General features: G+C 61.4%; 55 protein-coding genes (2 of these 55 cut by a window edge). 12 read left to right on the top strand and 43 right to left on the bottom strand.

Annotated features, from left to right (window positions below; all coding sequences use genetic code 11):
* Together oadA and QMX89_RS04460 are read right to left on the bottom strand one after the other, a co-directional pair.
* Positions 1 to 604, bottom strand: the 5' portion of a protein-coding gene (gene oadA, locus QMX89_RS04465) for a sodium-extruding oxaloacetate decarboxylase subunit alpha (RefSeq protein ID WP_056844818.1). It extends 1220 nt beyond the left edge of the window; the window shows 604 of its 1824 coding nt (coding positions 1-604); it begins with the start codon at positions 602 to 604; its stop codon lies off the left edge, out of view.
* 11 nt (positions 605 to 615) lie between these two features.
* A complete protein-coding gene (locus tag QMX89_RS04460) occupies positions 616 to 2031 on the bottom strand; it encodes an acetyl-CoA carboxylase biotin carboxylase subunit (protein ID WP_043192108.1) in 1416 nt (471 codons plus the stop codon).
* Positions 2032 to 2219: 188 nt separating this feature from the next.
* On the opposite strand from QMX89_RS04460, the gene QMX89_RS04455 reads away from it, so the two are divergent.
* On the top strand, positions 2220 to 3182 hold the full coding sequence (locus tag QMX89_RS04455) for a LysR family transcriptional regulator (protein WP_282347173.1): 963 nt from the start codon (positions 2220 to 2222) through the stop codon (positions 3180 to 3182).
* Here QMX89_RS04455 and QMX89_RS04450 read toward each other — a convergent pair.
* Positions 3124 to 3339, bottom strand: a complete 216-nt coding sequence (locus tag QMX89_RS04450; protein ID WP_282347172.1) for a hypothetical protein — start codon at positions 3337 to 3339, stop codon at positions 3124 to 3126. The two genes, QMX89_RS04455 and QMX89_RS04450, sit on opposite strands and share 59 nt — an antisense overlap.
* Positions 3340 to 3440: 101 nt before the next feature.
* Positions 3441 to 4316 carry a transcriptional regulator HexR gene (hexR, locus tag QMX89_RS04445; RefSeq protein ID WP_049860406.1) on the bottom strand — a complete coding sequence of 292 codons (876 nt, stop codon included), beginning with the start codon at positions 4314 to 4316 and terminating at the stop codon, positions 3441 to 3443.
* A gap of 237 nt (positions 4317 to 4553) precedes the next feature.
* Between hexR and uvrD the strand changes: the two genes are divergently transcribed.
* From uvrD to QMX89_RS04430, 3 genes are all read left to right on the top strand, one after another.
* Positions 4554 to 6737, top strand: coding sequence for a DNA helicase II (gene uvrD / locus QMX89_RS04440; protein ID WP_049860407.1), 2184 nt, complete (start codon positions 4554 to 4556; stop codon positions 6735 to 6737).
* Positions 6738 to 6928: 191 nt separating this feature from the next.
* Entirely contained in the window at positions 6929 to 7780 is an 852-nt protein-coding gene (locus tag QMX89_RS04435) for a TIM44-like domain-containing protein (protein WP_282347171.1), read from the top strand.
* A 117-nt stretch (positions 7781 to 7897) separates the two neighbouring features.
* The gene (locus QMX89_RS04430; protein WP_049860409.1) at positions 7898 to 8305 is read left to right on the top strand and encodes an SMI1/KNR4 family protein; all 408 of its coding nucleotides are present in this window, start codon (positions 7898 to 7900) and stop codon (positions 8303 to 8305) included.
* A gap of 101 nt (positions 8306 to 8406) precedes the next feature.
* Here QMX89_RS04430 and QMX89_RS04425 read toward each other — a convergent pair whose 3' ends face one another.
* The gene (locus tag QMX89_RS04425) at positions 8407 to 10161 is read right to left on the bottom strand and encodes a cation:proton antiporter (protein WP_056844823.1); all 1755 of its coding nucleotides are present in this window, start codon (positions 10159 to 10161) and stop codon (positions 8407 to 8409) included.
* Positions 10162 to 10411: 250 nt separating this feature from the next.
* On the opposite strand from QMX89_RS04425, the gene QMX89_RS04420 reads away from it, so the two are divergent.
* A complete protein-coding gene (locus QMX89_RS04420; protein ID WP_049860411.1) occupies positions 10412 to 10897 on the top strand; it encodes an acyl-CoA thioesterase in 486 nt (161 codons plus the stop codon).
* On the opposite strand, the gene pdxY is transcribed toward QMX89_RS04420, so the two are convergent.
* Positions 10894 to 11760, bottom strand: coding sequence for a pyridoxal kinase PdxY (gene pdxY, locus QMX89_RS04415; protein WP_282347170.1), 867 nt, complete (start codon positions 11758 to 11760; stop codon positions 10894 to 10896). The two genes, QMX89_RS04420 and pdxY, sit on opposite strands and share 4 nt — an antisense overlap.
* Positions 11761 to 11877: 117 nt before the next feature.
* On the opposite strand from pdxY, the gene QMX89_RS04410 reads away from it, so the two are divergent.
* Complete coding sequence (locus tag QMX89_RS04410) at positions 11878 to 12267, top strand: DUF3301 domain-containing protein (protein ID WP_049860413.1); 390 nt, start codon at positions 11878 to 11880, stop codon at positions 12265 to 12267.
* A 5-nt stretch (positions 12268 to 12272) separates the two neighbouring features.
* Here the strand turns inward: QMX89_RS04410 and QMX89_RS04405 are convergent, their stop codons facing one another.
* Positions 12273 to 13238, bottom strand: a complete 966-nt coding sequence (locus QMX89_RS04405; protein ID WP_282347169.1) for a CobW-like GTP-binding protein — start codon at positions 13236 to 13238, stop codon at positions 12273 to 12275.
* A 26-nt stretch (positions 13239 to 13264) separates the two neighbouring features.
* Here QMX89_RS04405 and QMX89_RS04400 point away from each other — a divergent pair, with 26 nt between their 5' ends.
* Positions 13265 to 13615, top strand: a complete 351-nt coding sequence (locus QMX89_RS04400) for a hypothetical protein (protein ID WP_049860415.1) — start codon at positions 13265 to 13267, stop codon at positions 13613 to 13615.
* Between the two features lie 9 nt (positions 13616 to 13624).
* Here the strand turns inward: QMX89_RS04400 and zigA are convergent, their stop codons facing one another.
* The gene (gene zigA / locus QMX89_RS04395) at positions 13625 to 14836 is read right to left on the bottom strand and encodes a zinc metallochaperone GTPase ZigA (RefSeq protein ID WP_282347168.1); all 1212 of its coding nucleotides are present in this window, start codon (positions 14834 to 14836) and stop codon (positions 13625 to 13627) included.
* A 147-nt stretch (positions 14837 to 14983) separates the two neighbouring features.
* The gene (locus QMX89_RS04390; RefSeq protein ID WP_049860417.1) at positions 14984 to 15511 is read right to left on the bottom strand and encodes a DUF3617 domain-containing protein; all 528 of its coding nucleotides are present in this window, start codon (positions 15509 to 15511) and stop codon (positions 14984 to 14986) included.
* Positions 15512 to 15659: 148 nt separating this feature from the next.
* Here QMX89_RS04390 and cls point away from each other — a divergent pair, with 148 nt between their 5' ends.
* Positions 15660 to 17099, top strand: coding sequence for a cardiolipin synthase (cls, locus tag QMX89_RS04385; RefSeq protein WP_056844827.1), 1440 nt, complete (start codon positions 15660 to 15662; stop codon positions 17097 to 17099).
* A 5-nt stretch (positions 17100 to 17104) separates the two neighbouring features.
* On the opposite strand, the gene cfaB is transcribed toward cls, so the two are convergent.
* Positions 17105 to 18292 carry a C17 cyclopropane fatty acid synthase CfaB gene (gene cfaB / locus QMX89_RS04380; protein WP_049860419.1) on the bottom strand — a complete coding sequence of 396 codons (1188 nt, stop codon included), beginning with the start codon at positions 18290 to 18292 and terminating at the stop codon, positions 17105 to 17107.
* Between the two features lie 229 nt (positions 18293 to 18521).
* Between cfaB and QMX89_RS04375 the strand changes: the two genes are divergently transcribed.
* Positions 18522 to 19820 carry an acyltransferase gene (locus tag QMX89_RS04375; protein ID WP_282347167.1) on the top strand — a complete coding sequence of 433 codons (1299 nt, stop codon included), beginning with the start codon at positions 18522 to 18524 and terminating at the stop codon, positions 19818 to 19820.
* Between the two features lie 59 nt (positions 19821 to 19879).
* On the opposite strand, the gene QMX89_RS04370 is transcribed toward QMX89_RS04375, so the two are convergent.
* From QMX89_RS04370 to QMX89_RS04335, 8 genes are all read right to left on the bottom strand, one after another.
* On the bottom strand, positions 19880 to 22000 hold the full coding sequence (locus tag QMX89_RS04370; protein WP_282347166.1) for a TonB-dependent siderophore receptor: 2121 nt from the start codon (positions 21998 to 22000) through the stop codon (positions 19880 to 19882).
* A 160-nt stretch (positions 22001 to 22160) separates the two neighbouring features.
* On the bottom strand, positions 22161 to 22760 hold the full coding sequence (locus QMX89_RS04365; RefSeq protein ID WP_282347165.1) for a HutD family protein: 600 nt from the start codon (positions 22758 to 22760) through the stop codon (positions 22161 to 22163).
* A 24-nt stretch (positions 22761 to 22784) separates the two neighbouring features.
* Complete coding sequence (hutG, locus tag QMX89_RS04360; protein WP_282347164.1) at positions 22785 to 23588, bottom strand: N-formylglutamate deformylase; 804 nt, start codon at positions 23586 to 23588, stop codon at positions 22785 to 22787.
* Positions 23585 to 24997: a formimidoylglutamate deiminase gene (locus QMX89_RS04355; protein ID WP_282347163.1), complete on the bottom strand. Its 1413-nt coding sequence runs from the start codon at positions 24995 to 24997 to the stop codon at positions 23585 to 23587. Before QMX89_RS04355 ends, hutG begins: the two co-directional genes overlap by 4 nt.
* 46 nt (positions 24998 to 25043) lie before the next feature.
* On the bottom strand, positions 25044 to 25817 hold the full coding sequence (locus tag QMX89_RS04350; RefSeq protein ID WP_282347162.1) for an amino acid ABC transporter ATP-binding protein: 774 nt from the start codon (positions 25815 to 25817) through the stop codon (positions 25044 to 25046).
* Entirely contained in the window at positions 25817 to 26482 is a 666-nt protein-coding gene (locus QMX89_RS04345; RefSeq protein WP_049860425.1) for an amino acid ABC transporter permease, read from the bottom strand. The genes QMX89_RS04350 and QMX89_RS04345 overlap by 1 nt, the downstream gene beginning before the upstream one ends.
* Positions 26483 to 26561: 79 nt before the next feature.
* Positions 26562 to 27317 carry a transporter substrate-binding domain-containing protein gene (locus QMX89_RS04340; protein ID WP_282347161.1) on the bottom strand — a complete coding sequence of 252 codons (756 nt, stop codon included), beginning with the start codon at positions 27315 to 27317 and terminating at the stop codon, positions 26562 to 26564.
* A 59-nt stretch (positions 27318 to 27376) separates the two neighbouring features.
* The gene (locus QMX89_RS04335) at positions 27377 to 28114 is read right to left on the bottom strand and encodes an IclR family transcriptional regulator (protein WP_282347160.1); all 738 of its coding nucleotides are present in this window, start codon (positions 28112 to 28114) and stop codon (positions 27377 to 27379) included.
* Positions 28115 to 28309: 195 nt separating this feature from the next.
* Here QMX89_RS04335 and QMX89_RS04330 point away from each other — a divergent pair, with 195 nt between their 5' ends.
* Both QMX89_RS04330 and QMX89_RS04325 read left to right on the top strand, forming a co-directional pair.
* Positions 28310 to 29353: a cytochrome D1 domain-containing protein gene (locus QMX89_RS04330; RefSeq protein WP_282347159.1), complete on the top strand. Its 1044-nt coding sequence runs from the start codon at positions 28310 to 28312 to the stop codon at positions 29351 to 29353.
* Positions 29354 to 29435: 82 nt separating this feature from the next.
* Positions 29436 to 29966: a DUF1003 domain-containing protein gene (locus QMX89_RS04325; RefSeq protein WP_049860436.1), complete on the top strand. Its 531-nt coding sequence runs from the start codon at positions 29436 to 29438 to the stop codon at positions 29964 to 29966.
* Positions 29967 to 30108: 142 nt separating this feature from the next.
* Here the strand turns inward: QMX89_RS04325 and QMX89_RS04320 are convergent, their stop codons facing one another.
* The 9 genes from QMX89_RS04320 to speB all read right to left on the bottom strand — a co-directional run bounded on the left by QMX89_RS04320 (position 30109) and on the right by speB (position 40550).
* Positions 30109 to 31548: an aldehyde dehydrogenase family protein gene (locus QMX89_RS04320; protein ID WP_282347158.1), complete on the bottom strand. Its 1440-nt coding sequence runs from the start codon at positions 31546 to 31548 to the stop codon at positions 30109 to 30111.
* Between the two features lie 32 nt (positions 31549 to 31580).
* Positions 31581 to 33194 (bottom strand): 5-guanidino-2-oxopentanoate decarboxylase, encoded by a 1614-nt coding sequence (locus QMX89_RS04315; protein ID WP_282347157.1) that lies wholly within the window; start codon positions 33192 to 33194, stop codon positions 31581 to 31583.
* Positions 33191 to 34708: an amino acid ABC transporter permease/ATP-binding protein gene (locus QMX89_RS04310; RefSeq protein ID WP_282347156.1), complete on the bottom strand. Its 1518-nt coding sequence runs from the start codon at positions 34706 to 34708 to the stop codon at positions 33191 to 33193. Before QMX89_RS04310 ends, QMX89_RS04315 begins: the two co-directional genes overlap by 4 nt.
* A gap of 110 nt (positions 34709 to 34818) precedes the next feature.
* Positions 34819 to 35616 (bottom strand): ABC transporter substrate-binding protein, encoded by a 798-nt coding sequence (locus QMX89_RS04305; protein ID WP_282347155.1) that lies wholly within the window; start codon positions 35614 to 35616, stop codon positions 34819 to 34821.
* Between the two features lie 32 nt (positions 35617 to 35648).
* A complete protein-coding gene (locus tag QMX89_RS04300) occupies positions 35649 to 36686 on the bottom strand; it encodes a 2-oxoglutarate and iron-dependent oxygenase domain-containing protein (protein ID WP_282347154.1) in 1038 nt (345 codons plus the stop codon).
* Complete coding sequence (locus QMX89_RS04295; protein WP_282347152.1) at positions 36683 to 37543, bottom strand: sugar phosphate isomerase/epimerase; 861 nt, start codon at positions 37541 to 37543, stop codon at positions 36683 to 36685. Before QMX89_RS04295 ends, QMX89_RS04300 begins: the two co-directional genes overlap by 4 nt.
* A 42-nt stretch (positions 37544 to 37585) precedes the next feature.
* Positions 37586 to 39088: a cytosine permease gene (locus QMX89_RS04290; protein ID WP_282347150.1), complete on the bottom strand. Its 1503-nt coding sequence runs from the start codon at positions 39086 to 39088 to the stop codon at positions 37586 to 37588.
* A 119-nt stretch (positions 39089 to 39207) separates the two neighbouring features.
* On the bottom strand, positions 39208 to 39594 hold the full coding sequence (locus tag QMX89_RS04285) for a nuclear transport factor 2 family protein (RefSeq protein WP_282347148.1): 387 nt from the start codon (positions 39592 to 39594) through the stop codon (positions 39208 to 39210).
* On the bottom strand, positions 39591 to 40550 hold the full coding sequence (gene speB / locus QMX89_RS04280; RefSeq protein ID WP_049860445.1) for an agmatinase: 960 nt from the start codon (positions 40548 to 40550) through the stop codon (positions 39591 to 39593). Before speB ends, QMX89_RS04285 begins: the two co-directional genes overlap by 4 nt.
* Before the next feature lie 230 nt (positions 40551 to 40780).
* Between speB and QMX89_RS04275 the strand changes: the two genes are divergently transcribed.
* Positions 40781 to 41674 carry a LysR family transcriptional regulator gene (locus tag QMX89_RS04275; RefSeq protein WP_049860446.1) on the top strand — a complete coding sequence of 298 codons (894 nt, stop codon included), beginning with the start codon at positions 40781 to 40783 and terminating at the stop codon, positions 41672 to 41674.
* 200 nt (positions 41675 to 41874) lie between these two features.
* On the opposite strand, the gene glmS is transcribed toward QMX89_RS04275, so the two are convergent.
* The 16 genes from glmS to mnmG form a co-directional block, all read right to left on the bottom strand.
* Positions 41875 to 43710 carry a glutamine--fructose-6-phosphate transaminase (isomerizing) gene (gene glmS, locus QMX89_RS04270; RefSeq protein WP_049860447.1) on the bottom strand — a complete coding sequence of 612 codons (1836 nt, stop codon included), beginning with the start codon at positions 43708 to 43710 and terminating at the stop codon, positions 41875 to 41877.
* 11 nt (positions 43711 to 43721) lie between these two features.
* Complete coding sequence (locus tag QMX89_RS04265; RefSeq protein WP_043192059.1) at positions 43722 to 44489, bottom strand: DeoR family transcriptional regulator; 768 nt, start codon at positions 44487 to 44489, stop codon at positions 43722 to 43724.
* 226 nt (positions 44490 to 44715) lie between these two features.
* A complete protein-coding gene (gene glmU / locus QMX89_RS04260) occupies positions 44716 to 46083 on the bottom strand; it encodes a bifunctional UDP-N-acetylglucosamine diphosphorylase/glucosamine-1-phosphate N-acetyltransferase GlmU (RefSeq protein ID WP_282347143.1) in 1368 nt (455 codons plus the stop codon).
* Between the two features lie 112 nt (positions 46084 to 46195).
* Complete coding sequence (locus QMX89_RS04255) at positions 46196 to 46621, bottom strand: F0F1 ATP synthase subunit epsilon (RefSeq protein ID WP_043192055.1); 426 nt, start codon at positions 46619 to 46621, stop codon at positions 46196 to 46198.
* 42 nt (positions 46622 to 46663) lie between these two features.
* Entirely contained in the window at positions 46664 to 48040 is a 1377-nt protein-coding gene (gene atpD / locus QMX89_RS04250) for a F0F1 ATP synthase subunit beta (RefSeq protein ID WP_049860449.1), read from the bottom strand.
* 27 nt (positions 48041 to 48067) lie between these two features.
* A complete protein-coding gene (gene atpG, locus QMX89_RS04245; RefSeq protein ID WP_043192052.1) occupies positions 48068 to 48928 on the bottom strand; it encodes a F0F1 ATP synthase subunit gamma in 861 nt (286 codons plus the stop codon).
* A gap of 50 nt (positions 48929 to 48978) precedes the next feature.
* Positions 48979 to 50523: a F0F1 ATP synthase subunit alpha gene (gene atpA / locus QMX89_RS04240; RefSeq protein WP_049860450.1), complete on the bottom strand. Its 1545-nt coding sequence runs from the start codon at positions 50521 to 50523 to the stop codon at positions 48979 to 48981.
* A 21-nt stretch (positions 50524 to 50544) separates the two neighbouring features.
* Entirely contained in the window at positions 50545 to 51081 is a 537-nt protein-coding gene (locus QMX89_RS04235) for a F0F1 ATP synthase subunit delta (RefSeq protein ID WP_043192047.1), read from the bottom strand.
* A 12-nt stretch (positions 51082 to 51093) separates the two neighbouring features.
* The gene (locus QMX89_RS04230; protein ID WP_043192045.1) at positions 51094 to 51564 is read right to left on the bottom strand and encodes a F0F1 ATP synthase subunit B; all 471 of its coding nucleotides are present in this window, start codon (positions 51562 to 51564) and stop codon (positions 51094 to 51096) included.
* A 57-nt stretch (positions 51565 to 51621) separates the two neighbouring features.
* On the bottom strand, positions 51622 to 51879 hold the full coding sequence (atpE, locus tag QMX89_RS04225; protein ID WP_002555987.1) for a F0F1 ATP synthase subunit C: 258 nt from the start codon (positions 51877 to 51879) through the stop codon (positions 51622 to 51624).
* 134 nt (positions 51880 to 52013) lie between these two features.
* A complete protein-coding gene (atpB, locus tag QMX89_RS04220; RefSeq protein WP_049860451.1) occupies positions 52014 to 52883 on the bottom strand; it encodes a F0F1 ATP synthase subunit A in 870 nt (289 codons plus the stop codon).
* Positions 52884 to 52899: 16 nt separating this feature from the next.
* Entirely contained in the window at positions 52900 to 53307 is a 408-nt protein-coding gene (locus QMX89_RS04215) for a F0F1 ATP synthase subunit I (RefSeq protein WP_056844841.1), read from the bottom strand.
* A gap of 148 nt (positions 53308 to 53455) precedes the next feature.
* The gene (locus tag QMX89_RS04210; protein ID WP_049860452.1) at positions 53456 to 54328 is read right to left on the bottom strand and encodes a ParB/RepB/Spo0J family partition protein; all 873 of its coding nucleotides are present in this window, start codon (positions 54326 to 54328) and stop codon (positions 53456 to 53458) included.
* Positions 54329 to 54336: 8 nt separating this feature from the next.
* The gene (locus QMX89_RS04205) at positions 54337 to 55128 is read right to left on the bottom strand and encodes a ParA family protein (protein WP_049860453.1); all 792 of its coding nucleotides are present in this window, start codon (positions 55126 to 55128) and stop codon (positions 54337 to 54339) included.
* A gap of 18 nt (positions 55129 to 55146) precedes the next feature.
* Complete coding sequence (rsmG, locus tag QMX89_RS04200) at positions 55147 to 55794, bottom strand: 16S rRNA (guanine(527)-N(7))-methyltransferase RsmG (RefSeq protein ID WP_049860454.1); 648 nt, start codon at positions 55792 to 55794, stop codon at positions 55147 to 55149.
* Positions 55791 to 56434, bottom strand: the final stretch of a protein-coding gene (mnmG, locus tag QMX89_RS04195; RefSeq protein WP_282347120.1) for a tRNA uridine-5-carboxymethylaminomethyl(34) synthesis enzyme MnmG. Its footprint extends 1255 nt past the window's final position; the window shows 644 of its 1899 coding nt (coding positions 1256-1899); its start codon lies off the right edge, out of view; the stop codon is at positions 55791 to 55793. The genes rsmG and mnmG overlap by 4 nt, the downstream gene beginning before the upstream one ends.

The raw sequence follows: 56434 nt of genomic DNA, 5'->3' as shown, positions 1-56434 counted from the left end.
GCTCGGCCTTCAGGGCCCTGACCAGCTCGCCGGTGGCATAGGGCGTCAACAGACCCGCCATGTCCTTGATCGCCACCGAGTCGCAGCCCATGGCTTCCATCTGTTTGGCCTGGGCCACGAAGGCGGCGACGGTGTGCACCGGGCTGGTGGTGTAGGCGATGGTGCCCTGGGCGTGCTTGCCAGCCGCCTTCACCGCCTCGATGGCCACACGCAGGTTACGCACGTCGTTCATTGCATCGAAGATGCGGAACACATCGATTCCGTTGTCGGCCGCCTTGGCCACGAAGGCGCGGACCACATCGTCGCTGTAGTGCCGGTAGCCGAGCAGGTTCTGCCCACGCAGGAGCATCTGCAGACGGGTGTTGGGCAGCGCCTGGCGCAGTTTGCGCAGGCGTTCCCACGGGTCTTCCTTGAGGAAGCGCACACAGGCATCGAAGGTGGCGCCGCCCCACACTTCCAGCGACCAGTAGCCGACCCGGTCGAGCTTGTCACAGATGGGCAGCATGTCTTCGGTGCGCATGCGGGTCGCCAGCAACGACTGATGGGCGTCGCGCAGGATGGTGTCGGTCACGAATATGCGCTTGGAAACAGGAGTATTGGACATTGTTGTGTTCCTCACAGGCCGGCGTGGGCGGCGATGGCGGCAGCGATGGCCAGGGCCAGCTCTTCGGGTTTGCGCTTGATCGAGTACTGGGTCAGCTCCGGATGGCTGTCGACGAAGCTGGTATTGAACTGGCCGCTGCGAAACTCGGGGTTGCGCAGAATTTCCTGGTAGTAGGCCGCCGTGGTTTTGATGCCTTGCAGGCGCATGTCATCGAGCGCCCGCAGACCGCGGTCCATGGCTTCCTCCCAGGTCAGGGCCCAGACCACCAGTTTGAGGCACATGGAATCGTAGAACGGCGGAATGGTGTAGCCGGTGTAGATCGCCGTATCCGTGCGCACGCCGGGCCCGCCGGGGGCGTAGTAGCGGGTGATCTTGCCGAAGCTGGGCAGGAAGTTGTTCTTCGGATCCTCGGCATTGATGCGGAACTGCAGGGCAAAGCCGCGGTGCACGATGTCTTCCTGCTTCACCGACAGGGCAAGACCCGAAGCAATGCGGATCTGCTCGCGGACGATGTCGATACCGGTGATTTCCTCGGTGATGGTGTGCTCCACCTGCACCCGGGTATTCATCTCCATGAAATACACCTCGCCCTCGGCGAGCAGGAACTCCACGGTACCGGCGTTCTCGTAGCCGACCGCCTTGGCTGCGCGCACCGACAGGTCGCCGATGTAGGCGCGCTGCTCGGGGGTCAGCTGCGGGCTGGGGGCGATCTCGATGAGCTTCTGGTTGCGTCGCTGGATCGAACAGTCGCGTTCGAACAGGTGCACCACATTGCCGAAGCGGTCACCCAGGATCTGCGCCTCGATGTGCTTGGGGTTGACGATGCACTTTTCCAGGAACACCTCGGCCGAGCCAAAGGCCTTGGTCGCTTCGGAAATCACCCGTGGAAAGGCCTGCTCCAGTTCCTCGCGGCTGTTGCAACGGCGAATGCCTCGCCCACCGCCGCCCGAGGTAGCCTTGAGCATGACCGGGTAGCCAATGCGCTCACCCTCGGCCAACGCCTCGTGGATGTCGGCGACGTTGCCCTCGGTGCCGGGCGTGACGGGTACGCCCGCCTTGATCATGCTGCGCCGGGCTTCGGTCTTGTCGCCCATGCGGCGGATGACCTCGGCCGACGGCCCGATGAACTTCACCCCGCGCTCGGCGCAGATATCGGCCAACTCGGCATTCTCGGAGAGAAAGCCATAGCCTGGATGCAAGGCATCGCAGCCGGTTTCCACCGCCAGGTTCACCAGCTTGCGGGGGTTCAAATAGCCGGCCAGGGGCTCGGCGCCGATGCTGTGGGCTTCGTCTGCGCGCTTGACGTGCAGCGCGTGACGATCGGCTTCGGAATAGATCGCGACCGAACGAATGCCCATTTCGGCGCAGGCTCGTACGATGCGTACGGCAATCTCACCTCGGTTGGCGATCAGGATCTTTTTTATCACTTGGAATTTCCTCGACCGATGAATCCATTCGGGTCGGTGCGTGGCCGACCCTTTGGGTAACCAGTTGTTTCCTGGTCGCCTCTGCAAGCTAGCGCGGCACGAGGATTAATAAAAATCAATCTTTGTTAGGTTACATATTAGCTAAAGCTTATAGTAGGCTAATCATCGTTTGAGCATTGGATCGGGATATGCGTAAGTCACTGATGCGACTGACATTGCGTCAGCTTCAAGTATTCAATGAGGTCTGCGATCTGCGCTCGTACAGCCGTGCGGCCGAGGAAATGTCACTCACCCAGCCAGCGGTGAGCCTGCAGATTCGCCAGCTGGAAGAGCTGGTCGGCCAGCCACTGTTCGATTACGTGGGCAAGAAGCTCTACCTGACCGAAGCAGCCCAGGCGCTGCAGGCGGCCAGCCGAGACATCTTCGGCCGCCTGGAAAACCTCGACATGCAGCTCTCCGACATGCAGGGCTCCCTGCAGGGGCAGCTCAAGCTGGCGGTCGAATCCAGTGCCAAGTACTTCACGCCCCATCTGTTCGCCGCGTTCCGCACCCTGCATCCGGAGGTCAACCTGCAGCTCACGGTGGTCAACCGCGCCCAGGTGATCCGCCGCCTGAGCGACAACCGCGACGACGTGACCATCATGTCGATGGTGCCGCAGGACATGGGCCTGGACTTCATGCCCTTCCTCAACAATCCGATCGTCGCCGTCGCCCCGCCCGAGCATCCGCTGTGCCAGTTCGAACAGCTGAGCCTGCAGGACCTGCAAGCCTATACGTTGCTGGTACGCGAACAAGGTTCGGGCACGCGCCGGGCCTGCGAGGAATACTTCAAGGAGAAACGCGTGCACTTCACGCAGACCCTGGAAGTGGCGTCTGCCGAAGCCCAGCGCGAATGCGTGATCGCAGGCCTGGGGCTGGCGCTGCTGACGCGCCACGCCGTGGCCCGGGAGTTATCCACAGGCACGCTGCGCGAGTTGCCTGTGACGGAACTGCCGTTGCAGCGCAGTTGGTGCGTGGTGCAGGCCAAGGCGCGGCGTCAGTCGCCGGTGGCGCTGGCCTTCGCCGCGTTCATTCGTGCCGAGCGGGCGCAGATCACGACGCTGGTCGAGCGCTTTGCCGGGCATCCGCCGACACCGTCTGCCAGACACTGAGCTGGGCGTCGTCGCCAATTTCCTGAAGCAGGCGACGCTGCTCGGCGTAGCTCTCGATCGCACGGCGAAACTCCATGCGGCGCTGATCTTCCTGCTGACGTTTGGTGCGGGCGGCACTGTTGCCTTGCGCTTGCGAGCCATCGACGTAACGAGCCATTGCCTGTCTCCCAGTTCGAGTTCGGGAGTACAGGGTGGCGTGGGTGTATGAAGGTTTGGCGACGGGGCGGTGAACATCGGGTTAAACCGATCACGCCTCGCTCAGTCCTCGTGGGCCTCGTGGGCCTTCAACGACTTGGGCGACAGGCGCAGGCTGCGCAGACTGCGCTTGACGCTCTTCAAGTGATTGACCAGGTCCGGACCGCGGGCCATCGCCACGCCCATGGCCAGCACGTCGATCACCACCAGGTGGGCGATACGCGAGGCCAGCGGCGTATAGATTTCGGTGTCTTCGTGCACATCCACCGCCAGGTTGACCGTCGCCAGTTCCGCCAGCGGCGTCTGCCCCGGACACAGGGAGATCAACGTGGCGCCACTTTCGCGCACCAGGTTGGCGGTGATCAGCAGGTCCTTGGAGCGCCCTGATTGCGAGATGCACACGGCCACGTCGGTCGGCTTGAGGGTCACCGCCGACATGGCCTGCATGTGCGGGTCCGAATAGGCCGCTGCGGTGAGCAGCAGGCGGAAGAACTTGTGCTGGGCATCGGCCGCCACCGCGCCAGAGGCGCCGAAACCATAGAACTCGACCCGCTGCGCCGTGACCATGGCGCTGATCGCCCGCTGCAAGGCCTCGGGGTCGAGCTTCTCGCGCACTTCCATCAAGGTATGCAGGGTGGTGTCGAAGATCTTCAGGCTGTAGTCGGCCACCGAGTCGTCTTCGTGAATGGCGAACTGGCCGAAGCTCGCCCCCGCCGCCAGACTCTGCGCCAGCTTGAGCTTGAGGTCCTGGAAGCCGGTGCAGCCGATCGCGCGGCAGAAGCGCACGATGGTCGGCTCACTGATACCCACGCTGTGCGCCAGATCGGCCATGGAGCTGTGCATCACCGCCGCAGGGTCCAGCAGCACATGCTCGGCAACCTTGAGTTCGGATTTGCGCAGCAGGTGGCGAGACTGGTCGATGTGTTGCAGCAGGTTCAAGGGACAGCTTCCGCTAAAGGAGTCGAGGGGCCAGGATGTAGCTGGCCTGTAGTTATACTACAGGCCTTGGTGATCGCCCAGTTAAACGTCTCAGCACCCCCCGCGCAGGCAAAAACGGCCGGACATTGCTCAGCTCACACGTCGAATCTGCACCTTATGTCCGACACTCGCAGGATTTGTCTCGCAACCGACAACTCTTGTTTGCCCCAACTCCATCGCGCACCCTAAAATGCCGGAATGCGCGATGACCTCTCCCTTCTGCTGAATTCCCTCAACGATGCCCAACGCCAGGCCGTAGCCGCCTCCGTCGGCCGTCAGTTGGTCCTGGCCGGTGCTGGTTCCGGTAAAACCCGAGTGCTGGTGCACCGTATCGCCTGGTTGATCCAGGTCGAAAACGCCTCGCCCCACTCCATCCTGTCGGTGACGTTCACCAACAAGGCCGCTGCCGAGATGCGCCAGCGCATCGAGCAGCTGATGGGTATCAACCCGGCCGGCATGTGGGTAGGCACCTTCCACGGCCTGGCCCACCGCTTGCTGCGCGCGCACTGGCAGGAAGCCAACCTGAACCAGAATTTCCAGATTCTCGACAGCGACGACCAGCAACGCCTGGTCAAGCGGGTCATGCGCGAGCTGGGCCTGGACGAACAGAAGTGGCCGGCGCGTCAGGCGCAGTGGTTCATCAATGGGCAGAAGGACGAGGGTCTGCGCCCGCAGCACATCCAGCCTGGCGGCGATCTGTTCCTGGCGACCATGCGCTCGGTCTACGAAGCGTACGAGGCGGCCTGCGCGCGGGCCGGCGTGATCGACTTCTCCGAATTGCTGCTGCGCGCCCTCGACCTGTGGCGCGACAACCCCAGCCTGCTGGCGCACTACCAGCGGCGTTTCCGCCATGTGCTGGTCGACGAGTTCCAGGACACCAACGCCGTGCAGTACGCCTGGCTGCGGCTGCTGGCACAAGGTGGCGACAGCTTGATGGTGGTGGGTGACGATGACCAGTCGATCTACGGCTGGCGCGGTGCCAAAATCGAGAACATCCACCAGTATTCCGCCGACTTCCCGGACTCCCAGCTGATTCGCCTGGAGCAGAACTACCGTTCCACGGCCGGTATCCTCAAGGCCGCCAACGCGCTGATCGCCAACAACAGCGGGCGACTGGGCAAGGAACTGTGGACCGACGGCGACGATGGCGAGCCGCTGAGCCTGTATGCCGCGTTCAATGAACACGACGAGGCGCGCTATGTGGTCGAAACCATCGAGAGCGCACTCAAGACCGGGATGGCGCGCAGCGACGTCGCCATTCTGTACCGCTCCAACGCCCAGTCGCGGGTGCTGGAAGAGGCGCTGCTGCGCGAGCGCATCCCCTACCGCATCTATGGCGGCCAGCGCTTCTTCGAACGCGCCGAAATCAAGAATGCCATGGCCTACCTGCGCCTGCTCGAAGGGCGCGGCAACGATGCAGCCCTGGAGCGCGTGATCAACGTCCCGCCCCGAGGCCTGGGCGAGAAGACCGTCGAAGCCATCCGCCAGCATGCGCGTCACGCCGAGCTGTCGATGTGGGAAGCCGGGCGGCAACTGGTGGCCAACAAAGGCCTGACCGGTCGCGCCGCCAACGCCCTGGGCGCGTTCATGGAGCTGATCGAGAACCTGGCCGCCAAGGTCATGCAAATGCCGCTGCACCTGATGACCCAGACCGTCATCGAGCAGTCCGGCCTGATCGTCTATCATCAGGAAGAAAAGGGTGAAAAAGGCCAAGCACGGGTGGAAAACCTCGAGGAACTGGTCAGCGCCGCACGCAACTTCGAAAACAGCGAAGAAGACGCCGACCTCACGCCCCTGGCCGCATTTCTTGGCCATGCGTCCCTCGAAGCCGGCGACACCCAGGCCGAGGAGCACGAAGACAGCGTTCAGTTGATGACCCTGCACAGTGCCAAGGGCCTGGAGTTTCCCTACGTGTTCCTGGTGGGCATGGAAGAGGGCCTGTTCCCGCACAAGATGAGCCTTGAAGAGCCTGGTCGCCTCGAAGAAGAACGCCGCCTGGCCTATGTCGGCATCACCCGGGCCATGCAGCACCTGGTGATGACCTACGCCGAAACACGCCGTCTGTACGGTAGCGAGACGTACAACAAGGTCTCGCGCTTCGTGCGCGAAGTGCCCGCCGGGCTGATTCAGGAAGTGCGCCTGTCCAACAGCGTGAGCCGTCCTTTCGGCGGGGGTCAGGCACAGAACTCGAGCAGCCTGTTCGGGGCTGCCGCCATCCCGGAAACCCAGTTCAATCTGGGCCAGCGGGTGCAGCATTCGGTTTTCGGCGAGGGCGTGATCCTCAACTTCGAAGGCTCCGGCGCCCAGGCGCGGGTGCAGGTCAACTTCGCCGAAGGCAGCAAGTGGCTGATGTTGGGGTACGCGAAACTGGAGGCGGTGTAACGGTTGGCTTCTCGGCCTTTTCGCGGTGCTCGGCGGCCGCGAAAAGGCCGACACTGCATCTTCCACAGGCAGTGAAATTTCCTACGCCGCTTTTCGCAATTACGCAAAAGCTCGAAACATGTTGTCACTAGCTATGTACAGCACACCTGTGCAACATGACTCGCGTGCAATCCACCTAACGGAATGAACCTATGCAACGATTTCTCAGCATGGCTCTGGCCCTTTGCATTGGCCTGACCATGAGCCTGGATGCCAGTGCCAAACGCTTCGGCGGCGGCAAGAGCATGGGCGCAGCCCCGACTCACCAGACGCGCCAGGCCGCGCCTGCAACCCCAGGTGCCACAGCCGCCGTACCGGGCCGTGCTGCCCCTGCCGCCAGCGGTGCTTCGCGCTGGTTGGGCCCTCTGGCCGGCCTCGCCGCCGGTGGCCTGTTGGCCTCCATGTTCATGGGCGACGGCTTCCAGGGCATGCAGATCTTCGACTTCCTGATCATGGCAGTCATCGCCTTCCTGATCTTCCGCTTCATCGCCGCTCGCCGTCGCAAGCAGCAAGGCCCGCAAATGGCTGGCGCCGGTGCACCTTACCAGCGTGAAACCATCAACCAGGCCCCTGCCCAGCGGTCGATCTTCGGTGGTGCAAGCGGTGCTTCCGCAGCCCGTCCGGTGATCAACGCGCCGGCCTGGTTCAACGAAGAGAACTTCCTGAACGCCGCACGCAACCACTTCCAGTCGCTGCAGCAGCACTGGGACGCGAACGAGATGGACAAGATCGCCGAGTTCGTGACCCCGCAGATGCTGCAATCGCTGAAGCAGGAACGCGCCGAGCTGGGTGATGGCTTCCAGTCCACCTACATCGACGATCTGCATGTACAGCTGGAAGGCGTGGATGATCGTGCCGAGAAGACTATCGCTACCCTGACATTCGTTGGTGTATCGAAGACTTCGCGCTTCGACAAGGGCGAACCCTTCAGCGAAAGCTGGAACATGGAACGCGCCCAGGGCGAAAACCAGCCTTGGCTGGTGGCCGGTATCCGCCAGAACTGATACGCGTCACGCTTTGCAAAGCCCCGGCCCTGGTCGGGGCTTTTGCATTTTGAACGTTGCATCCATTTCCAGCTAAGGTATAAACCGCAGCGCGTATTCTGGTCAGAGGAAAACATCGTGGAAGAAGTGATCGAGCAGCTCCGAGAAGCCAACGAACCGGTACCGGTTCCCCTGGAACTGCCAGACGAAGACCTGCTGGTCGAGATCGAAGAGCAGTTGTTCATCAACATTCCGTTCGTCTTCAAGGAATATCTGCTCACCGTCAGCGACGTGGTGTACGGCAGCCTGGAGCCGGTTACCGTGACCGATCCGCAATCGCACACCTACCTGCCGGACGTTGCGGCGACGGCATGGGACCTCGGCGTCCCGCGCGAGCTGATCCCGATTTGTCAGGACGGCGACGATTACTACTGTGTCGAAGAAGACGGCACCGTCGTGTTGTGGTCGGGCGAAGAAGAGTTGGTGACCGAGGAAAGCTGGGAATCGGTCTGGCACTGGGCGCGGGATGTCTGGCTGGAAAGCTGATCGGTACAGGCAGGTGTGACCTTTTCACCGCTCGATGGCGCGCCGCCAACCCTGTGGGAGCGGGTTCTACCCGCGAAGAGGCCAAACCTGCCTACCCAACTTCAATGCTCGACGTTGTTGTCCAGGGTCTCCAGCAAAGCCACCTGCATCCGCGTATGCACGCGAATGAACCAGCGCCACAACACGGCCACCACTGCGGCTGCCACCACGGCAATCAGCAGCAGCAATTCCAGGGTCGGCAGGATGCTCGCCGACAGCGCGGCCAGCAGCACGAAAATCATCAGCAGCGACAATAGCGGAATGACTTCGGCAATGATGCGTCGAACCCGCTGGGTGTGCCTGCCCGCCATTTCCGGTTTCACGCCCATTTCCGCCAGGAGCATCGACAGCGCCTTGAGCTTGCGATAGGCGGCGATCAGGAACGGCAACGACAGCAGCAAAGCTGCGCCCCAGATCAAAGCTTTCTGCCCACCGGGCTCGGCCACCCATGTGGTCAGGTATCCACCGATCCGCTCGGCGAAATAGGCCCCGGCAAAGAAGATACCGATCACCAGCGCCAGGTTGACCCCTACCTGCAGGAGAATCTTGCGGATCATCGACGCCAGCATCGCGCTCTGCCCGCGCGGCTGAATGCTGCGCAGCCATTCCCCGTACATTCCCAGCACCCGCGCCATCCGCTGCGGCACCAAAGCGCCCAGACGATGGGAAAGCGGGTCTGCCGCCCGGATCAGGTACGGCGTGGACAAGGTCGTCAGCACCGATACCGCTACGGCAACGGGATAGAGGAAGTCGCTGGTGACCTGCAGGGTCATGCCCAGCGCTGCGATGATGAACGAGAACTCGCCGATCTGGGACAGCCCCATCCCCACTCGAAGGGACGTCTTGCCATCGTTGCCGGCGATGAATGCCCCCATCCCGCAGGAGACGATCTTGCCCAGCACCACCGCCACGGTGATGACCGCGATCGGCCAGGCGTAGGCGAGCAGGATGGCAGGGTCGAGCATCAGGCCGATGGCGACGAAGAAGATCGCGCTGAACATGTCGCGGATGGGTTCGATCAGCCGCTCGATTTTCAGCAGTTGCCGAGATTCGGCCATGATCGCCCCGATCAGGAAGGCGCCCAGTACCATGCTGTATTCAAGCTTGACCACCAGCAGGCAGAAGCCGAAGCACAGGCCCAGCACGGTCACCAGCAGCATCTCGTTGCTCTCGAAGGTGGCCACGTAGGCCAACAGACGTGGCACCACCAGGATCCCCACGACCAACGCGATCACCATGAACAGCGAGAGCTTGCCGACCGTGGAGAACACCTCACCGGAACTGACCGCACCGCTGACGGCGATACCTGACAGCAGGGCAATGATGCCGATACCCAGAATGTCCTCGACGATCAGCACACCAAAGATCAGTTGCGCAAACCGCTCGTTCTTCATCTTCAGGTCGTTGAGTGCCTTGACGATGATGGTGGTCGAGGAGATGGCAAGGATCGCACCTAGGAACAGCGAATCCATGGTGCCCCAATCGAACCAGCGGCCAATCTCGTAGCCAATCCAGATCATCAGCACGATTTCCAGGAACGCGGCGATGAAGGCCGTGGCGCCGACCTTGAACAACTTGCGCAGGCTGAATTCGAGCCCGAGGCTGAACATCAGGAAGATCACCCCCAGTTCGGCAAGGGTCTTGATGGTGTCTTCGTCATGGATCAAGCCGAAAGGCGGGGTGTGCGGGCCAATGATGAAACCCGCGACGATGTAGCCGAGCACCACCGGTTGCCGCAATCGGTGAAACAGGATGGTCACCACGCCGGCCACCAGCATGATCACTGCCAGGTCCTGGATGAAACTGATGGCATGCACGGTGATAGCCTCCTTTGCTATTCAGAATTACGGTACCAATTGTTTCAGGAGGCAGGTTAACACTGCCCATTGCAGGCAAACGTCGGTGCAATATGCGGAAACAGATCGCCGCTATGCCCTACGTAATGGCACGATAGACGTGACGGAGTAGCCTCGTTCAGCGTCCGCCTGTGGACGAGACCCGTCGTAAGTGGCCAACGCCAGAATAGGTGATGCCCCTGTACTTCTGCCAACCAACCGTGAGTTCACTATGGAACCTGGAAACGCCCAGCTGTCGATGACGGTGCTGATGACCCCTGACATGGCCAATTTTTCCGGCAATGTGCATGGAGGAACGCTGCTCAAATACCTCGACGAAGTGGCCTACGCCTGCGCCAGCCGCTATGCCGGCCGGTATGTGGTGACCTTGTCGGTGGATCAGGTGATTTTCCGCGAGCCGGTGCACGTGGGCGAACTGGTGACCTTCCTGGCATCGGTCAACTACACCGGCAACACGTCGATGGAAGTGGGGATCAAAGTGGTCACCGAGAACATCCGCGAGCGTTCGGTGCGCCACACCAACAGCTGCTTCTTCACCATGGTGGCGGTGGACGACCAGCGCAAGCCCGCCCACGTACCGCCTTTGAAGCCACAGGATGCCGAGGGCACGCGGCGCTTCATCCAGGCGCAGCAGCGCCGGCAGATCCGCCAGGAGCTGGAAAAGCGCTACCGCGACCTCAAGGAAGAACCGATTTAAAGCGCCACGGCTTCGAAACGCAGGCGCGGATGCACGATCCGATCCTGGGCGCGCACCAACTCCAGTTCGTAGCTGGCGCACGCCTGGGTCTCCAGCAGCACTTCGTGCACTGCCGCGGCCGTGAACTCGAAAGCGGCCAGCCAATCATCGCCCAGCAGTAGCCTGGCCAGAAACAAGCCACTGGTCAGATCACCCACGCCGACCGGCTGACGCGGAAACGCCAGCAGCGGACGCCGCAGGTGCCAGCTGCCTGTGGCGGTGACCAGCAGCATCTCGAAGTCTTCAGATGATTTGCCGGGGTAGGCCAGATGTTTTACCAGCACTGCTTTCGGGCCCCGGGCCAGCAAGGCGCGCGCCATGGCCACGCAATCCTGCAGGGAGTCGGCCTTGCGGCCGCTGAAGCTGTCGAGCTCCAATTGGTTGGGGCACAGCACGTCGGCTGCCGCCACGGCTTCATCGAGCAGAAAGTCGCTGACCTCGGCCGGCACCACGCAGCCTTTTTCCGCATGCCCCATCACCGGGTCGCACAGGTACAGGGCCTTGGGATTGGCTGCCTTGACTCGCCGTACCACGCCCAGGATTGCCCGCCCCTGAGCAGCGCTGCCCAGGTAGCCGCTGAGCACCGCATCGCAGTTGCCCAACTCGCCAATCGTCGCAATCCCTTCGACCAGTGCGGGAATGTGTTGCGGCGCCAACACTTCTCCCGTCCACTGACCATACTGTGTGTGATTGGAAAACTGCACCGTATTCAATGGCCAGACCTTGACCCCCACCCGCTGCATCGGGAAAACCGCCGCGCTGTTGCCGGCGTGGCCGAACACGACGTGGGACTGGATGGCGAGCAGGTGTGGTGTACGTTTCATGCAAGGATTCCGGACCGGTGACAGGACTTCATGGCGCGCAGTATCGCGCGAAATGCAGCCTGTACGACAGACCGGAGACACAGTTAAGCTGCGAGCAACCGGTTGGAGCGCACGTTGATGTTGACCCTTGGCAATATGTTCATCCTGATGTTACTGGCCGCAGGTGCGGCCTGGTTGTGGCACAACCATGGCCTGCGCGAGAAGGCGTTGGAGCGGGTCAAGCAGCATTGCGGCAAGCTCGATCTGGAACTGCTCGACGACAACGTCGCCTTCAAGCGCTTTGCCTGGCTGGCCGATGCCAACGGCCGCAAGCGCCTGGCGCGGGTGTACAACTTCGAGTTCACTGTCACCGGCGAGCAGCGCCATGCAGGCATCGCCACCCAGTTCGGGCCGCACGCGGTGCAGATCGAGCTGGCACCCTACCCGTTCGAAGTGAAGACGCCGACCAGTGCCGAGGTCATCGAAATGAGCCAGTGGCGCCAGGAACACAAGCGCTGGCGCCCCTGAGGGTGTCAGTCCTGTGACGGATCCGGCACCTGTGCTCGCAACAACCCTTGCTGCAAGCGCGTTGCGTCCTGGGGTGTGTCGAATATCAGCTCCACCCGTGAATCGCGACGCCACTCACTCGGTCTCCATTGGGCGGTTTGTCCTGCCAGCAAATTACCTGATCGCCACCCCTGCGTGCTGTGGATAACCAGCTTGGCCCGACGCCAACCTTCATCCTCCAGCCAACGCCCCAGGGCCTGCAGATCGAACTGCACCTGTGGGTGCCAACGCCAGCCGATGCTCCAGCCATCAGGGTGATCCTGGACTTGGCATTGGCCACGAGACTTATCCACCCATAGATCACCCAGCGCATTGGGGCTGTCTATCGGCTTGTCCACAAAAAGCGCGACAGGCTTATCCACAATCGGCAGTTGATCGAAGCGGATTTCATCGACGTCCCGCCACAGCATTTGAGCTGTGGGTAAATTTTTACTTATACACAGCTCATGAATATCGGATGCTTTGTTCATGATCAGCAATCCCGCAGTGCGCGCGGCTTCCAGCTGTACCGCAGGCAGCGCATTCCCCGCCCTGAGTGCCAGAGCGTCAAGCACCATCACCAGCGGTTGCACGGCCAGGACCCCGCGCCAAGGCGCTTCACCCAGTTGTGCGAGGATCTGCAATGGATGGCCCAGGCCCGACGGCTCGATGAACAATCGATCCGGACGGGCACTGCGCAGCAAGCGGGCAAGACCAATCTGAAACGGCGCTCCATTCACGCAGCACAGGCAACCCCCGGCGATTTCACCGATTGCGATACCATCGTCGGCTGTAGCCAACAACGCTGCGTCTATGCCCACCAGACCGAATTCGTTGATCAAGACGGCCCAGCGTTCGTCCGCTGGCTTGCACGTCAGCAGATGACGAATCAGGCTGGTCTTGCCGGCGCCCAAGGGGCCTGCGATGACATGGGTGGGAATGTTCTGCAGCATGGTCGGATGTCTATGGAGGTTGAACGATGCGTGTGTGGGTTTTGCTGGGCCTGCTGGCCAGCACTCAGGTATGGGCCGAGGCCTGCGTGGTGCACAGTCAGGCCGAGCGGGTGAGCGTGGAAGTGTGCCAGCAGAATCGCACTATACCGCCGAAGCTGTTTCATGATGGATTCTGCCAGCCGAATCTGCCGGGCCAGAAGGTCGAGGTGCAACACCTGGAGCAATGCCCGCAGGGCGCCTACGGTGTCTGTCGCGGTGCGCGCGTGGAGCGCATGCCCTATGAACAGGACATCCACTACTATGGCGTGGCCAGCGATGCCGCGTACCTCAAGCCATTCTGCGAACAGAACAGTGGGGGCCACTGGGAGACCCCCTGATAGCCGAAGCTACACGACCGGTGTCTGCTCGTGCCAGTCACCGAAGGGATCCGGCCAACGGGTCCAGGCGCGTGCGCCCAAGGCCAGTTCCTCATCGTCAAGCAGGCAACTGTCCAAGTCTCGACTCAGCGCAGCGAAGTCGATGTTCTGGCCAATGAACACCAGTTCCTGGCGGCAGTCGCCGGTGTCGGCGTTCCAGTTGTGCTGGATGGCAGCGATGCTTTCAGCATCCTGCGGCCATTGCGCTTCAGGCACGAAGCGCCACCAGCGCCCGGCAAAACCATAGCGCATCAGTCCTCCCGCCTGTGACCAGCTCCCGGCTTCCTGGGGCTTGCTGGCCAACCAGAAAAAGCCCTTGGAGCGCAGCAACTTGCCGTTGGTCCAGGGTTGGTCGATGAAGGCATGGAAGCGCTGTGGATGAAACGGGCGTCGGGCGCGATAGGCCGTCGAGGCGATGCCGTAGGCGTCGGTTTCGGGCACATGTTCGCCCTGCAGCTCCTTCAGCCAACCTGGCGCCTGCGCCGCGCGCTCGAAGTCGAACAACCCGGTGTCCAGGATGCGCGCCAGAGGTACCTGACCCATGACCATCGGCAGCACCTGTGCGACCGGGTTGAGCTTTTGCAGCACCGCAGTCAGCTCGGTGCGTTCGGCCTGGCTGATGAGGTCGATCTTGCTGATCAGGATCACATCGGCGAACTCCACCTGCTCGATCAACAGCTCGGTGATCGCCCGCTCGTCTTCCTCACCCAAGGTCTCGCCTCGGGTCGCCAGACTTTCAGCTGCCTGGTAGTCGAGCAGGAAATTGACCCCATCGACGACGGTAACCATGGTGTCGAGCCGCGCCAGATCGGCCAGGCTCTGACCTTGCTCATCGCGAAAAGTGAAGGTTTCTGCCACCGGTAGCGGTTCGGAGATGCCGGTGGATTCGATCAACAGGTAATCGAAACGCCCGTCGGCGGCCAGTTTTGCCACTTCCTGAAGCAGGTCCTCGCGAAGCGTGCAGCAGATGCAGCCATTGCTCATTTCGACCAGCTTTTCTTCGGCGCGGTTGAGGCTGACGTCGCGCTGCACTTCGCTGCCGTCGATGTTGATCTCGCTCATGTCATTGACGATCACCGCGACGCGCAAGTCGTCACGGTTACGCAGGATGTGATTGAGCAGGGTGCTTTTTCCGGCTCCCAGAAAACCTGAGAGCACGGTGACGGGTAAACGGTTGGGCATGACGGACCTCATCAGGAACGGTTACAACGGGCTATATGCTTTGTTTATTGTTATAACATAACATGAAGGGCGTTGGTTTGTTGTTACCTGAACAGAGGGGATCATGAGAAAAAACACGTGTTCCACGTGGAACACGTGCTCGATGTTTCACGTACGAGGCTTTACCGCACCGCAGTCGTTACCCAGCCAGACGGCACGGGTATTCATGCTGCCCTTCTGTGCGGTACCGGAGGCATTGAAGGTGCCGCTGACCGTAGTCAGAAATTCCCGGTCGCTGAGGAATTGCGCCTGTCCCGCGCCTTGAGCCTTTGGACAGCTGAATTGGAATTTCCAAACATTGCCGTTGCGCTCGGTGATCTTCTGCGTGCAGCCCGACTTGGGGTCCTGCAGTGGGATGTCGTTAGTCTTGACCTGTTCCGGGGTCAGGCATGAGCGAATGCCATTACCGCCCAAGGTAATGCCTTGGTTGGCCAATACGCCTTCCATCATCGCCCTTTGCTCGGGCGGGAGCATTTTCAGCTGGCCCAGCATGACCTGCATGTCCGGCAATGGCTTGCCATCAACCTGCATGTTGCTGGTGGTCATTTCCCATAGACCTGGCTGCAACATCTGCGCCTGCGCGCCTGTCGCCGAAAGGCTCACTATCAATGCTGCCATCGGCCATTTGAATCTCATCTGATGTCACTCCTGAAGGTCATTGGGAAAAGCGCGGGCGCCTCAGCTTTTGACGCCGAAACCGGACCCGAGTTGCGCGGCAATAAAAACGCGACAACCGCTCCTGAACGTGGTCTGTTACCACAGCTAATCAAGGAGCCGCCGTGCAATGGATTATCACAGTCCGATTTTTTTTGGGTATCTATTTGGCCTGCTGCACGTCCTGGGCATCGGGGCTGCCGTCCATGCCGTGCTTACCGTACGCACCGCGCAAGGGTCGATCGCCTGGGCCTTGTCGTTGATGTTCATTCCCTACCTGACATTGATCCCTTATCTGGTGTTCGGGCGCAGCACGTTCGATGGCTACATCGAGGCGCGTCGGCATGCCAACAAGGAAATGCACACGGCCATTGCCGACCTGGATTGGCGGCCGTGGATCGAGGAAGCGCTGGCTGCACGAAAGTCGACGTCCTACGCCTCGCTCAGAGCCATGCCCAAGCTTGGTCGCATGCCCTGCCTGGCCAACAACCGGGTCGGCCTGCTGGTCAACGGCCACGCGACATTCGATGCCATCTTTGCTGCCATCCGCGAGGCCAAACAAGCAGTGCTGGTGCAGTTCTTCATCATTCATGACGACCATATCGGGCGTCAGCTGCAAGGCCTGTTGTTGCAGAAAGCCTCCGAAGGTGTGCAGGTCTATGTGCTGTATGACCAGGTAGGCAGCCATGCCCTGCCCCGTGAATACGTCGAGCGCTTGCGTGACGGTGGAGTGAACGTGAAGGCGTTCGCCACACAGAGCGGCTGGTTGAACAGGTTCCAGGTGAATTTCCGTAACCATCGCAAGATCGTGGTGGTGGACGGTATCAAAGGCTTCATCGGCGGTCATAACGTGGGTGACGAATACCTGGGCGGCAATCCCAAGCTGTCGCCTTGGCGCGATACCCATGTGAGCATCAGTGGCCCCGTGATCGCCTGCCTGCAGGAGTCCTTCGCAGAGGACTGGTTCTGGGCGGCACGCGAGCTGCCACCGTTGATTCTACCGGATGCGTACGAAGAGGACGGAGTGCTGTGCCAGGTGCTGGCGACCGGTCCGGCGGATTCCTATGAAACCTGCTCACTGTTTTTCGTCGAATCGATTCACGCCGCCAACGAACGGGTCTGGATCACCACGCCCTATTTCATCCCCGATGAGGCGGTGTTTGCCGCTCTGAGGCTGGCCGTGCTGCGCGGTGTGGACGTCAGGATCCTGCTGCCGTCTCGTCCCGATCACAAAGTGGTGTATGCCGCCTCCAGCCTGTTCGCCTTCGAGGCCGTCCGTGCGGGTGTCCGGATGTTCCGCTATGAACCGGGATTTCTGCACCAGAAAGTGGTGCTGATCGATGACGAAATCACCGCGATCGGCAGCGCCAACATGGACAACCGCTCCTTCCGCCTGAACTTCGAAATCATGCTGTTGACCGTGGATAAAGCCTTCACCAGCGAAGTCGAACAGATGCTGCTGGACGACTTCGCCCAATCGCGCGAGATCGATGTACGCGACAGCAAGGAAACCCATCGCCTGCAAAAGTTGGGCATGCGCGTTGCGCGGCTGATCTCACCCATCCTCTAGCCTGCTCAGCTGCTGTAGATATCATCGCGGGTCCAGGGCAGTCCGGTATGGCCGTCGGTGTAGGGTTTGACGGCAAGGATCTGGTGGATGTTGATCCAGCCCCGACTGAACCCATAGGCGCAACCGGCCAAGTACAGACGCCAGATCCGCAGAGACTGTTCGGATACCATGCCGGCGGCGGCCTCCAACTGGTTCTCCAGGCGCGCGCTCCAGTGCTGCAAAGTGCGCGCGTAGTGCAGCCGCAGGCTTTCGACGTCCACGACCTCAAGTCCCGCTTCGCTGACCTGCGCATCGACCATGGACAGATGAGGCAATTCGCCGTGGGGGAAGACGTACTTGCCGATGAACTCCCCCGCGCCCCTGCCTACCGGACGGCCGTCCGTATGCCGGGCCGTGATGCCGTGGTTCATCACCAGGCCACCCTCGCGAACAGCGCCGCAAAGGCGCTGGCAATAGAGCCCCAGGTTAGCGTGGCCAACATGCTCGAACATGCCCACACTGACGATCTTGTCGAAGCGTCCGTCCTGGGGCAGGTCACGATAATCGAGCAGCTGTAGTTCGACCTGATGTTGCAGGCCTTCGGCCACTACTCGCGCCCGAGCCAGCTTCAGCTGCTCCTTGCTCAGGGTGATGCCGAGCACCCTGGCACCGAACTCCCGCGCTGCGAATCGCGCCAGGCCACCCCATCCACAACCGACATCCAGCAGGTAGTCACCCTGGCGCAGACGTAATTTGCGGCACAGGTGTCTGAACTTGTCCTGTTGCGCCTGTTCCAAGGTCTCCTGACCGGTATGGAAGTAAGCACAGGAGTAAGCCATGTCGCGGTCAAGCCAGAGCTGATAGAACTCGTTGGACAAGTCGTAGTGATAGGCGATCGAGCGTTCATCGGTGTCTTTGTCGTGTGCCGAGCGCACGGGCACGGGCCCCTCATCGTCGTGCAGAATCGCCTGGCTGAGTTCATCGCACAGGCGAATGACGTCACCGATCTCGCCTTCCACATCCACCTTGCCTTCGATGAAGGCACTACCAAGCTGATCCAGGCTGGGGTGGGAAAACTGGCTGATGACCTGCGGCTCTTTCAGCACGAGTGTGACGCTTGGTGAAGGACCCAGGTCCATTTCGTGTCCATCCCAGAGACGCAGCCGTAAGGGAAGCTGCAGGTTTTGCAACACAGGCGGTAGGTGCGCGAGCATGGAAGTTCTCCCCTGTCTGAACGATTCAGCACAAAAGACTAGCTCAGAAGTCGGTACCCGGATGACCAGTAGATCATCGAGTCAGGTGCCGTGGGTCGGTAATCCTTCGATCTGTAATTAAATTTTCACGTCATCAGCTACGCTGGCAGCTACAGGACACATCCGGAAACATCGGAAATGCTTGCTGTAGCATGCCCGGGCTTCGACATCATCAAGGAAATGGACCTGCATGAGCGCAGACAACGAAAGATTCATAGGTTTGGAATGGCTGCGCTTTTTCCTCGGCGTGTACCTTGTGATGTTTCACACACTGCCCTTCTACAGCGAGTACACGCACCTGAGCGGATTGGTGGAGTTCACCGAACTGGGATTTTTCGCCACCAGTAGCTTCTTCGCGTTATCCGGCTTTCTCCTTACCCACGTCTACCTGGACGGCAACAGGCTTCGAGAGCCGCCGCTCTCCTTCATGACCAAGCGCTTCGCCAATCTCTACCCCATTCACTTGTTCGGCCTTGCCAGTTGCGTGATCCTGATTGCGCTCACGGGCCTGTTCGACAGCAACACCGACCTGGGTGTCGCCTATCGATCCGATGACCTGCTCAAGCGCACCGCTCCCGAGCTGCTGAAATATCACCTCAGTGACTTCCAGATAGCCGTCAACGCGGTGCTGCAGGTCACCCTGCTGCAAGCCTGGAACCCGGTCTACCTCGCCTACAACGGGCCGCTGTGGTCGATCTCGGCACTGTTCTTCTTCTATCTGGTATTCCCATGGTTCGCACCGCGTCTGGCGGCCGCCAAACACAAGGTGCGGTTGCTGCTGATCATCTGGGCGGCGTGTCTGGTCCCGCCGCTGCTGGTGGTCCTCAACAATGACTACAGCTCGATCTGGATCGGTTTCCTTCACCACTTTCCGTTGCTGCGGCTACCAGTCTTCCTCGCCGGTATCGTCGCCTATCTATTGTTTCGCGAGCATCGGTTGATGGGCGTCGGGTTGCGAGGCCCCGGCAAACTGCTGGCGGTGGTTGCCCTGGGCTTTGGTGTAGCGATCGCCGCCGAGGTCAACTGGCGGGGTGCCAGCCACTGGTATGTGCTGCTGCACAATGGTCTGCTGCTGCCGCTGGTGCTCAGCGGGATCACGCTATGCGCCATGGCCTCGAGTCCATGCAGCGAGCGCTACATCAAATGGGCGCGCCGGCTGGGCGCTGCGTCGCTGCCGATGTTCGCCTTGCACACACCGATCTTTATCATCTTCCGTCGTCTGGAAATGCTGGCGAACATCAATGTGCCGTTGTGCTTCAGCAATGCCTCGGCCTGCGTTGCGCAAGCCAAGGGCCACCCGCTGTCGCTGGCGTACTACCCTATCCTGCTGCTGCTGTGCATCATCATCTGCGTGATATTCCAAGAGCAGATCGGCAACCGCACGCGGCAGTGGCTGTTGCAGGGGCCGCTGAGTCGGTGGGTGGTCAAGAGCAAACGTGCAGATACCGGCAAGGCCAAGACCATGCGCACGAGCATGAGCCGCGGCTGAGGGGCCAAGCGCCATGCCCTGAGACCGTGGGGTTCTCAGGGCATGGCGCTGGCACCCGGTCAGTACTTCCAGCTGACCGATGCGGTGATGTTGCGCGGCGCGCCATAGCTGCTGGCGGTCTGGCTGTACAGCGAGCGCAGGTACTTGCGATCGGTGACATTGTTGAAGTTCAGCGACGTGCTCCAGTGGTCGTCGATGTCATAGCGGGTCATCAGGTCGACGATGGCATAGGCATTCTGGCGAATGGCGCTGTTGGTGTCGTTCTCCACCCCGCTCTGCCAGCTCAGGCGCGTGCCCACGTGAGCCTTCGGCAGCATCGGCAGGCGGTAGCTGACCAGACCGTGGAAGCTGTGAGTGGGCACATAGTTGCGCGCATCACTGCCGTCCTCGTCTTCGATGGCGACATAGGTATAGCCGGCCAGCACGTCCAGGCCGGGGTACGCTTCGCCTGAAGCCTCCAGTTCCACCCCATGGCTCTTGTAGTCCTCGGTCTCGTACAGGTACTGCGATCCCACCAGGGTGGAGGCCCCGGCCACGTTGCTCTGCTGCGTCTTGAACACAGCCGCCGTCAGGTCCAGACGGTTGTCGAGCAAGCGACCCTTGACGCCGGCCTCCAGGCTTTTGCCTTCGAGCGGGTCAAGCAACTTGCCATCCAGCCCATAGGTGGCGTATTGCGGATTGAAGATCCGTGTCCAGCTGGTATACACCGCCCACTGCTCGCTCAGGTCGTAGACCAGGCCAGTGTACGGCGTCACTCGGCCATGCTCGCGCAGGGAATGATCCGAGCCGTAGCTCTCACCCGAGCCATCGGCGCTGAGCATGCGTGCACCCGCGATCCAGTGCAGATCGTCCGTCAGGTTGAAGCGCGCGCCGGCGAAGAGGCTTTTCTGCCTGTCCACGAAGTTCTGGGTATTGGTATCGCTGGTTTCGGTGAAGGACGGACGTGCGGTGGTGCCGTTCAGGATGTTTGCGAATGACGTGTAGTAATACCCCCCCAGCTCTATTCCTTCGGAAGAGTCGTACTCACGCGCAGTCTGGTGCGTTCGTCCGTAGGTGGCCCCAAAGGTCAGTTCATGCTGGCGACCGAACAGGCTGAAAGGGCCCGACAGCTTCGCTTCACCAATGGCCTGGTTGGCCGTGGCGGAGGTGTCTGCCGCAAAGACCAGCGCCTGATCAGCGTCCAGACCCGCCACGTAGAACATGTTTGTGTCCTGGTATTCATGAATACCGGTCACCGTCAGTGTGGCATTCCAGCCATTGTCGAAGGCATGCTGCAGTTCGGCGAAGGTGCGCTGCGTGTGCATGTTCCAGTAGGTCCAGGGCTGGCCCACATTGGAGCTGCGGCTGCTGTAGTGCAACCGGTTGCCGCCGTCGTCCACCAGCGGCAGGTTGCCCCAAGTGCTGGCATTGGAGTCGCTGTTGTGCTGGGAGAAGCCGACCGTGAGCGTATCCCGCTCACTCAGATCGAACGCCAGCAGGCCCGCGGCCACGTTGCGTTCGTGGCTGTAGCGGTCCATCCAGGAGTTGCCCTTGTCGTGGGCGTAGATGAAACGGCCACGCACGTTGCCGGTGTCGGTCAACGGGCCTGAGACGTCGGCGGCGATACGGCGGCCGTCCCAGGAGCCCACGCTGCTATCGATCTGCGCCTGGAAGGTCTCGGTTGGGCGTTTGCGCACAAAATTCACCGTCGCCGATGGGTTGCCGGTCCCGCTCATCAATCCGTTGGCCCCGTGCAGCACGTCGATCTGCTCGTACTCAGCCATGTCGACGTCGCCGATCAAGGTGGCCTGGGAAAACGGCATGCTCATCCCATCGTATTCGAACGACGTGATTTCAAAGCCGCGGGATGTGAATTCGGTCCGATCGCTCTCGCTCTGCTCCACCGTCACCGAAGGCGCAGCGCGCAAGGCGTCCTTGATGCCACGGATCTTGAAGTCTTCCATCTGCGCCTGGGTGACGGTGGTGATGCCCTGTGGTGTTTCCTGCTTGCTCAGCCCCAGCTTGGTGGTGCTCGAAGACGGCTTGGCCGTATAGCTGACGGTGGGATCTCTGTATTGATCCTCGGAGGCCGATTCCTGCACCTGGATAGACGGCAGCGTGAGGGAATCATCGGCGTGCGCCAGCGGAAAGGTACCGCAGGCGCCGGCCAGCAACAGGGTGGCGGAAATACGAGGCTTCAAGATCGGCGTCCCAAGACGAAGAAAAGGACGGCGATAATGTAGGAAATTTCAAACAAGAACTAGAATCGTTTACCTATTTTTTACTTTTTTTTCACATTTGTGCCGGTAAGTCAGTCCTGCCAGTAAGCGGACGATGCTGAGCATCAGGCTCGCAGGGCGATCAGTCCACCTTGTCCAACTCCACCACACAGACCTGGGCCATTGCGCCCTCTAGGCTATAGCGCTGCAACTGACCGCCGACGTTGGTGCACCGCAGCGTCGCTCGCGGGGCCAGCTCATGGCGCTGGCCACTGCTCGCGTGGGTGACGTTGACGATGCCCACTGACGCATTGAAGAAAACGACCTGAGTCGCCTTGGAGCCCAACACCACGGCCGGATGACAATCCACCCAGCGCAAGGAAGCGTTGATCCGATCCGGGCGGTAGATCAGGTTGAAATCCTCGATCGGCGAGCCCAGCAAGCGACACTGCACGGTCGCTCCACCGTCGAAACTCAGCGGCTGCAGGGGACCCAACGCCTCACTGTCCACCCCATTGATTTGCAACACCATCCCATCGCCATGCAGCACGGTGATGACCCGGCTATAGCCGGGGAACACGGAAAAGGGTCCATCGACATCGATCTGGGCGATCGACAGGCGCCAGTCATAGCCGCTGTCATCGACGCAGCGCTGCCGGGCAATCTCCAAGGTGCTGCCACCCCCGTTTTTCCAGGGCATGGCCGTGTACGCTTCGGGTTGGTACAAGTGCGAATCAGTCATCGGAATCCGGCTACCAAAGAAATGTCAGGCAGGCGTGAACGCCATGAAGCGCTCGATCAGCGCAAGCAGTACCGGCCGCAAGGTGTCGACCTTGGCCTGCTGCAACCCATAGGGCGGCGTTTCCTGCATGTAGGCACGCTGCGCCAGCTCCAGTTGAACCGCGTGAACCCCATGGGCCGGGCTGCCGTACTGGCGGGTGATGTAGCCGCCCTTGAACCGACCATTGAGCACCGCTGGCAACTGCGGAGCCAACTGCTCGGCCAAGACGTGCAACTGCTCGCCAACGCCAGGCGCGCAGGCGCTGCCGCTTGCCGTACCGAAGTTGAACACCGGCAACTCGCCTTCGAACAGGTGGGGGATGACCGAGCGGATCGAGTGGGCATCCCATAGCAGGGCATACCCGTGGATGGCTTTGATTCGCTGCAATTGCTGGTGCAAGGCCCGATGGTACGGCTGCCAATAGCGCTCCAGGCGCCGGGCGATTTCAGTATCGTCAGGCTCGTGTCCCGGTTGATACAGCGGCACGTCGTCGAAGGTCGCCAGCGGGCAGAGTCCGGTGGTGTTCTGGCCAGGGTAGAGGCTGGCGCCATCGGCCGGCCGATTCAGGTCGATCACGTAGCGCGAAAAGCGTGGACGCAGTGTCGACGCCCTCAGCGCGGTGGCGAAGTCGTACAGCTCATGAATATGCCAGTCGGTGTCGTCTACCGCCTGGCCGACCGGGCTGTAATGCGCCTTCAGATCGTCTGGCAGTTCAGTGCCCACGTGGGGCATGGAGATCAGCAAGGGGCCGATGCCCTCATGCACCTCGAACGTGTGTTGCTGACTCATATCGTTTGCTCCAGGAGGTCGGCCAGGGTGGCGCGGTAGCCGTGCAGCGCTTCCACCTGCAGGGCGTGTTGACCGTTGTCGATGACGTGCCTGCCACCGACGAAGACATCGCGCACGGGGTGGGTGCCGTGCTCGCAGAACACCATCGAGGACAACAGCTGTGCCGGATTGCCCGGGGCGATAGTGGCGGCGTCCGAATCGATCACGACCAGGTCGGCACGCTGGCCGACCACCAGTCCGCCCACCGAGCGGCCCGTGGCCTGCGCCCCGCCACTCACCGCCTGAGCGAACAGTCGGTCCGCCACTGCCGGCGCTTCAGCGCTGGCCAGTACGTTGCGGCGGCGATGCAAAAGACGTTGGCCGTATTCCAGCAAGCGCAATTCGGCCCAGGGATTGACCGCCACGTTGCTGTCCGAACCGATCCCCCAATTTCCCTTGTCGGCCAGGAAACGCTGCGCATCGAACAAACCATCGCCAAGGTTGGCTTCGGTGGTCGGACACAGACCGACGACGGCACCACTACGCGCCAACGCGGTGTATTCGGCGTCGTCCATGTGGGTGGAGTGCACCAGGCACCATCGCCGGTCCAGAGGTTGGCGGTCCGACAGCCACTGCACCGGTCGCTGGCCGAGGATGGCTACGCAGTCATCGACCTCACGGGTTTGTTCGGCAATATGGATATGCACGGGTGCCCGCGGGTCTTCACTGTCCAAGCCCTGGATCAGCCTCGACAAGGAGGCTTCGCTCACGGCGCGCAACGAGTGCGGCGCTACGCCGTAGCGCCGATTGCCGTTCTGCGGCATGGCTTTTTGCAGGTGCTGACGCAGCTCGAAGATCCACTCGGGTGAATTGATGAAGCGACGCTGGTGCGGCAAGGGTTCTGCCTGACCCAGGCCGCCGTACTGGTACAGCACCGGCAGCAGGGTCATGCCGATGCCCACCTCCTCAGCTGCACGAACCACGCGCAGGGACAGTTCGGCGGGGTTGGCGTAGGGCTGGCCGTCAGCGCCATGGTGCACGTAGTGAAACTCGCAGACCGAGGTGTACCCGGCCTTGAGCATCTCGATGTACAGATGCCGGCCGATGGCCTGCAGGTGCCGCGGCTGCAGGCGCTGGGCGAAGCGATACATCAGGGTGCGCCAGCTCCAGAAGGAGTCTTTCGGGTCGCCCAGGGTTTCGGTCAACCCGGCCATGGCGCGCTGAAAGGTATGGGAATGCAGATTCGGCATGCCACTGATCACCGGGCCCCGCGCCACCGGCGTGCCGGCCGTGGGCACGGCATCGATGCTCACGGTGGTCAGATCGCCGAGCGCGTTCCAGCTCAGCAGCACATTGCGCTGCCAGCCATCGGGCAGTAGGGCGCTGTGGGCAAACAGGCTGCTCTGGGCGTGACTGGTAGGTGAATCCAAGGGTGTATCCACATGAACCTCTGGGCAGTGAGTCAGGCGCGGGCAATCAGAGAACAGGCGCCGCGTCTCGCGACAGCACGCTTTGCAGGAAGCTGCGCGTACGGGCTTCGCGAGGCGCGGTGAACAGCTGGGCTGGCGGCGCGGCTTCGACGATGGCGCCTTGGTCCATGACCACCACCACATCGGCCACTTCCCGGGCAAAACCCATTTCGTGGGTGACGATGATCATGGTCATGCCTTCGTTCGCCAGGGTCTTCATGACCTGCAACACCTCGCCCACCAGTTCCGGGTCCAGTGCCGAGGTCGGCTCGTCGAACAGCATGACCTTGGGTTCCATGGCCAATGCACGGGCGATCGCCACGCGCTGCTTCTGCCCTCCCGACAGGGTGCCGGGATAGACCTGGGCCTTGTGTTCGAGGCCGACCTTGTTCAACAGGCGCAAACCCTGCTCCTGCGCAATCTGGCGCGACTTGCCGCGCAGGGCCATGGGCGCCAGGGTGATGTTGTCCAATACGCTGAGGTGCGGGAACAGGTTGAAGGACTGGAACACCATGCCGACTTCACTGCGCAGGGCGTCAAGTTTGCTTTCGGACATCATCCGGCCCTGCTCCACCACCGTGTGGCCGCAAGCCCGCAGCGTTCCGCCTTCGGCGGTCTCCAGACCGTTCATGCAACGCAGGAAGGTGCTCTTGCCCGAACCGCTGGGGCCGATCACCACCACAACCTGGCTGGGCTGTACGCTGAAGTCGATGTTGTGCAGCACCTGATGGGTGCCGAAGGATTTGCTCAGGTTCCGAATGTCGATGATGGCGGTGCTCATCACACTCTCCCGTCAGCGCGCAGCACTTTCTCAGTGCGGCGCAGGATCAAGGTGGTGATGCTGGTCAGCATCAGATAGATGAAGGCGATGGCCAGGTACACTTCGAGCGAGCGATAGGACACGCTGATGATCTTCTCGCCCTCGTGCATCACATCGGCAATGGTCAGCAACGACACCAGCGCCGAGTTCTTGATCAAGGCAATGAATTCGTTGCCCAGGGCGGGAATCATGCGCACGAAGGCCTGGGGCAGGATCACCTTGCGCATCGCCAGCTTGTGCGGCAGCCCCAGGGATCGGGCGGCTTCCATCTGGCCCTTTTCCACGGACTGGATCGACCCGCGGACGATCTCCGAGACATAGGCCGCGCTGTAGATACCCAGGCCGAAGATCCCACATACATAGGCCGGCAATTGGATGCCGAAATGCGGCAGACCGAAGAACAGAATGAACAACTGAACCAGCAGCGGCGTGCCACGGACCAGCGTCAGGTAGGTGGTGCACAGCCCATAGATGATCTTGCGATTGGGATTGAGCCGACCCAGCCCGATCAACAGGCCCAGCACACAGCCCAGCACCAATGCCGCAGCCGTGATTTCGATGGTGATCAGGGTGCCTGAGGCGAGCGCGCGCCAGCCGTCCCAGACCGGGGAAAAGTCGAGATCCATGAAGTACTCCGCACAGGCTACGGTTGAAGGCGTGATGTGCAGGTCCGTCGCAAGCATCGCGCGGACCTGCAGCGGCGGCTTATTCTTTGGTGGTGCCGAACCATTTCTGGGTCAGGGCGGCATATTCGCCGTTGCTGCGCAGGGTTTGCAGCGCCTGGTTCATCTGCTGTTGCAGCTCGGTGTCATTCTTGCGAATGGCGAAACCGTACAGTTCGGTGGTCAGGCCTTCGTCCAGCACCCGGACCTTGGGCTGACGCTTGGCATATTCCACTGCCGCCGGACGCCCAGTGACCGCAGCGTTGACCCGGCCAATGGCCAACAGGTCGAACATGGCCTGGTTCTTCTCCACTTCCACCACAGTCACTGCGGGGTAGTTGGTTTTCAGAAAGTCGATGGACTTGGTGCCCACCTGGGCCGAAACCTTTTTGCCCGCCACCAGATCGGCAGGCTTGTCGATGCTGGCGTCCTCCTTCAGGACCAATACAGCCAGGCCCCCGCGATAGTAGGAGTCGGTGAAGTTGACCACCTTCTGACGCTCTTCGGTCATGTAGATGGCCGATGCGGCGACATCGAAGCGGTTCGAAATCAAGCCAGGAATCAGCCCCTTGAAGCCGATGTCGACCCATTCGACCTTCTTGTTCAGTTGCTTGCCGATGGCTTCGATCAATTCGATATCGAAGCCGGTGCGCTTGCCATCCTGCACGAATTCCATGGGTGGGAAGGTGGCATCCGTGCCGACACGCATCACATCGTCGGCTGCCTGGGCCGAGGTGCAGAGCGAGGCCATCAGCGTCAGCGCGGCGGCCAGGGAGGTGAACAACTTCAACGCTTTCATCACAAATTCCTTTGGCAAGGGTGAGTCCGTCAGGACCCGAAACATGGATTGAGCGGCAGTTAGAAGCGATTGCAGATGCGGCTGGCTGCTTTTCTGGTGAGGCTGATCAGCTCAGCCTCCCGTGGGCCAACGCGCAATGACGGCGCCATCAACGTAATGGTGCCTTGCAGGCCACCGTCCGCTGAAACCAATGGGACACTCACGCCCCAGACACCCAGATCGACTTCACTGTCACTGGTGGCATAGCCATTCTTGCGAATTCGGGCGATCTCCTTTTCCAGCGCCGCGACGTCCACGGCGCCCTGTTGCGCTTGCTCTGCGAGCAACTGGCGCTGCACCGGCTCGGACAGAAACGCCAGCAGGCTCTTGGCCGATGCACCCTGCATCATGGAATGCGCGCGGCCCTTGGTGAACGAGCAACGCAGCGAGCTGCTGCTCTCCTCCATGGCGATGCACACCATCTGGCCGTTGCTGTACACCAGCAGGCCAACACTTTCGCCCGTGCGTTCAGCCAGGGCATCGATCTCGTCGCGGCTCTGGCTGATCAGGTGGGACGTCTGATCGAAGCCCCAGGCCAGTTGCACCCCGGTCGCACCGGGTTCGTACAGCCCGGTGGTCATGTGCTCTTGCAACAAGCCCCACTTCTTCAGCGACGCCAGATGCCGATAGACCGTGCTCAGCGGCAGCCCAACCTGCGCGGCAATGCGCTTGGCCGCTATCGGTTGTCCGGCCTTGGCCACACAGGTCAGCACCTGCAGCACACGGTCGACGATGCCTGTGGTTCGTGGGTCGTTCATGACTGCACTATAAGAACAAATTCTCGATTCTGAAGGACGATTCTCACTGAGCGGGAAAAAAATCCCACACAGCTGACTGTAGTCTTCACCCAGACAGCCATAGGATGCCTCACCAACCGCTCTAGATCCGAACTCTCATGATTTCCTGCAGGTCACAACTCCATGCCCTGCTTACGGACTTTCAGGAGACAGCCCATGCCCTACTCGACCTCTACGCTGCTGACACCTCTGCGCCGCGCCTGCCTGGCCGGGCTGTTGCTCGGCGCCCTGCCGATGGCCCATGCGGCCGACGTCCTGCTGGTGGGCAACAAGGCCGGCGCCAGTGTGTCGGCACTGGACATGGTCATCGGCAAGGAACTGTTGAAGCTTCCAGTCGGCACCGGCCCCCATGAAGTCATCGTCGCCGGCGATGGTCGGCTGGCGGTGGTGGGCAACTATGGCGCCCAGGGCAAGCCCAACAACAGCCTGAGCGTGATCGACTGGCCGACCCGCAAGGTGTTGCACACCATCGACCTGGGCCAGGATTCGCGCCCCCACGGCATACGCTTCTTTCCCGACAACCAACGTATCGTGGTGACCACCGAAGACAGCGAACGCCTGCTGGTGGTCGACCTGGCCCAGGGCAAGGTGCTCGAGCGCATCGACGTGGGCGGTGGTCAGCCCCATATGGTGGTGCTGTCGGCAGACGCCAGCCGCGCCTACGTGACCCACGTCAAAGGCGGCAGTCTGTCGGTGGTCGACCTTGTACAGCACCGCAAGCTCGCCTCGGTGCCCACGGGCAACAGCACCGAGGGCATTGTCATCGAGCCGTCGGGCAAGCATGTGTGGGTGAGCAACCGTGAAGACGACGAGGTGGCGCTGGTCGATACCCAGACGCTGAAGGTGGTGGATCGGATCAAGACCGGCCGCTTCCCGATCCGCATCGTCATGACACCCGATGGCAACCATGCGTTGGTCAGCTGCGCCAAATCTGCCGAGCTGTCGGTGATCGACGTGGCGAACAAGCGCGAGATCAAGCGCATCGATCTGGCCCGAAAAGGCGCGGTGTATCGCGAAACCTTGCTGGGCGCCGCAGCCCTGCCCATCGGCGCGGTGGTGGCGCCGGACGGCAAGCGTGCATTCGTGGCCATCAGCGGCGGCGACGAGATTGCCGTGATCGACACTGCCACCTGGTCCGTGCAGGCGCGCTGGCCGGCAGGCCCTGAGCCGGATGCGCTGGCTATCGTGCCGCAGGGTTGAGTGTCCACAGCTTCGACCATTCAACAGCGTCGAATTCCATGGGATAGTGCCTGTCTTCCTCACCACCTGAAGACCCTGCCCCATGGCCACCAAGCACCCACTTGAACCGCTGGCTCGACGCTTCCTCGGCAAACACCCCCATCAGCTCGAACCCGAAGAAATCCATGTGCTGGAGCAGATGAGAAAGCGACTGCCCGTCAGCCGCGATGCCGGTGACGCCTCTGACGAGGTAGCCACCTTCGGTGAACGGCTGTCCGACCGGGTAGCCGCAATCGGTGGTTCATGGGCCTTCATCATCGCTTTCACCATCATCCTGCTGGGCTGGATGCTGCTCAACACCGATGTGCTCGATCACTTCGGCCTGGCCTTCGACCCCTACCCATACATTTTCCTCAACCTGATGCTGTCCACCGTCGCAGCCATTCAGGCGCCGGTGATCATGATGAGCCAGAACCGCCAGTCAGCCAAAGACCGCCTGGCCGCGAGCCTGGACTTCGAGGTGAACCTGCGCGCGGAGCTGGAGATCATGCGACTGCATGAAAAGATCGACAAGGAGATCGTCGAGCGGCTGGATCGGATATTGGCCAAGGTGGAGCCTGAGGGGACGGTGTGAGAAGGCTTGTGGAAAACCCACCCTCCAACTGGCCGCATAACCGTCTGTGCTCATGCCATTGGAGAAAAAAGGTTGCGATGAACAAAAAGCCAGGCGCGCAGGCGACCTGGCTTTTTTACTTTACACGGTTGGCTACCTCGCATCAGTTCAGCCCAGGCACCCCGGCCCGCGTCACATGCTTCACCGCCTGATACGCCGCCAGCCCCCAGGGGCCGAGTTCGCGACCAATGCCGCTGCCCTTGCTGCCACCCCACGACGTTTCGACGAACACCGCTTGAATCGAGTTGATCCACACGTGCCCGACCTCAAGCGCATCAGCCACCCGCTCGGCGCGGGCGATATCGCGGCTGGCTACCGTGGCCACCAGGCCGAAGCGGCTGTCGTTGGCACGATCGATCGCCTCTTGTTCACGGCTGAAAAGCTGAGTACACAGCACCGGGCCGAAGATTTCTTCATTCCACAAACGGCTGCTCGTCGGCACGTCGTGGTACAGCGTCGGGCTTACGAACCAGCCGTCTCGCGTCAGCGCGGCGCCGCCGCTCAGGCACCGCAAGCCTTCCTGTTCGGCAATGGCGAAATACTCGCGCACCTTATGCCACTGCGCCTGGCTGGTCAGCGGTCCCATGTCGACCTCTTCGGTCAGGGGGTTACCCACCCGCAGCGCGGCGAACGCAGCCTGCAAGCGCGGGATCAGTGCCTCGGCGATGCCGTCCTGAATCAGCAGCCGCGAAGTGGCCGAGCACATTTGTCCTGCGTTCCAGCAGATGCCACCCACGATCCATTCCACCGCCTCGTCGGGGTCGCAGTCATCGAACACGATAAACGCGGATTTTCCGCCCAGCTCCAGAGTAACTGGCCGACAGAATGCTGCTGCGCTGTGCATCACCTGGCTACCTACGCTGTTGCTGCCGGTGAACGACAGCTTGTCGAGGCCCGCATGGTTGCTCAATGCCGCGCCGATGTCGGCCTTGCCGTTGACGATATTCAGCACGCCGGCGGGCAAACCCAGGCTATCGGCGATTTCGGCGTAGGCCTGCTCGATCAGCGGGGTGACTTCCGAGGGTTTGAGCACCACGGTGCAACCGGCCGCCAGGGCCGGGGCGAGTTTCCAGGCGCTGGTGACCAGTGGAAAATTCCACGGCACGATCAGGCCGACCACGCCCACCGGTTCCAGCCGTGTGCGGGACGTGAAGCCGGGCACGGCCAGTTCGACGTTGCGGTGGCTGGCCTGGGTTTCGATCAGCCTGGCGTAATAGCCGAAGGTCGCCACAGCGTCGTCGAGATCGACTTCGGCTTCGTGCCGAGGCTTGCCGTTGTTGCGCATCTGCAAGGCGACCAGCGCTTCGCGGCGCTGGGTAAGGTGCTCGGCGAAACCGCGCAATACGGCGGCGCGCTCGGCGACAGTGGTGTTTTTCCAAGCAGGCAGCGCGGTGCGGGCGGCAGCCACGGACTGATCGACCTGCGCGCTGCTGGCGGCGATCAGTTCGACGAAGGGCAGTCCCTGTGCCGGATCGTACACGGTCAGGACATCAGCGCCCTCGCCCGCCTGCCAGCGGCCATTGATGTAGTGCGGGGTGTTCATGGTGTGGCTCCATCGGGGATTTTATAGCGGGTTCAGGGGGCAAACGGTGGAGCCTGGTTGATTTCGATGATCAGCGGACGATCATCCGGGGCTTCGCGCAGCAGGGTTTGCAGGTGTTGGTAATCGCGGGCGCGCTCGGCCACGCAGCCAAACCCGCGGGCTATCGCGAGAAAGTCCGGGGTGTAGATGTCAACGCCCAGCGGCGTGATGTCGCGGCGTTGCATGTAGCTTTTGATCTCGCCGTAGCCCTGGTTATTCCAGAGCAGCACGATGATGCCAACCTGCGCTTCCACGGCGCTGGCCAGTTCCGGCAGGGTGAACTGAATGCCACCGTCGCCCATCAGGCTGATCACCACCCGCGCAGGCTCGGCCAACTTGGCGCCGATGGCCGCCGGCAGGCCGTAGCCAAGAGTGCCGTAGCCGGTGGAGGCGTTGAACCAGCGGCGTGGGCTGCTGAGCTCGACCAGGTGATTGCCGCTGTACACCGTCTGCGTCGAGTCGCCGACAAAGCGCGCCTCGGGCAGTACTTCAAGCACGCAGTCGAACAGTTTGCGGTAGTGCGCCAAGCCGCTGAAATCCTCGGCCAGTTGCCGCTGCACCGCCGCCGTGCGCTGCACGCCAAGGCTATCGGCACTGGCCGCCCGCGCCGGCAGCTCGGCGAGCAAAGCGCGTATCGCTGCCGTCGCATCACTGAGGATCGCGAGATGCGGCGTATGGTTGCGGGTCAACTGTTCGGCATCGATATCGATGCGGATCAGTTCGCCGCCAATCCTGAAGTTGCCATCGAACACCACATCGTAATCGGTCTCGCCCAGCTCGGTGCCGATCGCCAGCACCACATCGGCGTCCAGCGCTAGTTGCCGTACCGGTATCAGCGACTGGTTGCTGCCCAGCAACAACGGGTGCCCGCCCGGCAACAAACCTTTGGCATTGATGGTCAGGGCCGTCGGTGCATCCAGCCGGGTGACCAGCTCGCGGACTTCGTCCATCGCGGCCACGCAGCCTCCACCGAGTAACAGCAGCGGCCGCTGGGCTGCGCGCAACCGCGCAGCCGCTTTGCTGATCGCTTCAAGGTCCGGCGCCGGTCGGGCGATGACCTGGCGCGGCACCAGCGTCAGGTGATCGGCGCTGGCGGTGATGATGTCCAGCGGCAGCTCGATGTGCACCGGACGTGGGCGCTGGCTGTCGAACACCGCAAAGGCCCGCGCCAGCACAGCAGGCAGTTCGTCGACGCTCATCAGCGTGTGGCTGAACGCGCTGACGCCGGCGACCATCGTCCGCTGGTTGGGCAACTCGTGCAGATAGCCGTTGCCCAGGCCCAGGCGATGACGCTCGTTGACGCTGGAAATCACCAGGATCGGAATCGAGTCGGCATACGCCTGGCCCATCGCGGTGAGGATATTGGTCATGCCGGGGCCGGTGATGATGAAACATACGCCAGGCTTGCCACTGACACGCGCATAGCCGTCGGCCATGAAACCCGCGCCCTGTTCGTGGCGCGGCGTGACATGGCGAATTCCGCTGTGCGGCAGGCCGCGATACAGCTCGACGGTGTGCACGCCGGGAATGCCGAACACCATGTCGACGCCCCAGGCATGCAGTTGCTTGACCAGAAACTCTCCGCAAGTGCTTGCACACGTACTCATGCTGCGCTCTCCTGTTCCAGACCGATAAAGCGCCGCACCCGCGCATCGCCTTTGTGGCGGATCGCCGCTGGCGAGGCGTCGGTGACCACGTGGCCGTTTTCCATGAACACGATGCGATCGGAAATCGACAGGGCGAAATCCATCTCGTGGGTGACGATCAGCATGGTCATGCCTTCGGCCGCCAGGTCACCAATCACCTTGAGCACATCGCCCACCAGTTCCGGGTCCAGCGCCGAGGTCGGTTCGTCGAACAGCATGATGTCCGGCTCCATCGCCAGCGCGCGGGCAATCGCCACGCGCTGTTGCTGGCCGCCCGATAACTGGTGCGGATACTTGTCGGCATGCGCCAGCAGCCCGACCCGGTCCAGCAAGGCATGGCCCTTGCGGCGCAACTCAGCCGTACTGGCCAGGCTGTGGTAACGCGGGGCAAGGATGACGTTGTCGAGAATGGTCCGGTGCGGGAACAGATTGAAGTTCTGGAAGACCATGCCGATGCGCCGGATGCCTTGGCGGATCACCGGAGAATCGGTGCGTGTGCCGGCCTGGATGAAGTCATGGCCGAACAGCACGATTTCGCCCTGATCAATGGTCTCCAGGCTATTGATAGTGCGGATCAACGAGGTCTTGCCGGAGCCGGACGGGCCGATGATCGAAATCACCTCACCGGGCCGCACAGCGAGGTCGATGCCCTTGAGCACTTCATGGTTGCCATAGCGCTTGTGAATGTTGCGCAGTTGCAAGGCGTCGGGCTGTCCCGCCACCGGCTCGCAACGCGGCTTCGCAAGGCCGGCTGGTTGGCGCAAGGCTTCGGTCTGCACGGCCTCCAGGGTTTGTGCGTTTTTGCGTGAGAGGTCCAGATGGCGCTCGGCCCACTGCAACAGCCAGCCGAACAGGGTAACGATCAGCACGTAATACACGGCTACCGCTGCCAGGGTTTCCAGCACCAGAAAATTTTGCGCGTACAGGCGCTGGCCGACCAGCAGCAGCTCGCTGAGCGAGATCACCGAGACCAGCGAGGTGAGTTTGACGATGGTCACGTATTCGTTGGTCAACGTCGGCAAGGAGATACGAATCGCCTGCGGGATGATCACCAGCCGCTGCGCACCCAGCCCGCGAATGCCCAGCGCCTTGGCCGCTTCGCGCTGGCCCTTGAGCACCGACAGCAGGCCGCCCCGGTGAATCTCGGCCATGTACGCGGTTTCAGTCAGTACCAAAGCGATCAGCCCCGAATAGAACGGCTGCGACAGCACGCTGCCGGCGGCTGGAAACAGCTGCGGCAGGTTATAGACGAACACCAGCAGCACCAACAGCGGAATGCTGCGAAACAGCCAGATGTACAGGCTGACCGGCAGACGCAGCCAGGCACGCGTCGACAGCTTGGCGCTGGCCAGTACAAAGCCCAGCACCAGACCCAGAGTCCAGGACAAGGTGCTGAGCTGCACCACCGTCAGGCAGGCCTTCCAGAAGGCCGAGACGGAGAACAGTGAGAAAAAGTAGGCCCATTCGAATGCCATGTTGACCTCGGTATAGCGGATGGATGGCGATCAGCTCGGGGTTAGCACGAACGTTGCAAGAGCGCGCTTGCCGGAATGCCGGACCGCCACGCTCCTGCACAGGGAGGATGTCAGGCAGGGTCCAGGTTGTACTTCTTCAGCAGTTCGCTGTACTCGCCGCTGCGCTTGTAGGTCTCAACCACGCCACGCATCTTTTCCAGCAGCTCGGTGTTGCCTTTCTTCACATAGATGCCGAGGGTCTGCGGGTACAGGGATTTCTGCGAGCTGATCACGATCCGGCCACGGGCCTTGTCGACGATCATTTTCGCTGCCGCCGAGATTTCCAGATGCGCCTGGATATTGCCGGACATCAACGCCTGCGAAGCTTCTGCGGTGGTCGGAAATTCGCTGATGGCGATCTCGCCCTTGTTCTGCTTGGTGCAGTAATCAGCCGACACTGCCTTGAGCTGGTTGATCCAGTTGGTGCCCTGCTGCAAGCCGACTTTCAGACCGCACAAGTCTTCAGGCTGCTGCGGTTTGGCGGTGCTGTCGCTGCGCACCATGATCGCCGCGCCGACTTGCGCGTACGGAATCGCGTCGGCCTGCTTGGTGCGCTCGTCGGTGATGTACATGCCGGAAATGATGGTGTCGAAGCGGTTGGCGTTCAGGCCCAGGATCAGGTTCGGAAAGCGGGTGTCGACGAACTCGACCTTCAGGTCGCCCAGTTGCTTGGCCAGCGCGGTCGATACCTCAGGGTCAAAGCCCACCACCTTGTCGCCGTCGTAGGACTCGAACGGCGGGTAAGAAATCTCCATGCCGACCTTCAGCGTACCGGGCGTGGCAGTGGGCGCGGCCTGCACGCTGCCGGCGAACAGGGCGGCACCTATGAGCACAGAAGTGGCAAGGCGCGAAAACGTGGTGTTTGGCATAGTCATGATTCCAGATTGAGGGGAAAGGCAGATCACGAAGTCACGTTCTGGTTTTTCAGGTGCCCGAAGCTAGAAGGCTTTCTGGCGTGCTGCGGCAAGGCAATCTGCCCGTCGGCGACACGCTGGCGAAGGTACTGATAGGTCTGTAAAGCCTGGGCCCACATGTGCTCGCCAATGGCGATGGGCGCGTAGCTCTGCTCGCCGGCCGCGAAGGGCGGCAGCGGTTTGATCTGGGTGTGGTAATCGCAGGCATAGAACAGCGGAAACGAATAACGCTCCTGCTTGACCTTGCGCACCCGGTGCGCGGTGGCGACAAAGGCGCCGGCGGTCATCACCTCGAGCATGTCGCCGATATTGACCACGAAGGCGCCGTCGACCGGCGGCGCATCGATCCACTCGCCCTGCTCGTTCATTACCTCAAGGCCCGGCTGGTCGGCCTTGAGAATGGTGAAGCACTCGTAGTCGGTGTGCGCGCCGATGCCCGGTGCGTCCTGTGCGTCGCCATCGAACGGATAATGGATCAGGCGCAGCTTGGACGGCGGAAAGCAGGCCATGTCGTCGAAGGCATGTTCATCCAGGCCCAGCGCCAGCGCAAAGCCGCGAAACAGCTGATGCCCCAAGGCAAACACCGCTTTGTAATAGGCCTGTACTGCCGCTTGAAAACCTGGCAGGGTCGGCCAGTTGTTCGGCCCCAGCAGCGGCGTGCCATTGAGCACCAGCGGGTTGTCTGCCGGTACTTCAAAACCGATATCGAACGCCTCTTTATGGTCCGGCTTGCCGGTGCCGTACACCTCCTCCCCCTCGGGAACGAAGCCCTTGTGGCTCTCGGAAGCGCCGATGTAGTGCTGCATCTTGGCGTCCAGCGGCTGGGCGAAATACTGTTCGGCGGCGCGGTGCAGGTTATCGATCAGCTGCGGCGCGATGCCGTGGCCGGTGATGTACAGAAAGCCCACATGGCGGGCCGCCTCGCCGAGCGCCTGGGCCACTGCCTGGCGATCTTCCAGGCGTTCGCTGAACAGACCGTGGATATCGACCACGGGAATGCGGGTGAAAGCAGAACGTTCACTCATGGCAGCAGGCTCTCTGGACGGTTGGAAAAGGCAGTGAAGTGTTCGCGCTCGGTGCGGCCCATCCACGCATTCAGGTTCCACAGGTCGGCCACCGGCACATCGGTGAACGGCAAATGATGCAGGTAACCATCGGGGCCGAACTCCGGCGTCAGCGTCGTGCCGGTGTAGCCGCGGGCCTGTTGCGAGCGCCAGATGGCTTGCCAGTGCTGCTGATGAAACGCCAGCGCAGCGGCGTATTCCGGCGCGCCGGGATGCGGCACTTGCGGGCCCTGGTCATAGCCGACCCGGGCCTGAATGTGATGCACGCGCTCGACAAAGGCGCTGAGGTCATCGGCGGGATCGTCGAGCAGTCGCTCGCACGTCACCACCCAATGGCTGATGTCGCTGGTAAAGCGCAGGTCGGGCACTTGCTCGATCAATTGCAGGGTCAGCCACGGATTGAACAGCGAGCGCGCGCGGTGGGTTTCAAAGCTGCAGGTCAGGCCGCTGCGTTTTGCAATCTCCAGCGCCTCAGCGAAAAAGTCGACCTGCTGAGCCAGCGGCCAGCGGTCGTTGCCGGCCAGTACATTGACGAAGCGTGGTTCCAGTTCGACGGCCAGTTGCAACTTGCGGGCAAAGTCCGTCAGGTGCTCGGCCGGCGTTGCCGCCTGCAACGGCAGCACCGGCGTCGAAGTAAAAAGAATGGCGATGTACGGCACGCGATTGTCACGCAGGAACGCCGCGAACGCCGCCCGCTCGGTCGCGTCCTCGGGGATGCGCGCCTCGAAGCCGTCGAAGCCCGCGGCACGCGCCTCGACCAGCGCCTGTTGCCATGTACCGCGATAGCCCCACAGCGTACGAAAGATTTCCAGTTTCATGGGCGAACCTCGCCGCCTGTGCCCGCTTGGGCACAGCACGGATCACAAATGGGCGGTGGCCGATTGAGTGACGTTGCTCATGGCCTTGCGGCCCAGCATCGGGTGCGCGCCCCTAGGGCCGTATACCGAAGCCGGCTCCGGAAACGTGCGCAGCAAGGTCAGGTACAGCAGCGCGGCAAGGCCCAGCGTGATCGGCAGACTGATGTCGATACCGCCGGCCAGTTCGCCCAGCGGCCCGACAAATTGCCCCGGCAGATTGACGAAGCACAGGCCCACCGCCGCGCTCGGAATCCACGCGCCCAGGCCGCGCCAGTTCCAGCCATGGTGGAACCAGTAGCGACCGCCGCGCTGGCCACGAGTGAACACCTGCAAGTCATCGGCGTGATAAAAACCGCGACGGCTGATCAGGCCAAGGATCATCACCACCATCCACGGGCTGGTGCAGGTGATGATCAGCACCGCGAAGGTCGACACGCTCTGGACCAGATTGAAGGTGAAGCGGCCAATGAAGATAAAGGCAATCGCCGCCACACCGATCAACAGCGTGGCGCCAGCGCGGCTGAGCAGGCGCGGAAACATGCTCGACATGTCCAGCCCCGTGCCATACAGCGCCGTAGTGCCGGTCGACAGGCCACCGATCACCGCAATCAGGCACACCGGCAGGAAGAACCAGCTCGGCGAAATCGCCAGCAGGCCGCCGACATAGTTATTCGCCTCGATGTATTGCGGTGCCTGGGACGCGACCAGCGTCGCAGTGCACAGGCCGAACAGGAAGGGAATCAGCGTACCGGCCTGAGCGGCCAGCACCGCGAGCATGATGCGGGTCTTGTCGATATCACGCGGAATGTAGCGTGACCAATCGCCGAGAAAGGCGCCGAACGACACCGGGTTGCTCATCGCCAGCAACGCCGCGCCGATGAACGCCGCCCAGAAGCCCGGTTGTTGCAGATTGACGCTGCCGGCATAGCCCGCATCGAACGGCCCGGCAAACGCCAGAATGCCCAGCAGAAACAGCAGGCTCGACGCCCACACCGCGATTTTGTTGACCCACAGCATGAAGCGAAAACCGAAGATGCAGACGATTAATACCAGCACCGCAAACAGCCCGTAGGCCAAGCCCAGGCTGAAGTCGGTTTCCGGCAATCCAACCAGTCGTCTCGCGCCACCGACCAACGCGTCGCCAGAGCTCCAGACCGAGAGGGAAAAGAACGCCACCGCCGTGAGCAGTGACAGAAACGAACCGATGATGCGCCCGTGGACGCCGAAGTGTGCCCCGGACGACACCGCGTTGTTGGTGCCGTTAATGGCGCCGAACAGGCCCATCGGCGCGAGAATCAACGCCCCCACCGCCACGCCCAGTAGAATCGCCCAGACCCCGGCCTGGAACGAAAGCCCGAACAGCACCGGGAAACTGCCCAGCACCGCCGTAGCAAACGTATTGGCACCGCCGAAGATCAAGCGAAACAGATCGATAGGGGAAGCATCGCGTTGGTTGTCGGGTATCTGCTCGACACCAAAGGTTTCGATACGCGTCGAATGGCTCATGTGTTGCTCCAGCACCTGTCACGGTTGTTGTAAGGCCAGCGCAGGCACGCTGACCCTTTATGGCCGCCCGTTGACCCCGGGCGGAGGGTTGCTGCTATTTTTTTATAATGTCGCGGCGGTTAGCCCGTCACTTCCGACAAATGCTCATGCCAGGCCAGCCAGCGCTCGCCCTCACAGCGGAATACGATCGTCTCGCGCTCCTTCAAGCGCAGCTCTTGGGTACCGATGCGCACATGCGTCGCCACGTCATGCACGAAAATGGCCGTATCGCCCTGCACGTTGACCCAGGCGTTACTCGACTCACAGCCCAGCACCGCAAAACCATCGATCTGCCATTGCTGCCACAACGTTTCATACTCGGCCCGCGAGTTCAGCGGCTTGGCCAGGGTATGAAAGACAAAACTGGCGTCAGGACTGAAACAGTCGAAATAACGTGCCGTGTCGTTGCTGGCAAAGGCCGCGACCAGCGCCGCAGCCGCCTCGAGAACCTCGGTTTCACGGCTCATCGACGGACGACGCCCGGCAGCACACAGAGCATTTCGTACAACAGGTTGGCGCCCAGCAGCGAGGTGTTGCCGGTGGTGTCATACGGCGGCGACACCTCGACCAGATCGCAACCGATCAAGTCCAGCCCCTGGCAACCTCGGATTATCTCCAGCGCCTGGATCGTAGTCAGCCCGCCGACCTCCGGTGTCCCGGTGCCCGGTGCCCAGGCCGGGTCGATGCCATCGATGTCGAACGACAAGTACACCGGCCCACCACCGACCTTCTCGCGGACTTCGGCCATCAACGGCGTCAGCGACTTGTGCCAGCAATCCTCGGCCTGCACCACACGGAAACCCTGCTTGCGGCTCCAGTTGAAATCCTCGGCGGTATAACCCTGAGCCCGCAGGCCGATCTGCACCACACGGTCGCTGTCCAGCAGACCCTCTTCCTGCGCGCGGCGGAACGTGGTGCCGTGGGCAATCTTCTCGCCGAACATGTGATCGTTGACGTCGGCATGCGCATCGATATGCACCAGTCCGACCTTGCCATGCTTCTTGTGAATGGCCCGCAGGATCGGCAGCGTCAGCGTGTGATCGCCTCCCAGCGTCAGCGGCACGATACCGTGGCCCAGAATCCGGTCGTATTCCTGCTCGATGATGCGCACCGCATCGAGCAGGTTGAAGGTATTGATCGGCACATCGCCGATGTCGGCCACGTTCAGCGAATCGAACGGCGCGGCACCGGTGGCCATGTTGTAAGGACGGATCATCACCGACTCGGCACGAATCTGCCGTGGCCCGAAACGAGTGCCGGAACGCAGCGAAGTGCCAATATCTAGCGGAATACCGATAAACGCTGCATCCAACCGATCGAGTTCTTCGGCGGCTTGTATATGAGGCAAACGCAGCATGGTGGCGATGCCGCCGAAACGAGGCATCTCGTTCCCGCCCAAAGGCTGGTGGAAAGTCGTGTCCACGGGGTGGCCTCACTTTGTGGTCATTGAAGTGACTCCATTCTGGTGACGCCCCGCAGCTAGAAGAATCGCTGCCCACAAATAATCAGTTCAGAGATTTCTAAACTATCCGCGGATACACTGGCCCTCTGAAACACTGCGATATCCCATCCGGCAATGGACCTGTGGAAAAGGGCTCTGCCCGCGCCACAGCCCAACCCTACAAGACCTGAACTGCCCCGGAGCCCACCCCAATGTCCTCTGCCCTGCCCGACCTCAAACTGCTGCGCATCTTCGCCTGCGTAGTACGCCACCAGGGCTTCGCCGCAGCGCAGCAGGAACTCAACCTCTCCACTTCCGCCATCAGCACCTACATGAGCCAGCTCGAAACCCAGCTCGGCCTGGTGCTCTGCCACCGCGGCCGTGGTGGCTTCAGCCTGACCAGCAAAGGCGAACTGTTCCATCAGGAAACCCTGCGCCTGCTCGCCGAACTCGAAGGCTTCGAACGCTACAGCGCCGCCCTCAAAGGCGAACTGCGCGGCACTCTCAATCTCGGCGTGCTCGACTCCACCGTCAGCGACCCGGCGCTGCCGCTGGCCGACGTCATCGGCGCCTACAGCAAGGAACACCCCGCAGTACACCTGCACCTGTCCGTGCTCAGCCCCGCGCAACTGCAACTGGGCTTGCAGGAAAATCGCCTGGACCTGGCCATCGGCGCCTTCTCCGTGCGCATGAATGGGCTTATGTACCAAGCGCTGTACCGCGAACAACACTGGCTGTATTGCAGCGATCGGCATGAGTTGTTCGAGCAGCGGCGAATTCCAGCCGAGGTGATCACCCAACAACGGATGGTCGGGCGCGGGTACTGGAGCCAGGCGGAACTGGCCCGCCACGGGTTCAAGCACAGCGCGGCGACGGTGGAATCGATGGAGGCGCAACTGATCTTGGTGTTGTCGGGGGCGTATATCGGCTATCTGCCGGAACACTACGCGCAATTCTGGGCGGATCAGAAGCGGTTGAAGGTGCTGTTACCGACGACGTTCGGGTATCAGGCACCGTTTTCGTTGGCTTTGCGGCGGGGACGGTCGAGGGAGCCGTTGATACAGAGCTTTCGAGATCGGTTGAGGGGGTGGTTTGAAGCCGGCTGATTCAAGTGATACAAAATCCGCAGGAGTGAGCAAAGCTCGCGAATCGAGTATGCAGCGCCGCGGAAATGCGCCTTGCTGGCAGACCGCTACACGATGAGGCCTGGCCAGCAGGGGACCTGAAGGCCCCCTGTTCGTACGGTTTTTTAGCTTACTGAACGGTTTTCAATCCGAACGACCACAGTTCGCAACCTACTCCCCCCTCACTCCACCGTCACCGACTTCGCCAAATTGCGCGGCTGATCCACATCCGTCCCCTTCAGCACCGCCACGTAGTACGAAAGCAGCTGCAACGGAATGGTGTAGAGGATTGGCGCCAACGCATCAATGATGTGCGGCATGGCCACCACATGAGTGCCGGGGCCGTTGCTCAGCTGCGCCTGCTCATCGGCGAATACCACCAGCTCGCCGCCGCGCGCGCGCACTTCCTGCAGGTTGGATTTGAGTTTTTCCAGTAGCTCGTTGTTCGGTGCCACGGTGACCACCGGCATGTCCTTGTCCACCAGCGCCAGCGGCCCGTGCTTCAATTCGCCAGCAGGATAGGCTTCGGCATGGATGTAGGAGATCTCCTTGAGCTTCAGTGCACCTTCCATTGCCACCGGGAACTGCGCGCCGCGGCCCAGGAACAGCGTGTGGTGCTTCTCGGCGAACAGCTCGGCGATGCGCTCGATGGTGGTGTCCATGGCCAGGGCTTCGCCCAGGCGGGTGGGCAGGCGCCGGAGCTCGGCCACCAGCTGCGCCTCGACACCCTCCTCCAATGATCCGTGTACCTGGCCAAGGGAAAGCGTCAGCAACATCAGCGCGACCAGCTGCGTGGTGAACGCCTTGGTCGAAGCCACACCGATCTCCGGGCCTGCCTGAGTCAGCAGGGTCAGGTCGGACTCGCGCACCAGGGAGCTGATGCCGACGTTGCAGATGGCCAGGCTGCCGAGAAACCCGAGTTGCTTGCCGTTGCGCAATGCGGCCAGGGTGTCAGCCGTTTCGCCGGACTGGGAGATGGAGACGAACAAGGTGTCGGGCTGCACCACGACCTTGCGATAGCGGAACTCGCTGGCCACTTCGACCTGGCAAGGGATGCCGGCCAGGCCTTCGAGCCAGTAGCGCGCAACCATACCCGCGTGATAGCTGGTGCCGCACGCGACGATCTGTACGTTGCGCACCTTGGCGAACAGTTCGGCCGCCTGTGGACCGAAGGCCTGCACCAGCACCTGGTTCTGCCCAAGACGGCCCTCCAGGGTGCGCTGTACCACGGTAGGTTGCTCGTGGATCTCCTTCATCATGAAGTGGCGATATTCGCCCTTGTCGGCGGCCTCTGCGCCTTCGTGGTACTGCACGCTTTCGCGTTCCACAGGTGCGCCCGCAGCGTCCCAGATCTGCACGCTTTCACGGCGGATCTCGGCGATGTCACCTTCCTCCAGGTACATGAAGCGGTCGGTCACCTGGCGCAGGGCCAACTGGTCGGAGGCCAGGAAGTTCTCGCCCATGCCCAGGCCGATCACCAGCGGACTGCCGCTGCGGGCGGCGACCAGACGATCGGGCTGGTGCACACTGATGGCAGCCAGGCCGTAGGCGCCGTGCAGTTGCTTGACCGTCGCCTTGAGCGCATCGGCCAGGTCCGGCAGGGCCTTGAGGGTGTGGTGCAGCAAGTGGGCGATGACTTCGGTGTCGGTCTGCGAGGTGAACACGTAGCCCAGCTCTTTGAGCTGGGTGCGCAACACTTCGTGGTTTTCGATGATGCCGTTGTGCACCACGGCCACTTCGTCTGTGGAAAAGTGGGGGTGAGCGTTCTGTTCGGTGGGCGCACCGTGGGTAGCCCAGCGGGTGTGGGCAATCCCCAGCTTGCCGAGCAGTGGCTCCTCCGCCAGCGCCGTTTGCAGTTCGGCGACTTTGCCCACACGACGTCGGCGCTGCACGCTGCCATCTTCGCCCAGCACCGCGACACCGGCGCTGTCGTAGCCGCGATATTCCAGGCGCTTGAGACCCTCGACCAGAATGGCTGTGATGTTGCGCTCCGCAATGGCGCCGACGATTCCACACATGTTCGCTTCTCCTAGCTGGTAGCGGCGAGCACGAGATCGATCCCGCGCGCCTGAATCTGATCGCGCGCTTCGAGCGGCAGACGATCATCGGTGATGAGGGTACTGATGCGGCCCCAGGGCAGCTCCAGATTGGGAATCTTGCGTCCGACCTTGTCGGACTCGACCATGACGATCACTTCGCGAGCGACTTCGGCCATTACCCTGCTCAGGCCCAGCAACTCGTTGAAGGTCGTCGTGCCGCGCTCCAGATCGATGCCGTCGGCACCGATGAAGAGCTGATCGAAGTCATAGGAGCGCAATACCTGTTCGGCCACTTGGCCCTGGAACGATTCGGAGTGCGGATCCCAGGTGCCACCGGTCATCAGCAGTACAGGCTCGTGCTCCAGCGCACCCAGAGCGTTGGCCACGTGCAGCGAGTTGGTCATGACGACCAGACCCGGCTGCTTGCCCAACTCCGGAATCATCGCCGCCGTGGTGCTGCCACTGTCGATGATGATCCGCGCGTGTTCCTTGATACGTAGAACGGCTGCACGGGCGATGGATTGCTTGATGGCCGAGACGCGCGGGCCCGGTTCGCCAATCAGCTCTTGAGGCATGGTCACCGCGCCGCCGTAGCGACGCAGGAGCAACCCGTGACTCTCGAGGGCGGCAAGGTCCTTGCGAATGGTCACTTCGGACGTGGCGAAATGCTTGGCCAAGTTATCCACACTCACTTCGCCCTGCTCGTTGAGCAAGGCGAGGATGCTGTGACGGCGTTGAGGCGTATTGCGCTTCGACATGACGACCTAAGTTTCGTTTCGAAAGATAACGAAGGCAATAGAAACCTAAAATGAAAGGTCCGTCAATGGTGAAGCAAAGCTTTTGTGTAATCTCTTCGTGGGGCGGAGGGCTCACCGCCCGCCTCGCTCTCACGAATTAGCACACAGGACACTGTGGGAGCGGGGCGGGCGGCCAAGCCCTCTGCCCTCGAAGACGCCAGTGATAAAATCACCGTGCTGTGGATAACTAAGGCTTTTTGACCTTCACCGGCCGTGTCCACCCTTCAACATTGCGCTGCCGGGTCCGCGCCACTGCCAACTGCCCTTCCGGCACCTCTTGGGTAATGGTCGAACCCGCAGCAGTGGTCGACCCCGCCAAGATATCCACAGGCGCTACCAGCGAATTGTTCGAACCAATGAACACGTCCTCACCAATGGTGGTTTTCCATTTGTTCGCGCCGTCGTAGTTGCAGGTAATGGTCCCCGCACCGATATTGCTGCCGGCACCGATGTCCGCATCACCTAGGTAGGTCAAGTGACCGGCCTTGGCGCCCTCGCCCATGCGCGCGTTCTTCAGCTCGACAAAGTTACCTACATGGGCGCGAGCTTCCAGCACCGTACCCGGCCGCAGCCGCGCGAACGGGCCGGCATCGCTGTTTTCATGCAACACGGCACCGTCCAGATGACTGTTGGCCTTGACCACCACGCCGCGGCCCAGGGTGCTGTCCTTGATGTAGCAATTGGGACCGATGACCACGTCGTCTTCGATCATCACGCGGCCTTCGAGCACCACGTTGACGTCGATCAGTACATCGCGGCCCACGCTGACGTCTCCGCGCACGTCAAAACGTGCCGGGTCGCGCAAGGTCACGCCTTGGGCCATCAGGCGACGACCTTCACGCAGCTGGTAGTGACGCTCCAGTTCCGCGAGCTGACGCCGATCGTTGGCGCCCTGTACTTCCATCGGATCCTGGGCGGTTTCCGTGGCAACCACCAAGCCGTCGCTGACCGCCATGGCGATCACGTCGGTCAAGTAATACTCACCCTGGGCGTTGTCGTTGGACAGGCGCGCCAGCCAGTCGGCCAAGCGCTTTCCAGGGACCGCAAGAATACCGGTGTTGCCTTCCTTTATGGCTTTCTGTGCGTCGCTGGCGTCCTTGTGCTCGACGATGGCTTGCACCTGGCCATTGGCATCACGCACGATGCGCCCGTAGCCCGTGGGGTCGGCCAGGTTGACGGTGAGCAGACCCAGTTGATCGGCACTGACCTTCTGCAGCAGCCGCTGCAGGGTCGCCACCTCGATCAGCGGTACGTCACCGTAGAGAATCAACACATTATCGGCGCTCAGGCCCGGAACCGCCTGTGCGACCGCATGGCCCGTACCCAGCTGCTTGTCCTGCAACACGAAATTCAGATCATCGGCAGCGAGGCGTTCGCGTACCGCGTCGGCGCCATGGCCGATCACTACATGAATGCCCTGCGGCTGGAGTTGGCGCGCGCTGTGGATAACATGGCCGAGCATGGAATTGCCGGCGACAGGGTGCAATACCTTGGGCAGGGCCGAGCGCATGCGCGTGCCCTGGCCAGCGGCGAGAATGACGATATCGAGAGACATGGACGGCTACCAATCCGGAGAATGGCCAGCGGGCTGACCGGGGAGGAAATGCTGAAAAAGAAAAAGGGTAGCCGAGGCTACCCTTTTACTCAATCGCAAGTGAATCGACGCATCAGCCGCCGAATTTCTTGCGGATCTGCTGGACGGTGCGCAGCTGGGCTGCAGCCTCGGCCAGGCGTGCGGCGGCAGATCCGTAATCGAAGTCTGCGCCTTTTTCGTTCAGGGCCTTCTCGGCAGCCTTGACGGCTTCCTGAGCGGAAGCTTCATCCAGGTCGGCAGCGCGCTGCACGGTGTCGGCAAGAACCTTGACCATGTTCGGCTGAACCTCGAGGAAACCACCAGAGATGTAGAACACCTCGGCTTCGCCACCCTGCTTGATCAGGCGGATCGGGCCCGGCTTTAGATCAGTGATCAGCGGGGCGTGGCCTGGAGCGATACCGATATCACCCAGGTTACCGTGCGCAATCACCATCTCGACCAGGCCGGAAAAGATTTCTCCTTCCGCGCTGACGATATCGCAATGGACTGTCATAGCCATACTTGCCTCAACCTGATTAGCGCCCGTTGCCGGGCGCCAGGATTACAGTTTCTTGGCTTTCTCGATCGCTTCTTCGATGCCGCCGACCATGTAGAACGCTTGTTCCGGCAGGTGGTCGTAGTCGCCGTTGAGGATGCCTTTGAAGCCTGCGATGGTGTCTTTCAGGGAAACGTATTTACCCGAGGCACCGGTGAAGACTTCAGCCACGAAGAACGGCTGCGACAGGAAGCGCTGGATCTTACGAGCGCGGGATACCAACTGCTTGTCGGTTTCCGACAGCTCGTCCATACCCAGGATCGCAATGATGTCCTTCAGCTCTTTGTAGCGCTGCAGCACGTACTGAACGCCGCGAGCGGTGTCGTAGTGCTCCTGGCCGATCACGTTCGGGTCCAGCTGGCGCGAAGTCGAGTCCAGTGGATCGACCGCTGGGTAGATACCCAGGGAAGCGATGTCACGGGACAGTACGACGGTGGCGTCCAAGTGGGCGAAGGTGGTCGCCGGCGACGGGTCGGTCAAGTCATCCGCAGGTACGTATACCGCCTGGATCGAGGTGATCGAACCTTCCTTGGTCGAAGTGATGCGTTCCTGCAGAACGCCCATCTCTTCGGCCAGGGTCGGCTGGTAACCTACTGCCGAAGGCATACGGCCCAGCAGTGCGGATACTTCGGTACCGGCCAGGGTGTAACGATAGATGTTGTCGACGAACAGCAGAACGTCGTTACCTTCGTCACGGAATTTCTCGGCCATGGTCAGACCGGTCAGGGCGACGCGCAGACGGTTACCCGGCGGCTCGTTCATCTGGCCGTAGACAAGGGCTACCTTGTCCAGAACGTTGGAGTCCTTCATCTCGTGGTAGAAGTCGTTACCCTCACGGGTACGCTCACCCACACCGGCGAACACGGAATAACCGCTGTGCTCGATGGCGATGTTACGGATCAGCTCCATCATGTTCACGGTCTTGCCGACACCGGCACCACCGAACAGACCGACTTTACCGCCCTTGGCGAACGGGCAGACCAGGTCGATAACCTTGATGCCGGTTTCCAGCAGGTCGTTGCCGCCTGCCTGTTCCGCGAAGGAAGGTGCTGGACGGTGAATGCCCCAGCGCTCTTCGGTATCGATCGGGCCCGCTTCGTCGATCGGGTTGCCCAGAACGTCCATGATGCGGCCCAGGGTGGCCTTGCCGACAGGGACGGAAATGGCTGCGCCGCTGTCGAGCACGTTCAGGCCGCGTTTCAGGCCTTCGGTGGAACCCATGGCGATGGTACGAACCACGCCGTCGCCCAGCTGCTGCTGGACTTCGAGAGTGGTTTCAGCGCCTTGTACCTTCAGCGCGTTGTAGATGCTCGGTACGCTGTCGCGTGGAAATTCCACGTCGATAACGGCGCCGATGATTTGAACGATACGTCCGCTACTCATAGCTGGATCCTCTGAATATTTGAACCGTTAAACCGCGGCAGCGCCGCCGACGATTTCCGAGATCTCTTGGGTGATCGCAGCCTGACGCGCCTTGTTGTAGATCAGCTGCAAATCGCTGATCAGGTCGCCGGCGTTGTCGGTTGCATTCTTCATTGCGATCATCCGCGCCGCTTGTTCAGCAGCGTTGTTCTCGACCACCGCCTGGTACACCTGCGACTCCACGTAACGCACCATCAGGCCTTCAAGCAGCTCTTTGGCGTCGGGTTCGTACAGGTAATCCCAGTGGTGCTTGAGTTCTTGATCCGGGGTTGCCTCCAACGGGATCAACTGCTCCACCGTTGGTTGTTGCGTCATGGTATTGATGAACTTGTTGGACACCACGGACAGGCGATCGATACGGCCTTCCAGGTACGCGTCCAGCATCACCTTGACGCTGCCGATCAGATCATTGATCGACGGCTCTTCGCCCAGATGGCTGATCGCTGCCACGACGTTGCCGCCGAAGTTGCGAAAGAACGCTGCACCCTTGCTGCCGATCACGCACAGGTCGATTTCGACGCCGCGTTCGCGATTGGCCGCCATGTCCTTGACCAGGGCCTTGAACAGGTTGGTGTTCAAGCCGCCGCACAGACCACGGTCGCTGCTCACCACGATATAGCCGACGCGCTTGACGGCGCGTTCGATCATGAACGGGTGGCGGTATTCCGGGTTGGCGTTGGCCAGATGTCCAATCACCTGGCGGATACGCTCCGCGTAGGGACGGCTGGCTGCCATGCGCATTTGTGCCTTGCGCATTTTGCTGACCGCCACTTTTTCCATGGCGCTGGTAATTTTTTGCGTGCTTTTGATGCTCGCAATCTTACTGCGAATCTCTTTTGCGCCTGCCATGTAACACCTATCAGGTTAGCAAGCAGGGGCCTTGCGGCCCCTGCTGCGGCTTACCAGGTTTGGGTGGCCTTGAACTTCTCGATACCGGCCTTGAGGCCAGCGTCGATTTCGTCATTGAAGTCACCCTTCACGTTGATCTTCGCCAACAGGTCGGCGTGATCGCGGTTGAAGTAAGCAATCAGGGCCTGCTCGAAGCTACCAACCTTGGCGATCTCGACGTCGGTCAGGAAACCACGCTCGGCTGCATACAGCGACAGCGCCATGTCGGCGATCGACATCGGCGAGTACTGCTTCTGCTTCATCAGCTCGGTCACGCGCTGGCCGTGCTCGAGCTGCTTGCGGGTGGCTTCGTCCAGGTCAGAAGCGAACTGGGCGAATGCCGCCAGTTCACGGTACTGAGCCAGGGCGGTACGGATACCACCGGACAGCTTCTTGATGATCTTGGTCTGAGCGGCACCACCTACGCGGGATACCGAAACACCGGCGTTCACTGCAGGGCGGATGCCCGAGTTGAACATGGCCGATTCCAGGAAGATCTGACCGTCGGTGATCGAGATCACGTTGGTCGGAACGAACGCGGAAACGTCGCCAGCCTGGGTTTCGATGATCGGCAACGCGGTCAGGGAACCGGTCTTGCCAGTCACTGCACCGTTGGTGAACTTCTCGACGTATTCTTCGGAAACGCGCGATGCACGCTCCAGCAAGCGGGAGTGGAGATAGAACACGTCGCCTGGGTAGGCTTCACGGCCTGGTGGACGACGCAGCAGCAGGGAAATCTGGCGGTAGGCCACTGCTTGCTTGGACAGGTCGTCGTAGACGATCAGTGCGTCTTCGCCACGGTCACGGAAGAACTCGCCCATGGTGCAACCGGCATAAGGTGCCAGGAATTGCAGCGCAGGAGATTCCGAAGCACTGGCAGCCACCACGATGGTGTTGGCCAGGGCGCCGTTTTCTTCCAGCTTGCGAACCACGTTGGCGATGGTCGATTGCTTCTGACCGATGGCAACGTAGACGCAGAAGATACCGGAGTTCTTCTGGTTGATGATCGCGTCGATCGCCAGAGCGGTCTTGCCGATCTGACGGTCGCCGATGATCAGCTCGCGCTGGCCACGGCCGACAGGGATCATGGCGTCGACAGCCTTGTAGCCAGTCTGTACAGGCTGGTCTACCGACTTACGCCAGATAACGCCCGGTGCAACCTTTTCGACCGCGTCGGTCTCGGTGTTGCCCAGCGGACCCTTGCCATCGACAGGGTTGCCCAGTGCGTCGACGACGCGACCCAGCAGTTCCTTGCCAACCGGAACTTCCAGGATGCGGCCGGTGCACTTGGCGCTCATGCCTTCGGCCAGGCTGGTGTAGGCGCCCAGTACCACGGCACCTACGGAGTCCTGCTCCAGGTTGAGTGCCATGCCGAAGACGCCGCCAGGAAACTCGATCATTTCGCCGTACATGACGTCGGCCAGACCGTGGATCCGTACGATACCGTCGGAAACGCTGACGACGGTGCCTTCGTTACGGGCTTGGGAGGTCACATCGAGCTTGTCGATGCGACCCTTGATGATTTCACTTATTTCGGAAGGATTGAGTTGCTGCATTGCTCTGCTGCCCCTTCAAACTCAAGATTTCAATGCTTCGGCCAGTTTCGCGAGTTTGCCGCGAATCGAGCCATCGATAACCAGGTCGCCGGCGCGGATGACGACGCCACCTATCAGGCTGGCATCCTCCGCAACTTGCAGGCGCACTTCCCGGTCGAGTCGTGCACTGAGAACCTTGGCGAGTTTGTCTTGCTGTTCTTGGTTCAATGCGAAGGCACTGGTGACTTCCACATCGACCGATTTTTCCTGCTCGGCCTTGTACAGGTCGAACAGTTCGGCGATCTCCGGCAGAAGCAGGAGACGGTCGTTTTCGGCAACGACGTGGATGAAATTCTGTGCCTTGGCATCGAACTTGTCGCCGCACACGTCAATGAACGTGGCGGCCTTGTCTGCGCTCGTCAGTCGCGGGGCCTTGAGCAGGCTCTGCATGGTGGCGTCTTGCGCCACCGCTGCAGCCAGGCCGAGCATGGCTGACCAATTGGCCAGCTGCTGGTGGGCCTGAGCGTGCTCGAAGGCCGCCTTAGCGTAAGGTCGGGCCAACGTGGTCAGTTCTGCCATGATCGCCCTCGCTTAGATTTCAGCAGCCAGTTTGTTAACCAGCTCCGCGTGCGCGTTTTGATCGATTGTGGCGCCCAGGATCTTCTCGGCACCGCCTACGGCCAGCACGCCCAGTTGGGCACGCAGCGCGTCTTTGACGCCGTTCAGTTCCTGCTCGATCTCGGCTTGAGCCTGCACTTTCACGCGGTCAGCGTCGATACGGGCCTTTTCAACGGCCTCTTCGACGATCTGGTTGCCGCGTTTCTTTGCCTGCTCAATGATTTCGGCTGCCTGAGCTTTCGCTTCGCGCAGTTGCTGACCCACTTTCTCTTGGGCCAACTCCAGGTCGCGAGCTGCTCGGCTGGCAGCGTCCAAACCATCAGCGATCTTCTTCTGACGTTCGTGCAAAGCCGCGATGACCGGAGGCCACACGAACTTCATGCAGAACAGCACAAAAATGAAGAACGCAACGGTCTGGCCAATCAGGGTTGCATTAATGTTCACGCCAACACCTCGCTCGTTCTTTGTCCATCACACCAATCCACTCGAAGGTTCGAGAGATCAGCCAGCGAGTTGACCAACGAAGGGGTTCGCGAAGGTGAAGAACAGAGCGATACCAACACCGATCATGGTCACGGCGTCGAGCAGACCGGCGACGATGAACATTTTAACTTGCAGCATTGGGACCATTTCTGGCTGGCGAGCAGCGCCTTCCAGGAACTTGCCGCCCAGCAGGCCGAAGCCGATAGCGGTACCCAGTGCGCCCAGGCCGATCAGCAGAGCAACAGCGATAGCGGTTAGACCAACTACAGTTTCCATCTTTCCTCCCGACTTTTTACGTCGTCTTTTGCTTGGTTTTTAGGTTTTAAAGCGGTGTTACAAACCGGTGTTTCGGCCCGTGTGGACCTCCCTCGCGCCAGGGCGCGAGGGGCATCAGACTCGCCAGGCGGGCCTTAATGATTTTCTTCGTGAGCCATCGAAAGGTAGACGATGGTCAACATCATGAAGATGAATGCCTGCAGCGTGATGATCAGGATGTGGAACACAGCCCACGCCCACTGCAGCACGACGCCCAGGCCGCTGAGCCACAACAGGCCGCTGCCGAACATCACGGCGATCAGGATGAACACCAGCTCGCCGGCATACATGTTGCCGAACAGTCGCAGGGCCAACGAGATCGGCTTGGCGATCAGGGTGACGAATTCGAGCAGGAAGTTCACCGGAATCAGCAGGATCTGAACGAAGATGTTCTTGCTGCCGAACGGGTGCAGGGTCAGTTCGCCGATGAAGCCGCCGATGCCCTTGACCTTGATGCTGTAGAAGATGATCAGCGCGAATACCGACAGGGCCATGCCCAGTGTCGCGTTCGGGTCGGTGGTCGACACGGCGCGGAACGGGATGTGCGAATCGCCGGAGATCCAGGCCGCGGCCATCGGGATCCAGTCGACCGGAATCAGGTCGATGGCGTTCATCAGGAACACCCAGACGAAGATCGTCAGCGCCAACGGTGCGATCACCGCGCTGCGGCCGTGGAAGCTGTCACGCACGCTGCCATCGACGAACTCGACCAGAACCTCGACGAAGTTCTGCAGAGCGCCCGGCTGGCCGGACGTCGCCTTCTTGGCTGCCATGCGGAAGATCAGGATGAAGATCAGGCCCAGGGCAACCGACCAGCCGAGTGTATCGACGTGGAACGCCCAAAAACCCATTTCCTTGGCTTCTGCAGCGGTGTGGGCAAAGCCCCAGCCGCCTTCTGGTAGCTGACCGAAGGTCAAGTTCTGCAAGTGGTGCTGGATATAGCCCGAAGCGGTTGTTTCTGCCATGGTTGCCTCAAACGCCCTAAGGTCTCGAAAGTCTTGTTTTCATGAGCAGGGGTGCGAACCAGCTGACCAGCTGGGTCAGCCCGAAGACGCCGAATACAGCCAGCGGCGCCAGTGGTTTCACTCCTGCGAACGTCAGTGCGAACAGCACTGCCGTCAAAATCAGCTTGCCTGCCTCGCCGGCGTAGAACGACCGGACGATGGCTTGTGCGGCCCGGGCTCCGGTGAACCGGAAAGCCTTCCAGGCGAAATACAGATTGGGCAACCAGGCGATCAGGCCTCCGCAGAGTCCTGAATAACCGCTGACCCCCCCGAGCCATTGCCACAGCACCAGAGCTGCCAGCAACACGACGACACCTTGCGCCAACAACATCGGGAAAACGACCCACTGATGGAACGGCAGGCGGTTTGGCGTGCGGGTTTCCATCGTGACGACTCCTCAATGGTCGACGTGCCATAAGCCGTAACTTGGCATAAATTGTGCCGACAAAATGCGCGCAGAGTATAGGGGCGGTTCCTCCCCTATTCAACTGCCGGGTAGTGATTTCCGACTGCGCGCTACACAAGGAATTGTTTCAGCGGATGTGTGCGAGCACGCCTTGCAACTCATCAAGAGAGTTGTAGCGGATGACCAACTGGCCTTTTCCTTTCTGCCCATGGCGGATCTGCACCGCAGAGCCTAGGCGTTCGGCCAGTCTTTGCTCCAGCCGCGTGATGTCAGGGTCGGCCTTGGCCGGTTCCACCGGCTCGGGTTTGCCGCTCAACCACTGGCGAACCAGAGCCTCGGTCTGCCGAACGGTGAGGCCTCGTGCGACAACGTGTCGCGCGCCTTCGACCTGCTGCTCATCGGGCAGACCGAGCAATGCGCGCGCATGGCCCATTTCCAGATCGCCATGGGACAGCATGGTCTTGATTACTTCAGGCAGCGCGATCAGGCGCAACAGGTTGGCCACGGTGACCCGCGACTTGCCCACCGCATCGGCGACCTGCTGCTGCGTCAGCTGGAACTCGTGCTGCAGACGCTGCAGGGCAATGGCCTCTTCCACCGGATTGAGGTCTTCGCGCTGGATGTTCTCGATCAGCGCCATGGCGATCGCCGCTTCGTCCGGCACATCGCGGACCATGGCCGGGATGGTTTCAAGGCCAGCCTGTTGCGCGGCACGCCAGCGACGTTCGCCGGCGATGATCTCGAAGCGTGCGTTGGCCACGGGCCGTACCACGATCGGTTGCATCACGCCCTGGGTCTTGATCGAGTGCGCCAGCTCTTCGAGCGCCTGCGGGTCCATGTCCCGGCGCGGCTGATACTTGCCCCGCTGAATGACGTCCAGCGGCAGGTGCTGCAACTCGTTCTGGTCGACCGTGACTGCCTGCTCCTCGAGCGAGCTGACGGTCGGACCGCTGAGCAGCGCATCCAGTCCACGTCCGAGACCACGTTTCTTGACGGCCATTGGAATCCTTAAATGACTGCAGCGGTGCGAGATTGGCGACGTTGCCGACGAACCATCTCGCCGGCCAGTGCCAGATAGGCCAGCGCGCCGCGTGATGATTTATCGTACGACAGCGCCGGCATCCCGTAGCTGGGCGCTTCGGCCAGACGAATGTTGCGCGGGATCACCGTATCGTACAGCTGATCGCCGAAATGCTCCTTGAGCTGTGCCGAGACATCGTTCATCAGGCTCAGGCGCGGGTCGTACATGGTGCGCAGCAGACCCTCGACCTTCAGGTCCGGATTGAGCAACTCGGCAATGCGCTTGATGTTATCCACAAGGTCGCTCAATCCTTCCAGGGCGAAATATTCGCACTGCATCGGGATGATCACGCCATCGGAGGCCACCAGCGCATTGAGGGTCAGCATCGACAGCGACGGCGGACAGTCGATGAGGATGTAATCGTAGTTGTTACGCACCGGCGCCAGCGCGCTGCGCAGACGGCTTTCCTTCATCTGCATTTCCAGCAGGACCACCTCGGCCGCGGTCAGGTCGCGGTTGGCAGGCAGCAACTGGTATCCGCCGTGTTCGGAAAAATGCATGGCCTGAGCCAGGTCGCACTCGCCGATCAACACGTCGTAGATCGAATTTTCCAGCGCATGCTTGTCCACACCGCTGCCCATGGTGGCGTTGCCCTGCGGATCGAGATCGATCAGCAGCACGCGGCGCTTGGTCGCGACCAGCGATGCTGCGAGGTTGATGCAGGTGGTGGTCTTGCCCACACCACCTTTCTGGTTCGCTATCGCGAATACCTTAGCCATTAGTGCTCGTGTTCCCAATCATGCCGTGCGGCGCAGTATCAGCAGATGGCGTTGGCCTTGGCAACCGGGTACGGCCAGGGCGTGTTCGCTATCGAGGTGGAAGTCCGCTGGCAATGCTACCAGTTCGTCGGCCGGATGCAGCCCTTTCATCGCCAACCAGCGCGTATCGCTGTCGCCCAGGTGGCGTGTCCAGTGAGCGAAGTCGTGCAGGCTGCTGAAGGCGCGGGAAACGATGCCGTCGAAGGGCTGCTCGGGTACGAACGTTTCGGCGCGGCTGTGGATAACCTGAAGATTGGCGAGTCCCAGTTCCAGCTTCACCTGAGTCTGGAAACGGGTCTTCTTGCCATTGCTGTCGAGGGTGGCGATGTGTTTCTCGGGAAACATGATTGCCAGGGGAATACCCGGCATGCCGCCGCCGCTGCCGACATCGAGCCAGCGCTGGGCATTACCCAGGTGCGCAAGAATGCTCAGGCTGTCGAGCAGGTGCCGTGACACCATCTCGTCAGGATTGCGCACTGCCGTCAGGTTGTAAGCCTTGTTCCATTTGATCAGCAGGGCCAGATAGGCCAGCAGCTGTTCGCGCTGGCCCTCGGACAATTCGACGCCCAATTGCCGGGCGCCTGTGGACAACTCTTCGCGGTGTTGTTCGGTGACCATGGAACTCAAGCGCTTTGCTCCAACTCGCGGCCTGCGCCGCGTTTTTTCAGGTGAATCATCAACAGCGAAATGGCTGCAGGCGTGACGCCCGGGATGCGCGATGCCTGACCGAGGGTTTCGGGGCGGGTCGCGCCCAGCTTGCCCTGAATCTCCTTGGACAGCCCGGAGATCCCGGCATAGTCGATATCCACAGGCAGGCGGGTGTCCTCGCTGGCGCGCAGCCGAGCGATCTCGTCCTGCTGACGATCAATGTAGCCCGCGTACTTGGTCTTGATCTCGACCTGTTCGGCCACCTGTGGATCATGCGCTCCGCCGCCGGTGACTTCGATCAGACCGACATAGTCGATCTCGGGGCGGCTGAGCAGGTTAAGCAGGTTGTATTCATGGGTCAACGGCGTACCGAACTTCTCGGCGACGGCATTCCCCTGAGCGGTGTTGGGGCGTACCCAGGTGCTCTTGAGCCGTTGTTCCTCGATTTCGATCGCTTCGCGCTTGGCACTGAAGGCCGCCCAGCGAGCGTCATCGACCAGACCCAGTTCACGGCCCTTTTCGGTCAGGCGCAGGTCGGCGTTGTCTTCGCGCAGGATCAGTCGATACTCGGCTCGCGAGGTGAACATCCGGTACGGTTCCTGGGTTCCCAGGGTAATCA

Source organism: Pseudomonas sp. PS01301, from assembly GCF_029960215.1.
Classification (GTDB): domain Bacteria; phylum Pseudomonadota; class Gammaproteobacteria; order Pseudomonadales; family Pseudomonadaceae; genus Aquipseudomonas; species Aquipseudomonas coleopterorum.
Note: the sequence above shows the minus strand (reverse complement) of the source record. Positions and strands in the feature narration are given on the sequence as shown.

Bases quoted from the DNA above. Each gene is read 5' to 3' on its own strand.
- QMX89_RS04455 (WP_282347173.1), top strand. From the start codon at position 2,220: ATGCGTAAGTCACTGATGCGACTGACATTGCGTCAGCTTCAAGTATTC.
- QMX89_RS04450 (WP_282347172.1), bottom strand. From the start codon at position 3,339: ATGGCTCGTTACGTCGATGGCTCGCAAGCGCAAGGCAACAGTGCCGCC.
- uvrD (WP_049860407.1), top strand. From the start codon at position 4,554: ATGCGCGATGACCTCTCCCTTCTGCTGAATTCCCTCAACGATGCCCAA.
- QMX89_RS04435 (WP_282347171.1), top strand. From the start codon at position 6,929: ATGCAACGATTTCTCAGCATGGCTCTGGCCCTTTGCATTGGCCTGACC.
- QMX89_RS04420 (WP_049860411.1), top strand. From the start codon at position 10,412: ATGGAACCTGGAAACGCCCAGCTGTCGATGACGGTGCTGATGACCCCT.
- pdxY (WP_282347170.1), bottom strand. From the start codon at position 11,760: ATGAAACGTACACCACACCTGCTCGCCATCCAGTCCCACGTCGTGTTC.
- QMX89_RS04410 (WP_049860413.1), top strand. From the start codon at position 11,878: ATGTTGACCCTTGGCAATATGTTCATCCTGATGTTACTGGCCGCAGGT.
- QMX89_RS04405 (WP_282347169.1), bottom strand. From the start codon at position 13,238: ATGCTGCAGAACATTCCCACCCATGTCATCGCAGGCCCCTTGGGCGCC.
- QMX89_RS04400 (WP_049860415.1), top strand. From the start codon at position 13,265: ATGCGTGTGTGGGTTTTGCTGGGCCTGCTGGCCAGCACTCAGGTATGG.
- zigA (WP_282347168.1), bottom strand. From the start codon at position 14,836: ATGCCCAACCGTTTACCCGTCACCGTGCTCTCAGGTTTTCTGGGAGCC.
- QMX89_RS04390 (WP_049860417.1), bottom strand. From the start codon at position 15,511: ATGAGATTCAAATGGCCGATGGCAGCATTGATAGTGAGCCTTTCGGCG.
- cls (WP_056844827.1), top strand. From the start codon at position 15,660: ATGGATTATCACAGTCCGATTTTTTTTGGGTATCTATTTGGCCTGCTG.
- cfaB (WP_049860419.1), bottom strand. From the start codon at position 18,292: ATGCTCGCGCACCTACCGCCTGTGTTGCAAAACCTGCAGCTTCCCTTA.
- QMX89_RS04375 (WP_282347167.1), top strand. From the start codon at position 18,522: ATGAGCGCAGACAACGAAAGATTCATAGGTTTGGAATGGCTGCGCTTT.
- QMX89_RS04365 (WP_282347165.1), bottom strand. From the start codon at position 22,760: ATGACTGATTCGCACTTGTACCAACCCGAAGCGTACACGGCCATGCCC.
- hutG (WP_282347164.1), bottom strand. From the start codon at position 23,588: ATGAGTCAGCAACACACGTTCGAGGTGCATGAGGGCATCGGCCCCTTG.
- QMX89_RS04350 (WP_282347162.1), bottom strand. From the start codon at position 25,817: ATGAGCACCGCCATCATCGACATTCGGAACCTGAGCAAATCCTTCGGC.
- QMX89_RS04345 (WP_049860425.1), bottom strand. From the start codon at position 26,482: ATGGATCTCGACTTTTCCCCGGTCTGGGACGGCTGGCGCGCGCTCGCC.
- QMX89_RS04340 (WP_282347161.1), bottom strand. From the start codon at position 27,317: ATGAAAGCGTTGAAGTTGTTCACCTCCCTGGCCGCCGCGCTGACGCTG.
- QMX89_RS04335 (WP_282347160.1), bottom strand. From the start codon at position 28,114: ATGAACGACCCACGAACCACAGGCATCGTCGACCGTGTGCTGCAGGTG.
- QMX89_RS04330 (WP_282347159.1), top strand. From the start codon at position 28,310: ATGCCCTACTCGACCTCTACGCTGCTGACACCTCTGCGCCGCGCCTGC.
- QMX89_RS04325 (WP_049860436.1), top strand. From the start codon at position 29,436: ATGGCCACCAAGCACCCACTTGAACCGCTGGCTCGACGCTTCCTCGGC.
- QMX89_RS04320 (WP_282347158.1), bottom strand. From the start codon at position 31,548: ATGAACACCCCGCACTACATCAATGGCCGCTGGCAGGCGGGCGAGGGC.
- QMX89_RS04315 (WP_282347157.1), bottom strand. From the start codon at position 33,194: ATGAGTACGTGTGCAAGCACTTGCGGAGAGTTTCTGGTCAAGCAACTG.
- QMX89_RS04310 (WP_282347156.1), bottom strand. From the start codon at position 34,708: ATGGCATTCGAATGGGCCTACTTTTTCTCACTGTTCTCCGTCTCGGCC.
- QMX89_RS04305 (WP_282347155.1), bottom strand. From the start codon at position 35,616: ATGCCAAACACCACGTTTTCGCGCCTTGCCACTTCTGTGCTCATAGGT.
- QMX89_RS04300 (WP_282347154.1), bottom strand. From the start codon at position 36,686: ATGAGTGAACGTTCTGCTTTCACCCGCATTCCCGTGGTCGATATCCAC.
- QMX89_RS04295 (WP_282347152.1), bottom strand. From the start codon at position 37,543: ATGAAACTGGAAATCTTTCGTACGCTGTGGGGCTATCGCGGTACATGG.
- QMX89_RS04290 (WP_282347150.1), bottom strand. From the start codon at position 39,088: ATGAGCCATTCGACGCGTATCGAAACCTTTGGTGTCGAGCAGATACCC.
- QMX89_RS04285 (WP_282347148.1), bottom strand. From the start codon at position 39,594: ATGAGCCGTGAAACCGAGGTTCTCGAGGCGGCTGCGGCGCTGGTCGCG.
- QMX89_RS04275 (WP_049860446.1), top strand. From the start codon at position 40,781: ATGTCCTCTGCCCTGCCCGACCTCAAACTGCTGCGCATCTTCGCCTGC.
- glmS (WP_049860447.1), bottom strand. From the start codon at position 43,710: ATGTGTGGAATCGTCGGCGCCATTGCGGAGCGCAACATCACAGCCATT.
- QMX89_RS04265 (WP_043192059.1), bottom strand. From the start codon at position 44,489: ATGTCGAAGCGCAATACGCCTCAACGCCGTCACAGCATCCTCGCCTTG.
- glmU (WP_282347143.1), bottom strand. From the start codon at position 46,083: ATGTCTCTCGATATCGTCATTCTCGCCGCTGGCCAGGGCACGCGCATG.
- QMX89_RS04255 (WP_043192055.1), bottom strand. From the start codon at position 46,621: ATGGCTATGACAGTCCATTGCGATATCGTCAGCGCGGAAGGAGAAATC.
- atpD (WP_049860449.1), bottom strand. From the start codon at position 48,040: ATGAGTAGCGGACGTATCGTTCAAATCATCGGCGCCGTTATCGACGTG.
- atpG (WP_043192052.1), bottom strand. From the start codon at position 48,928: ATGGCAGGCGCAAAAGAGATTCGCAGTAAGATTGCGAGCATCAAAAGC.
- atpA (WP_049860450.1), bottom strand. From the start codon at position 50,523: ATGCAGCAACTCAATCCTTCCGAAATAAGTGAAATCATCAAGGGTCGC.
- QMX89_RS04235 (WP_043192047.1), bottom strand. From the start codon at position 51,081: ATGGCAGAACTGACCACGTTGGCCCGACCTTACGCTAAGGCGGCCTTC.
- atpE (WP_002555987.1), bottom strand. From the start codon at position 51,879: ATGGAAACTGTAGTTGGTCTAACCGCTATCGCTGTTGCTCTGCTGATC.
- atpB (WP_049860451.1), bottom strand. From the start codon at position 52,883: ATGGCAGAAACAACCGCTTCGGGCTATATCCAGCACCACTTGCAGAAC.
- QMX89_RS04215 (WP_056844841.1), bottom strand. From the start codon at position 53,307: ATGGAAACCCGCACGCCAAACCGCCTGCCGTTCCATCAGTGGGTCGTT.
- QMX89_RS04210 (WP_049860452.1), bottom strand. From the start codon at position 54,328: ATGGCCGTCAAGAAACGTGGTCTCGGACGTGGACTGGATGCGCTGCTC.
- QMX89_RS04205 (WP_049860453.1), bottom strand. From the start codon at position 55,128: ATGGCTAAGGTATTCGCGATAGCGAACCAGAAAGGTGGTGTGGGCAAG.